A 57,671-nucleotide genomic window follows, 5' to 3' on the forward strand; every position below is an offset into this window, starting at 1 on the left:
TGTTTGAATGATAAAAACCGCCCTGTCTGGGCTTTGATTTTTACAAGCAGACATAAAAGTGCTATCCCGGCCAGCTTGACCAGGTTAAGCACCAGGAAGATGCAGGCAATCCATGATTCACTGGTATCTTTCAGACGGGCTTTGATGTTGTCTAAACCGTAAGCTGTTTTGCCTTGTCCGAACTTCCCTTCAATCGGATTCCTTTCTCCCGGTCTTACGTGTTGCTTTTTCACTGCCGGAGGTCTTCCCAGGGGTTTGGCTAAAAGCTTTATTCCCTTTTCTTTCAGCAGCTTCCTGTTTTCTCTGCTGCAGTAGATCTGATCAGCTAAAACTTCCTGTGGATAATAGCCGAAACGTCGCCGGTATTGCTCTACATAATTTATCATGTGACTGCCTTCGTTAAAGGCATCCCAACTTAGTTCATCTAAAAAGGCATAGCCGTTCACCAATGAAACATGGATCTTGGCACCGAACTCTACTTTGGCCGTAGTTTTACCCCGAACCATCGGCCTTACATGGGGCTGATGGATGCTTACAATCCGGTCTGCTACCGAATGTTCCTTAGCGTCAAACATCTTTTTCTGCTGATCATACAGCGTATGGATCACTAAAAGATATTTCTGCTGATCCGTTTTGAGCGGGAACGTTTCACACTTGTCGAGCAGTTTATCGATACTTCTGAGGTTCCTGGCAAGATAGCGGAGTTGTTTACCCACACCCTTCCGGATAGCTATTCGTGATTTGTTCTTGTTTTGGGCAATCTTTAGGTAATCTTTCCTTGCTGTTTTCCTGTAGGTGCGGGGCTTGTTGCCATGTAGTTCTTTTTTGTAGATCAGGTCGATGAGTTCCTCTGACTTTTCCCTTGCATCCGATAATAATCCCAGATCAGTGGGGTAGGCTATGTCCTGCGGACAGGCCGTGGCATCAAATAGTACCCGGCCTTTATGTAAGAGCGTTTCTCCGGATTGTTCCTGCGCTGTTGTTCCTTCAGCAGCATCGCTGCCCGAATCCTCGTTTCGGTTTGCATCATCCTTGTCTGTTGTCCTAACCGAGGATTTATCCATCATTCCCTGATAAAGTGCATGAATCCGCTCATTGATGGCATTAATCTGCTCCAAACCCATCCGCGAACGAAATTCTACAAACAGCGAGGCATCGAAAGGTGGTTCAGGGTTAAAGCTTGAATAGCCCAGAAAGTACTGCATATACATATTCTCCGCTATCTGGGCTACCGTTTCACGGTCATCCAGGTTACACATATGTTTGATAATGAGCGAGCCTATGACTACCCTGGCGCTTATAGGCGGTCTGCCGGTACGGCTTATCCCAGCCTGTTTGCTGTAAACATTACAGATCTAATCCCATGGTATCTTGCCTGCTAAAACAACCCAGCGGTTCGATGGGTTTAGCTTTTGTGAGAACGGTGTCTCAAATCCCGATAGAACCAATTGTGAATGGCTCACAAAAACCGGGGCTGATGCATGCCTTTTTCTACCTTTTTGCATTTTTCCTTGCAGTTGCTATGCCTAATTTCGGCATAACTACCTATATTTCAAAATACAAGATGTTTTTCAGCAGACCCTAAATATAGCCGCAAAAAAACCCGGCGATTAATCATCCCGGGCTATTGTATTTAATTAAATTCGTTTACGCGCCCGGCGGCGAAAGATCGACATCAAAGCGTAATATCGCATTTGCAGGTACTTTTCCGTAACCTGATGTACCATAGCCATATATAGAAGGTATCAGCATTATTATTTTCGACCCGATTGGCACATGTGGTAGTACTATTTGCCAGCCATAAATCAAACTGCTTAAGGTCGCGCTAAAATTGGTGCTCGAATCAAATACAGTTCCATCAAGCAAAGTGCCTGTATAACTTGCTTTAATTACAGTTGAAGCCGTAGGGTACGCGCCCGCGCCTGTAGTAATTACCTGGTAGTAACAACCTAAGGTGTCCTTAACATTGGTAATTTCCGGATGAACGGTTAAATAGGCTTTGATAGCCGCATCATCGGTTGCAGCCTGCTGTATCGCTGTTGTTATTGCTGGGTCGCTTACTTTTGTACAAGATGACAGCGACCAGATGGCTAAGGGGAATAAAATTAAAAGTAAAAGTTTTTTCATTTTCATACAGATCAGTTAACATTAATAGGGTTAAAAACACTAAACGTTGCAAATTGTGAAAACGTATTCAGGCAGGTATTTCCATTTCAGCAAATACACAAGTGTAAATATACAATCCAAATCAATTTAAACCGGCAGGCAAAAGCATATTTTTATTACCACAGCCTGCCTAAAGCAGCACAGTTAATTGGTAACCGCAGTTAAATTGACAGAAAATATCAGTACTGAATTTGCAGGAATAATACCTGCCTGCGCATTACCATATGCGTAGCGCGATGGGGTAATTACCAGCATTTGCCCGCCTGTTTTAAGGTATGGCAATGCAATTTGCCAAGCAGGTATCAGGCCATTCAACCGGTACACCAGGTTTGTGCTTGAATCAAATATGGTACCATTGGTTAACTTACCGGTATAAGCCGCCGTTATTGTACTTGTTAAAGCCGGGGTAGCGCCTGTACCCTGTGTAATTATCTGGTAATAAACGCCGCTTGTATCTTTTACCGCATGAATTTCGGTATGTGCTGCCAGGTAAGCCTGGATGGTTGCTTCGTCGGTAGCAGCCTGTTTAGTGCTGTCAAAAGGCACCACATCGTTATTCGATTTCAGGCACGACGAAAACATAGCAACGGGCAATAACAGTAACAGTAGGATTTTTTTCATTTTTATTCAGATCAGTTTAGTGCCTATACGGCATAACTACCATAAACGCTACAATTAAAAAAACTTATACAAGCAATCGCGTTTAAACATCTCCATTAAAAAGGATAGCTTATTTCACGCAAAGACGGTAAGAAGCAAAGGCGCAATGAGATTTGCTTATTCTTCTTAGCTTCCTGGCGGCTTTGCGCGAGAAAAAATAACCGACTTAATATCAAACCTGATATTGTAACTTATACTGTTGTTTTAATATTAAGCTCTTTAAGCTGTGTATCGGCAATGGTTGATGGCGAATCGATCATCACATCGCGGCCCGAATTATTTTTAGGGAAAGCGATAACATCGCGAATAGAATCTAATCCGGCAAAAATAGAAACCAGCCTATCAAACCCAAGGGCTAAACCACCATGCGGAGGTGCGCCATATTCAAAAGCATCCATCAAAAAGCCAAACTGTTTTTGCGCTTCCTCGGGTGAAAAGCCCAGGTGCTTAAACATTAATGATTGCATGGCGCGGTCATGGATCCTGATAGATCCGCCGCCAACCTCGGTACCGTTAATAACCAGGTCATACGCGTTGGCGCGTACCGCTCCCGGATCGGTATCCAGCAAGGCAATATCTTCTGGTTTTGGCGAAGTGAATGGGTGGTGCATAGCATGGTAACGCTTGCTTTCTTCGTCCCACTCCAGCAGCGGAAAATCAAGCACCCAAAGCGGCGCAAATTTATTTTTATCGCGCAGGCCTAAACGGCTACCCATTTCAAGGCGTAATTCGTTCAGTTGCTTGCGTACTTTATCGGCATTGCCGGCCAGTACCAGCATTAAATCGCCGCGTTCGGCTTCAAATGCCGCTGCCCAGTTTGTCAGCTCATCTTCGCTGTAAAATTTATCAACCGATGATTTTAATGTTCCATCTTCGTTATAACGGCAATATATCATGCCGGTAACGCCAATTTGCGGGCGTTTTAACCATTCGGTAATTTCGTCCAGTTGCTTGCGGGTATAGCTGGCACAACCTTTGGCGTTGATGCCCACAACCAGCTCTGCGTTGTCAAATACGCCAAAACCTTTACCTTTTACAACGTCATTCAGTTCCACAAACTCCATCCCAAACCTTACATCCGGTTTATCAGAACCGTAAAGGCGCATAGCGTCGGCATATTGCATACGCGGAAAATCGCCCAGGTCGATACCTTTAACGGTAGTAAACAGGTGGCGGGTAAGGCCCTCAAAAATATTCAGGATATCTTCCTGGGTAATAAACGATAGCTCGCAGTCAATCTGGGTAAACTCTGGCTGGCGGTCGGCACGCAGGTCCTCATCCCTGAAACATTTCACAATCTGGAAATAACGGTCGAACCCGCTTACCATCAGCAATTGCTTAAATGTTTGCGGCGATTGCGGCAAAGCGTAAAACTCGCCCGGGTTCATGCGGCTTGGCACCACAAAATCGCGCGCACCTTCCGGGGTCGATTTGATCAGTACCGGGGTTTCTACCTCCAAAAAATCAATATCGCTTAAATAGCGACGTATTTCCTGTGCCATTTTATGGCGCAGGATAAGGTTGTTACGAACAGGCGCACGGCGTAAATCAAGGTAGCGGTATTTGGCACGCAGCTCTTCGCCACCATCGGTATCGTCTTCTATCAGGAACGGCGGAATTTTGGCCGCGTTCAATACCTCTATACCGGCAACAGCAATTTCAATTTCGCCGGTTGGTATTTTTGTGTTTTTGTTTGATCGTTCCAGCACCTTGCCAGTAACCTGTATCACAAACTCCCGGCCAAGCTCGCGGCTCTTCTCGCGCAGCAAGGCATCAGTATCTGTATTAAAAACAAGTTGGGTTAAACCATAACGGTCGCGCACATCAATAAATGTGGTACCGCCCAAATCGCGCGATTTTTGTACCCAGCCGCACAATGTAACTGTTTGGCCTAAGTTGCTGATATTTAATTCGCCGCAGGTATGAGTTCTTAGCATAACAATATTTATAAAAGTTTGCAAAAGTACGTTTTTGAGGTGAAAGGAGAAAGGTAAAAGGAGAAAGGTGAAAAATACGGTGCGATTGTATTTATAATTTGAATTTCTTAGGATTCCGGCGGCTATCCCAAATGGTTAAGACATCAATCACATTTGCAGAAATGCGATAATATAATAGATAGTCCCGAACTATTTTTATTCTAACTGAAGGATTCTTGGTAGGCTTTCCCGAGTCTGGGAGCTCGGCAAGCGCTTCAACTTTTTTTATAAATAGCCTATTAAGCTTGTTACTGTAAACTGTTGATTTATTTCTATTCGCCCAGTATTCTAATATTGCTATCCTATCACGATCAGCCCTTACCGACCATCGAATTTCTTTAGCCATTCGTCTGCTCGTTTATTTGATTCTTCATGGGTCAGGTATTGGCCGCTCTCTATTTGCTCAATACCTTCATTTACTGCAACTATCTCCTCCGCGCTTAATGGATAAACGCCACTAATTTCATCTTCCATCTCTGTAATCATCAACAACTCTCTTAGCAAATCCATGTTATCGGTATTGCTTATTGTGGCTATTAACTTCTCTTTTATCTCTGTATCGGTTAACATAGCAATGGTCTTTATCCAAATTTACAAATAACATTTTAAAAATCAGAAATGAAAGCGCGGCTTTTCCGCCTTCGCGACTTTTTTGACTTTCCGACTAAAAAACTATCTTTGCCCCATAATTCTCAAGGGGTGCCTTGCTTTGGTATAACCAAAAACGAACTGCAGAGCGTTTTTAACCAAACTGAAAGACAGGCTGAGATCAAACCCAGAGAGCCCCCCAGCCCCCTAAAGGGGGAGTGATAAAACTTAAAGCAAAAACTTTAGGTGTATTTACTCCCCCTTCAGGGGGGCGGGGGGCGCTCGCACCTGATCCGGGTAATGCCGGCGTAGGGAGAGGTAAACAAGTTAAGTGTACTGCCATTGTACCCTGGTGAGCAGATGGTTTAACTAATTTTTAGTTTAAAAATTTTGAAAAATGTATTCGTGGCTATCATGGCCCTGCTGCTGCCTGTTTTGGCATCGGCCCAACTTTCCATATCCGGAAAAGTAACCAATCAATCGGGCGAAGCACTGCCCGGTGCAACCATCACCATTAATAACCCGGCTGCCAGTGTGGTTGCCGATGCTGCCGGCAGGTATGGCTTTGCTAATCTTAAAGCTGGCAGCTACACGCTAAATGCCAGTTTTATTGGCTATCAAACCATCAGCAAAAACATCGTATTGGCTGCAAACCAGGTTATCAACCTGGCACTCGCTAACGGCACGCTTGCTGCCGAGGAAGTGACAATCAGCGCCACCCGCGCGGTTAAAAACTCGCCAACGGCATTTACCAACCTCAGCAAAAAGGATTTAGCAAAAAACAACTTCGGGCAGGATTTACCTTACCTGCTTAGCCTTACCCCATCTGTTGTAACCACATCAGATGCCGGCGCAGGTATTGGCTACACCGGTATCCGCATCCGTGGTTCTGATAATACCCGGGTGAATGTTACCATTAACGGCATCCCCCTAAATGATGCCGAAAGCCAGGGATCGTACTTTATCGACCTGCCCGATCTGGCCTCGTCGGTTGATAACATACAGGTGCAGCGCGGTGTGGGTACATCAACCAATGGCGCGGGCGCGTTTGGCGGCAGCATCAATATCCAGACTACCACCCGCCGGGATACCGCTTATGCCGAAATCAATACTTCGGCCGGTTCCTACGGTTCTATCAAAAACACCGTTAATGCCGGTACCGGCTTACTGGATGGGCATTTTAGTTTAGATGGCCGTTTATCGCGCATCCACTCCAATGGTTATATTGACAGAGCTAAGTCCGATTTAAAATCCCTTTATCTTAGCGCTGCCTGGTATGGCAAAAACAGCACCATCAGGGCCAACGTAATATCGGGCCACGAGCGCACTTACCAGGCCTGGAATGGCATTGCCGATTATGTTATTGGTGATAATACCCGCAAGGATAACCGCACTTATAACGAGCTTGGCCTGATGGACGACGCCGGTAATTTTTATAAAGACCAGGTAGATGATTACCTGCAAAACCATTACCAGTTGCTATATGATCAGAAGATAAGCAGTAAGCTATCTTTTAGCGGCGCACTGCATTATACCAAGGGCAAGGGCTATTACGAGGAATACCGCCGCCAGGATGCCGTGGCCAATTATGGCTTAACCCCGGTTATTATGGGTACAGATACTGTTAAAACAACCGACCTGGTGCGCAGGCTTTGGCTTGATAATGAATTTTATGGCGTTACCTATGCATTAAAATATCAGCCCCAAAGCAACCTGAACATGACCCTGGGCGGTGCTTATAATGAATACAAAGGCGCGCATTACGGCAATATTATTTATACCAAAGAAAGCGCCGGCATTGGCCCCAACTACGAGTACTATCGTGATAATGCCAAAAAGAACGACTTTAATATTTTTTACCGCGCCGAATGGCATTTAAACAAAGTGTTGCTTTATGCCGATGCGCAATACCGTCACCTTTACTACAATTTTTACGGTATCGACAAAAACCAGCAGAACGCGCAGCAAAGCATCGAGCTTAACTTTTTTAACCCCAAAGTAGGTATTACTTACCAGCTTAATGAGCAAAACAATGTATACGCCTCATTTGCGGTAGGCAACCATGAGCCAAACCGCGACGATTACGTAAACTCAACCCCGCAAGCTAGGCCAAAGGCCGAAAACCTGAAGGATTTTGAAGCAGGTTACCGTACTGTTGGCAAAATTTTTAGCGGCGGCATTAATGGTTTTTATATGCTATATAAAAACCAGCTGATATTAACCGGGGCACTTAATGATGTAGGCGGCGCCATACGCACCAATGTGCCGGATAGCTACCGCGCCGGTGTGGAGCTGGATGGTAAAGTACGCATAACCAGCCAGCTTAACTGGGGGATAACCGCTACCTGGAGCGCCAACAAGATTAAAAACTATCACCAGTTTTTCTCTAATTACGATGACGGCACTTTGGTTGAAGAATCATTTAAAAAAACAACCATTGCTTATTCGCCATCGCTTACCGGGGCCAGCATCATCAGCTACAGTCCGGTTAAAGGCGGCGAGATTGCCTTTATCAGCAAGTACGTAAGCAAACAGTATTTAGATAATACCATGAACCAAAACCCGGCCGGTTTTAATATAGCGCCGGATAACCAAAGCAACCCGTATGCGGCCAACCGTTACCTTAAAAGCTATTTCACCAGCGATGTAAGGCTGCGTTATAACTTCAGCATCAGCCAGGTTAAAAATATTGGTTTGGGCTTGCAGGTTAATAACGTTTTCAGCAAAAAGTACGAGGCTAACGGTGCTACATACCCGGATATTGAAGGCGGCAACATGGTAAACTACAATTACTATTTTCCGCAGGCGCCGCGCAATTTTATGGCGATGCTTAGTTTGAACTTTTAATACACACGAATGGTCTCGAATTTGGACGAATTTCACGAATCTGGGCGGGTATTCTGTCTGGGGTGGGTTAGCAATAGGGATTATTAAATTACATTAATTAAGAAACGCATTTATGCATGATTTAATAAAGCTTTTTATTGATCAGATAAAAGAAACCACCTGGGTGCAATGGCTTGCCGTTGCCCTGGGTGTTGCCGAAGTTTTGCTGGCGCGAAAAAACAATATCTGGCTTTATCCGGCCGGTATTTTGGGCACCGCAATTGCTATTTATTTGTTGCTGGATGTAGGGCTTTATGCAGAATCGATACTGAATGGCTATTATGTAGTCATGAGCATTTACGGCTGGTGGTACTGGATAAAACGGCGCAACGAGCCGCCTGTAGAAATTTCATGGAGCACCAAAAACGAATGGGCTATAAGCATTGCCATATCTGTTATCGGCTGGGTATTTTTTTATGTGTTGCTCAAAAACCTGCCGGCTAAATATTTTACGCCATCAAACGTACCTGTTTGGGACGCGCTGATATCGTCAACGGCCTGGGCAGGCATGTGGCTGCTGGCCCGCCGTAAAATAGAGAACTGGATTTTTTTAAACATCTCAAACCTGTTTGCCGTACCCATCCTGTTTTACAAACACCTGCCCATGTTTGCGCTGCTTACCATATTTTTATTTGTTGTAGCCATTTTTGGGTACTTTGATTGGGGGAAGAAGCTGAAGGCCGAAGGCTTAAGGCCGAAAGCTTTACATTAACTCAAATTGCTTTAAGCTTTATGCTTTTAGCCTTAAGCAATACTATATGCCCCATCCATCATACTTACTAAAACCCGAATGGGTAAAAACAATCAGGGAGACTGCCGCCGAAGCCGAAAAACTGGCTATGCTGCACCCTGATCAATTGAAACTGGTTTACGAGCAGGGCTGGTTTAAATTCCTGGTGCCGAAAGCCTATTCGGGTTTGCAACTGCCTTTGCCGGATATGGTGCGGCTTGAAGAAAGCCTGGCCTGGGCCAACGGCAGTTTGGGCTGGGTGGTTACGCTTTGCAGTGGTGCGGGCTGGTTCGGCGGGTTTTTATCGGCAGATATAGCCCCGAAGCTATTGAACAACCCGGCATTGTGCCTGGCGGGTAGCGGCGCATCAACAGGTACGGCTACCATTACCGATGGCGGCTACATTATTAACGGTACCTGGAAATATGCCAGCGGCGCGCACCATGCCACCCATATAACAGCCAACTGCATTATCAAAAATGGCGACGAACCTGTTTTAGATGCCGAAGGGAACGAACTGATATTACCTTTTATTTTTGATAAAAAAGATGTGGAGGTGTTCCCCGCCTGGAAATACATTGGCATGATGGCCACCGGCAGCGATGCCTATAAAGTAAGCAACCTGTTTGTTAAAGCCGACAGGTGTTTTAAGATCGATCCGGAGTATGCGGTAATCACCGAGCCTTTGTATAAATATCCCTTTTTACAATTAGCCGAGGCTACACTGGCAGCAAACATATCGGGCATGGCCGTACACTTCCTAGACCTGTGCGGACCACTGTTTGACGAAAAGCAATTAGGCAAACGGCAACCCGGCAACCATCGCGATGCCACAAAACAATTGCTGGATGAACTTACCATCAACCTAAATAAAACCCGCGCCGAATTTTATGAGGCAGTTGGCGCATCCTGGCAGAGTGGCTTAACAGGCCCCGCCGGGTATTTGAATGAAGTAAGCACTACCAGCCGCAAACTGGCCAAAACAGCACGCGAGAGTGTCGATAGGCTATACCCTTATTGCGGCCTGCAAGCCGCCAACCCCGATACCGAAATAAGCCAAACATGGCGCGATTTGCATACCGCAAGTCAGCATAGTTTGTTAAATAGCATCGGCGGGTAAATCACTATTTGGATATTTTTTCGATTTTAAGTATATTTGTATACAACATCTATAAGGCGTTTATGATCAGTCCATAAACGCCTTCACTGTTTAAAATCAAAAAGAGCAATAGTATTGATTTTAACTTAAAAATCTAATTTACAGATAGTTAAATAAAATAAAAACTATCAAAAGTAGCAGAAAAGTGTTAAGAAATATCGGAAAAATATGCAAAAGTATCCAAAAAGTAGATGAAAAGGATAGCAATAGTATCCGTTAAAAATGCCTCTTGTTTTTAGGCTCAAACGCAAACACCCGACCCCAAAATTTTCTGTCTTGACTCTTAATTCTTGATTCTAATTTTGTAACAAAACCCATACTTAACATAAACTTCATATGGCTTTTTAATTTCATTGTTGATATTTGGCGATCCAAAAACAAAAAAATGAAGCTTAAATATCTATTGCTTTTACTTTTAGCCGCGGCCACCCTTTCGGCATCGGCACAATCTCACAAAAAAAAACATAAACATACCACCAGGAGGAGCAGCGATAGCGAAGTTACCTACCATCGCGAACGCGCCATGCCAATGCCTACCGGCCTTCCACGCCCCAAGCTGGTTATAGGTCTTGTAGTTGATCAAATGCGTTGGGACTACCTGTACCGCTATTTTGACCGTTATGAAGATGGGGGCTTTAAAAGAATGCTGGGCGAAGGCTTTACCTGCGAGAATACCAATATTGATTATATCCCCACGGTAACTGCCGCCGGCCACACCTGCATCTACACCGGATCGGTGCCTGCCATACATGGTATTGCGGGCAATGATTTTATTGTACAAGCCACCGGAAAATCGATGTATTGTACGGATGACAGTACGGTAACCGCCGTCGGCAGCACCTCAAAGGCCGGGCAAATGTCGCCACGCAATTTGCTGGTAACTACCGTTACTGACGAGCTTAGGCTGGCAACCAATTTCCGCTCAAAAGTTATCGGCATCGCCCTAAAAGACCGCGGTGGAATTTTGCCCGCAGGGCATACCGCCAATGCGGCCTACTGGTTTGATGACGCCAGCGGCAACTGGATAAGCAGCACTTATTACATGACCGATTTGCCTGCCTGGGTTAAAAACTTTAACAGCCAAAAAATTGCCGAAAAATACCTTAAACAGGATTGGAATACCCTTTACCCTATAGCCACTTACCTGCAAAGTGCCCCTGACAACAGCAGCAAATACGAGGGCAAATTTGCCGGCACCAGCGCACCAACCATGCCGGTTAATACATCGGCCTTGTACAACGGCCATTTAGGTATGATCCGGTCAACCCCTTACGGCAATTCGATGACGCTTGATATGGCTAAAGCAGCAATAGAAAATGAGCAATTAGGCAAAAACACCGTTACCGACTTTTTAGCGGTAAGCCTTTCGTCAACAGATTACATAGGGCACCAGTTTGGCCCTAATTCTGTAGAGATAGAGGACACCTACCTAAGGCTTGATCATGACCTGGCCGCCTTTTTTACTTATTTAGATGGCACATTGGGTAAAGGCAGCTACTCGGTATTTTTAACCGCCGACCATGGCGCTGCCCATAACGCCAGTTTCCTGAAAGACCACAACGTACCCGCAGGAACCTGGGACGATGCTGCCGCGCAGAAAGAAATGAATGCTGCATTGAACGACAAATACAAGGTTCAAAACCTGGTTATCAGTATGGATAATTACCAGGTTAACCTTAACAATGCCGCCATCAAAAAAGCAGGCATCAGCGAAGGGGCCATAAAACTTGACTGTATAAGCTATCTGCAAAAACAACCGGCTGTACAATTTGCCGTTGATATGCAAAACGCCAACGACGCAACAATCCCTGTTGATTTACGCAGCCGCATTATAAACGGTTACAACGCCGAGCATAGTGGGGTGATACAAATTGTGTTAAAACCAGGTTACTACTCGGGGCACGGAGCAACCGGAACAACCCACGGCACCTGGGCGCCGTACGACACCCACATACCGCTGGTATTTATGGGCTGGGGCATTAACCATGGCAATACCACACGCCAAACCCACATGACAGATATTGCCCCTACAGTGGCATCACTATTACACATACAAGCCCCCGATGGCTGTATTGGCAAAACCATTAGCGAGGTGATCAGGTAGTTCGGTTGCGGGTTGCGTGTTTGACGGGCGTGTTGCCAGGTTCGGGAATTTGATATTTTACCGGCAACACGCCCCGCGCAACACGAACCACATAGCCCGGTTAGGGAGCTTGTTTTGCCGGCAACACGCCCCCCGCAACACGAACCTCGGAAAGCGTATATTTGCGTCTCTTTTTAGTTGATTAGTTACTCGTAATACGAACCACGCAACACGCCGCCGAAATGAAAAAATACGTCTCCAGGCTTCATTACATCACACAGGATATGCCGCAACGCAGCCACATACAACAGGTTGAAATTGCGTGTAATGCCGGGGCTAATTGGATACAATACCGCTGTAACACCAAGCCAGAAAACGAGCTTATAGCCGAAATTGACCAGATAGCATCTATTTGTGATGATTGGGGTGCCACGCTTATCATTACCAATCATTACCAATTACTTAATAAAGTTGATGCACAGGGCGTGCATATCGAAGATGATACCGCCGATCTTGGCGCGATCCGCGAAGCGATTAGTGACGATAAAACTTTAGGGGCATCGGCCACCAACCTGGCCGGTCTGCTAAAAACGCAGCATCCAGGCGTAGTTGATTATTGTGTATTAGGGCCGTTCGCCCATACTGAAACCAAGCCGAATAATTTCCCCTTGTTGGGTTACGATGGTTACCGTCAATTGGAAAAAGCCCCCATTGAAATTCCGGTTATTGCAACCGGTGGAATCCAGCTACAGGATGTTGAACTATTACTTAAAACAGGCATTTACGGTATAGCGGTTTCATCGGCCATTAACCGTTCTATTGATCCTGCCGGAATGGTGAAGGAGTTTTACAGAAAGATATATTAACAAACTATAGCCCAATAGTGAATTTCGTTTTTGATATTAATAATTCTTAATAACTAAAGCGCGACTGCCTACATGCCAAAAACAACAGCAAAAATCGCAGGTCAAAAAAGGCAAGGCTTGTTTCAGCAATGCTCATTTAACTATAACAAAGAATATTTTAGTTCATTGAACAAAATGAGCCATTGATTTTATATATTGCATGTGAAATCCAATATATAACCTATATTTCTTTATGGAATCCTATAATAGACTGTGGCGGTTGTTCTTTGCTATTGCGTTAGTTTCAATCGCGGTTCAACAATTTATCTGCTCTGGTTTCAGGCCGGTTATTATGCCTCCCGAGCCGGCATTTATAGGCCAAAGTACCTTCTGCATGTGCGTATCCGGCATTTTGCTCATACTGGTATCTGCCGCTATTATATCGGGCATCAACTCGCACATTGTTGCCGACTACCTGGGGGCATTTATGCTGTTGATGATTATCCTTTCGCACTTGCCTTATAACATTAAAATAAACCAGCTTTTTTTAGCGGGATGGAACGATGCATTTAAATTGCTGGCTTTATGCGGCGGGGCCTTTATTGTAGCCACATCTATCCCGTCAGATAAGGTTAGCGGTATCGACGCCGTCACCGAAAAAATACGGCCGGCCGGGCCATACTTTTTTGCCACAACCATGATTGTTTTTGGCATCGAACATTTTATATATCCAAAATTTGTGGCGTTGTTGGTACCATCATGGATTCCTTTTCATTTATTCTGGGTGTACTTCGCAGGTATAGCGCTTATTGCTGCCGGCGCGGCCATTATGCTTAAATTTAAAGTAAAACTTGCGGCTTCCTTGTTAGGCTTAATGTTGTTTTTATGGCTTATCACGGTGCACATCCCACGCGGGCTCGATACTTCCATTGTCGATAGGGCCAATGAATGGACAAGCGTTTTTGAGGCCTTAGCATTTAGCGGCATAGCGTTTTTAATAGCCGGCACTTATAAACCAGCGCAAACGGCGGCCAGTCAATAATTGGTCAAATCAGTTGCGTGTGTTTTAGCTAAAATGGTTTTGTTGTATATTCACGCAAAATTTAAAACTCATGACAGCTTATAGCTTTTTACAACATCTCCATTCGGGTTTCAGGTATATTGTACTGGCGTTAATCTTAGCAGCCATTATTGGTGCGTTTATTGGGCTGACAGGGAAAAAGCCTTATACCAATGGCAACCGCAAGCTTAATTTGTTTGCCATGATATCGGCACATACGCAGCTGCTTATTGGTATAGTACTTTATTTTGTAAGCCCGCTGGTACAGTTTAACAGCGAAACCATGAAAAATAAAGTGACCCGGTATTTCACTGTAGAGCATTGGGTTATCATGCTGATTGCACTTGCCTTAATTACAATTGGTCATAGCAAATCAAAAAAAGCAGCTACAGGCGAAGCCAAACATAAAGCCATTGTTACCTTCTATTTGATAGCTTTAGTGATAATTTTAGCCGGTATTATACTTATCCCACGTAGCTAATAGGATTTAGCAACAAATAAACTTTCAAAAAAATTTGATAATTCATTTTTCTTTATAAATTTGTGCCCACGATGATTAAAAACACAAATAAAAATAGCTGGTGGCACCAATTAAATTTGGCAGCCGGATACGTTTTTAGTCAGCGATGATCTAATCAATTGTAAACCTAAGTGGAAAACCCGGCGACCCCAATTCGCCGGGTTTTTTTATTTATATATTTTTTGAAAACATAACATGAGCACTTTTAAAATAACAACCACCTATAAAAAACTACTGGCCGATACCACCACGCCGGTGAGCATTTACCTGCGCCTGCGCGATGTATTCCCCAACTCGCTGCTGCTGGAAAGCTCCGACTACCACAGCCGTGAAAACAGCTTAAGCTACATTTGCTGCGAACCCATAGCTGGCTTTGTACTTAACAACGGCATACTAAAAAAGCATTATCCCGATGGCAGCAGCGAAAGCCTTGAAGCCGGCAGCTTTGATCTTATTGACCAGCTTAACCAATTTGTTGGCAGTTTTGAAACCGCCCCCAATCCATTAAAAATTATATCGAACGGCTTGTTTGGCTATTTCACACATGAGGCGGTTGAGCATTTTGAAACCATCAAACTAAAACAAACCGACGATAATCCCAGGCAAATCCCGGTAATGCAATACCACATTTACCGTTATATTATCGCTGTAGATCACTTTAAAAACGAGCTTTACATTTTTCACAACCAAGTCGAAGGCGGCCCAACCAACGGCGGTATCGAAAAACTGGAATACCTCATCAAAAACAAAAACTTTCCCGAGTATAGCTTTAAAAGCAGCGATGTGGAAAAATCAAACCTTACCAACGAGGAGTTTATCGCCATTGTTGAAAAAATGAAGCAGCATATTTACCGGGGCGATGTTTTCCAGATAGTGCCGTCAAGAGCATTCTCCCGTACCTTCCAGGGCGATGAGTTTAACGTGTACCGGGCTTTGCGCTCTATCAACCCGTCGCCTTATTTATTCTATTTTGATTATGGTGATTTCCGCATCTTTGGCTCATCGCCCGAAGCACAAATCACTATCAAAAACAATGTAGCCAGCATTTTTCCTATCGCCGGCACTTTCAAGCGTAGCGGAGATGACGTGAAAGATGCCGAGATAGCCCGCAACCTGGAAAATGACCCTAAAGAATCGGCCGAGCACGTTATGCTTGTCGACCTGGCCCGTAACGACCTGAGCCGCCATTGCGAGCAGGTACAGGTTAAAGCGTTTAAAGAAGTACAATATTATTCGCACCTTATCCACCTGGTATCACATGTAAGCGGTAAGTTATTACCCGGCGTGTCATCCTTCAAAATAGTTGCCGATACCTATCCTGCGGGCACCCTGAGCGGGGCGCCGAAATACCGGGCAATGGAAATTATTGACGAAAATGAAAAAGCCAAACGCAGCTTTTATAGCGGCGCCATAGGTTTCATGGGTTTTAACGGCGAATTTAACCACGCCATCATGATCCGCTCGTTCCTAAGCAAAAACAACACCCTGCACTACCAGGCAGGGGCCGGCATTGTAGCGGGCTCTGTTGCCGAAAGCGAACTGAAAGAAGTGGACAATAAAATTGCAGCATTAAGACGTGCTGTGGAACTGGCGGAAGAGCTGTAGGCGAAGCCCCCTAACCCCCTGAAGGGGGAACGATAATGGATAATATAATAATTAAGGAAGTTTTTTAAAGACATATACAAATGAACGAACATACAAACTCCCCCTTCAGGGGGTCGGGGGGCCTGAGCATCCTGATAATAGACAATTACGATTCCTTCACCTATAACCTGGTGCATTTGGTTAACGAGCTTGGCCTGCAGTGCGAGGTTTGGAGGAATGATAAATTTGCTTTGGAAGATGTGGATGCTTATGACAAGATCATCCTATCCCCTGGGCCGGGCATCCCGTCCGAAGCTGGTTTGTTGCTGGATGTGATCAAAAAATATGCGCCAACCAAAAGTATTTTTGGCGTTTGCCTGGGGCAGCAGGCCATTGCCGAAGTATTTGGCGGCAGCCTTTATAACCTGAGCCAACCCATGCACGGGATTGCCACGCCCATAAAAGTGACCGATACCGACGAGCAATTGTTTCGCGATTTGCCCGGGAGCTTTAAAGTGGGCCGTTACCATTCATGGGTTGTAAGCGCGAACGACTTGCCCGAAGTATTAAAAGTAACGGCTATCGACGAGGAGGATAATTCTATCATGGCCCTGTCTCACCGTGAATTTGACGTGCGCGGCGTACAGTTTCACCCGGAATCGATATTGACCGAGTATGGTAAAGAAATGATGGGTAACTGGCTGAATGGCTAATTAATAGATATTGATAACTTTGCGAAAATGAAACGAGATATAAACAACCGTCATTGCGAGGTACGAAGCAATCCCCGACATGCTAAGTCCCACATAGTTCAGGATTGCTTCGTACCTCGCAATGACGGTCCTATTATAATTTGATCTATGACGATACTTGATAAAATAGTTGCCAATAAAAAAAAGGAAGTGGCATATGCCAAAAAACGGACATCATATATTGAGCTGGAGGAATCTGAATATTTCCACAGGGAAACATATTCATTTAAAGATTTCCTGCTTGATCCTGCCCGTACAGGTATAATTGCCGAATTTAAGCGCAAATCGCCTTCAAAAGGCATTATCAACGATAAGGTGAGGGTTAGCAAGGTAACAACCGATTACGCTGCTGCTGGAGCTTCTGCACTATCTGTTTTAACCGACCGCGATTTTTTTATGGGCCGCAAAGCCGATTTAAAAAGGGCACGTTCTGTAAATAACATCCCGGTTTTGCGCAAGGATTTTATGATAGACGAATACCAGGTGATTGAAGCCAAAGCATTAGGTGCCGACATTATCCTGTTGATAGCAGCCATACTTACCCCCACAGAAATTGATAAGCTGGCCACCCTGGCCAAAAGTTTAGATCTGAATGTACTGCTTGAGGTACATAACCTGGAAGAACTGGAACGTAGCATCAATCCAAAACTGGATGCCATAGGGGTAAATAACCGCAACCTGGCCGATTTTACAGTATCTGTAGAAACATCCTACCAGCTGGCCAAACATATTCCTGCCGAATTTATGAAGATATCTGAAAGCGCCATCAGCGATCCGGAAACCATCAGGCACTTGAAGCTGGCCGGTTTTAACGGCTTTTTAATTGGCGAAACCTTTATGAAACAGCCAGACCCTGGTTTGGCTATGCGGGAATTTGTGGCGCAGTTATAAAAAAGTTACAAGACAGTACAAATTTACACGCTTTCTTTTTTAATTCAAAATCGTCCTTTATTCATGCATTAATAGGTACAAACAAGCAATTATCTGATACTTTTCAGCAACAAATGCGCTATTTATTGACACAAAAAGTACATTTATTGACACAAAAATAAAATGTACTTTTTTACGCAAAAATCCCAAAAAAAGCAACCCAAATAACTGGATATCTTGGGTTTCAAAACCATCAGCATTGCCACTGTCTTGCTCCCGGGCTGAGGGGATAAATTAAACCGGCCGATAAAATAAATTAAAAACGGGTACCTATCAAACTTGTAACAGGAACCGAAAAAATGCATAAAAAAAGCTGGGCCGCCAATTGGCAGTCCAGCTTTTTTTATGGGTACTATAAATTAGTGTTTATCGAAGAACAATTTGGTGGTAACCAAATCACCTCCTATAGCTGTTGCAGCTTTGTTATAGTTGGTTACATTCACGTTTTGCTCATTAACGGGATATGTAAAACGAACCGGAAACTCAGTTTGAGCTGTTGACGGTGCAGTAAGCACAGGGTAATCAAGCCTCCTTGTTTCTGTCCATGCATCCCAACCTCTGTTATATAATGCAAGGTATTTCTGAAGCCCGATTTTATGCAAATCGGTACCGCCTGTAGCTGTTACAAACGCAACGGTAGGTTGTAACAGATAGGCTGCTGCTGCTGTTGCAGATGCGCCCCAATAAGTTACAGAAGCTGTTACCGCGCTGTTATAGTGTCCGGCAACCGAACCTGCAACCGCATAGCCTCTTGATATCGCCTCGGCAAGGTTAAACTCCGTTTCTGAGTAATCTAACAGTAAACCAGGGAAATCAGGGTTGGTTATTTTTCCGATTGAAGAGCTAACCAATAGCGGGCCTGATGGCTTTGAAAACAAGCTAAAAGTTGCACTTGATCCTGGATCTGCACCAATATAAGTACCGGTAGAATTAACTGTAAAATAATATGGAAGCCTTGGATCAGCAAATGCGGTTTGCGGTTTTAAAAGCGCCATAGTAGTACTACAGGCAACAAAATCCTGTCTTGCACTTTGTACTAAATCAACCCATACCGGGTTGGTATTTGGCGGGCTGGTTAAATATTGAAATTGAGCATTGTCGCTATTTGAGGTAAATACCCCGGTAGCAACTGCCGATTCAACAACTGTTTTGGCTTTTGCATTATCCAGGTCGGCTATGGTGATACCCATTTTAAGTTTGAGGGTAGCAGCAAATTTTTTCCACTTGGTAACATCGCCACCGTAAATCACATCTGCCGAACCAAAGCTTGCCGCGCCGGTATTTAGTGCCGCAATATCAGCATCTAACCGGGTTAACAAACTGTAATAAACTGTTTTGGCATCATCAAACCTTGGGAAAGGCTTGCTTATATCCAAAGCATCGGTATATGGGATATCACCAAAAGTTGTTACGAGGTAATAGTACGTATATACCTGCATAACATCAGTAATAGCAATTTCGTTTTTTTGTATATCAGCACCGGTTACGTCAGTTGGTATCAGCACTTTTGTACGTTCGAAATTATAAAGCACATCCCGGTACAATGCATTCCATATACCATCAGGGATAGAACGGGTAGTGATATCGTAGTTACTCTCGTCGGTATAGGTTGTTTCCTGCCATTGCTGCTCAATCAAACGGAATATATTTAAATTTACGTTTGATGATGTTACAGTGTTACTTAATCTTCTCTGAGCATTGGTAAACAAGGCGTAAGAAGGAACTATCGAAGGATTCTTCGGGTCATTATTCAGACTCGTAAGATCCTTTTTACACGCCGAAAACAGTATCGACGTCAGTAAAAATACTCCTAATATTTTTTTCATAATTCTTTTACTTAAAAACGTAATTTCAAATTCAGTGAAATGGTGCGTGTAGTTGGATAAGCACCTACCTGGTAGCCTTGTAAATTGCCGGATGTCAAACCTTCTTCAGGATCTGAGTAAGGTAAATTTTTATGTATTATCCACAAGTTTCTTCCAATAAGCTGGAAGGTAACTTCCTTAATCGGGCCAAGGGTTGATATCGTTTTTTGTGGCAGAGAGTAGCCAATAAGGGCTTCCCTTAACTTTACATAACTCGCATCATACACAAAAGCTTTGTCGGGCAGGCGTGCATAACCAAAAGCACCATAGTTACTTGCACTTACACGTACAGTATTTGGCGCACCACTTTCAGTTACACCTGGCCTGATAAACCCACCGCCATTAGCAAGTGTATTACGTACAGGGTTTCCTAAATCGTTGGTATAAACTGTTTCAGGATACAAACCTGTAGCTAAGCCATAGTACATATCTGTTGAAAATACAGAACCGCCTTTCCTGATATCTACCAGGAAACTAAGGTTAAAGCCTTTGTAAGTAAAGCTGTTATTAATACCACCTATCCAATCAGGATTTGAATTACCAATGTTTTCATTAGGGCCGCTTTGTAAATATTGGCCGTTAGCACCAACAATCTTCTGTCCGTTAGACGCGTATTTATAATCAGTACCCCTTATCATGCCAAAAGGCTGGTTTAAGCTGGCGTTAATTGATACACCACCCTGGTAGCTATTTAGCTCCAGGTTTTTAGACTCTTCGCCTGTACCATCTTTAAATAACTCGGTAACCTTACTCCTGTTTCTTGTAAAGTTCAGGGTCATTTTCCAGCTAAAATCCTGTGTGCGGATAGGGGTGCCGTTTAATGATAACTCGATACCTTTATTTTTAACCGTACCGGCATTTAAATAGCTGAAAGAATAACCTGTAGCCGTTGATACGTTTACAGGCAATATTTCGTCAAAAGTTGATGTTGCGTAGTAGCTACCATCAAAACCTAAACGATTGTTAAAGAACGACAACTCCAAACCAACCTCGGCACTTTTTGTACGCTCTGGTTTTAAGTTAGGGTTGTTTTTGGTTGTGTTAACAGCCGATTGCGGGCTTGAGCCAAATGGCGGGATAATAGAATAAGTATCATTAACGCTATATACAGGGGCATCTGCACCTACCTGTGCGTAGTTGGCCCTTATTTTACCGTATGATAACCAGGTATACTGTTTCAACAATTCAGAGAAAATGAAACCGCCTGCTACCGAAGGATAGTAATAAGTGTTATTGGCCTTTGGCAGGGTCGAAGATTTATCTCTCCTGATAGTTCCATCTAACGTAATTAAATTGTTATAGGTAAGGGTTGCTCCGGCAAAAATACCATCAACCTCTCTAAGGCCTTTGTACTCTACAGGGGCGTTTGGCGTATTTAAAGAGTTTGAAAGCGAGTATACACTTGGAACAATTAAACCACCATTAGTTACTGAATATACACTTTGAGTGTTTTCTTTCCTGATGTTTGTTCCTAACAAAGCTTTCAGGTTGAAAGATTTTGATAGGTTTTTATCAACGTTTGCTAACAGGTCATAGTTAGTTTCAGAAAAACTCTTGTTGTTTCTTGAATAATACGGCACACCAACGCTGCTCACGTTCTTGCGTTCCTCATCTAATTCTGTATATGAATCTAACGAAGTTCTGCCTGTAATGGTTAACCAGCTAACGGGTTTGTAAGTAGCATTAACGTTGCCAATATAGCGGTTACGGGTATCGCTTTCAAAGTTCTGGTAACGCACATAATATGGGTTATCCCAAAATATAGGGGTTAAATTACCTGCTAATGGATCAGCATAGTTCCAGGTAATGTTTTTACCTGTTCTGTCATAAGCAGCTTTCAAAGCCTTAACATCATTATTTACTTCCCACCACTGTCTGAAGTTGGTCATAACGTTCCTGGCGCTTGCACCATCATAACCTGTTCCAGGGCGGCCAACACCATTAATATTGTAATAATTAACGCTACCACCTACTGATAATTTAGATGTAATGTTATAAGTTCCACCTAAATCGACGATGTTCTTTTTGATGCTACTGTTAGGAATAATACCATTTTCATCATTACGGGTAAATCCTAATTTGAATGATCCTCCATCGGTTCCGTTGGTGATCATGATACTTTGGTTATTTGAAACCGGTTTCACAAAAAACGAAGTAGGATCGTTTGTTGCTGCTACCCAAGGGGTAGCTTTACCAAAATTGGCCGACGTTTTATCAAAAGCATCCCATTGGTAAACCTTCAGGTTTGGATCAAATTTAGCACCGTATGATGCATCCTCTGTTGTTGGAGTAACTAAATCATTTTTGCCATCTCCGTTTACATCTCCGTAAAAGAAGTATCCGGTTGGGTCATTGTAGTAATTACCGTAACCTGCGCCATAGCTGTGTTGATATTTTGCAAAAGTAGATTTATCTACTTCGCCAACGCTAACACTGCTGTTAATTGTAATACCAACACCCTTTTTTGCTTTTTTACTGGTGATTAAGATAACGCCGTTACTACCGCGTGAACCATAAAGCGCACTGGCTGCAGCTCCTTTTAAAACAGTAACCGACTCAATATCGTCAGGGTTAATATCTGATGAAGGGCTTCCGTAATCGTAACCGCCACCACCAGACTGCTGGGTAGAGCTGTTGTTATTGCTGTTATTTACCGGCACACCATCAATAACAAACAACGCCTGGTTGTTTCCTGTTATTGATTTTACACCCCTTAATACAACGTTGGTAGACGAACCCAGGGCGTTGTTTTGGCGGATCTCTAAACCGGCAACTTTACCTGACAGGCCATTAACAAAGCTTGAAGACCGCGTTTTGTTAACCTCGTCGCCCGATACTTGTTGGGCAGCATAAGATTGCTGGTTGCGGGTCCTGGAAATACCCAATGCACCGGTTACCACAACTTCGCCCAGTTGCTGGCTTGAGGCCACCAGTACCACATTCATCGTATTACCGCTTACAGGCACAGATTGTGTGATGTAACCAATAAAACTAAATGATAGTGTTGTGTTGTCGGGCACGGATAGGGAGAATCTTCCGCTTACATCGGTTTGGGTACCGGTTGTTGTGCCCTTAATGCTTACTGATACCCCCGGCACCGGTAAGCCATCTTCCTTGGCCGTAACCTTTCCGGTTACGGTATGGTTTTGCGCATAAAGCTGTGTTGCAGCAAGTAAAAGAATGCACAAAGTCGTAAGTAGACTTTTTTTCATGAATAATGTGTTAGTTAATAGTTAAAAACTTTAAGAGGTTAAATCTATATGGGATTTATAAAAAATCAAATAAATAATTGTAACATTTCGTTTACATAAATATTATTTCACAAAAAGTATATTTTTCATAAAAAATTCATAAACATTTATTTTCTTTGCATGTTCTTACGCTATTACTAAATCATTTAGTTAATAATAAGACAGTTAATAAAGTTAATTAGAACAGGGAAGATGCGCGAGGCATTTTCCCTGTTTGTTTTTATTACCTATTCTACAAAATGGGCCAAAAAACAGACTTCATTCTTCATAAAAGATAAGACATACCATAGCCAATCAAAGCACCATTCACAGGCAAACATTTTAAAGCACAATAAGTTCTTTATGCAAATATGCCAACATAGCCACAAAAAAGCTTGGGAAAGCCGACCAAAATGGAGTTATTAACTAATATCTATTATTGCAAATAATTCATATTAAATAACACTTTCTTTAAAGTAAACGAAATGTTACAATTCATTAACTCGTTGAAAAATAAATGGTTAATAAAAAAGGGCTTGTGAAAACACAAGCCCTTTTAAAACCATACAATATTGGGAATTATTTTTCGTTGCTCATCGAAAAAGGCACATCGGCGTCTTTGGTGCCACGTTCTTTATTGGGGGTGGCAATCATATCAAAATTCAATTCGGCACCGCTTAAAAGGCCTTTATGGCTCACCCAGTTATTGGTGTAGGGCTTGCCATCAATAGTCAGGCTGTTTACATATTTGTTGGCAGCACTGTTGTTGGGCGCGGTAATAGTCACCGTTTTACCATTCTCTAAATTGATGGTTACCTTTTTAAATAAGGGCGCTCCTAACACGTACTGATCGCTGGCAGGCGTTACAGGGTAAAAGCCCATGGCCGAGAAGATGTACCAGGCCGAGGTTTGCCCATTGTCTTCATCGCCGCAATAACCATCGGGGGTAGCTTTGTACAGTTTATTCATGGTTTCGCGGGCCCAGTATTGGGTTTTCCATGGCTGGCCTGCATGGTTGTACAGGTAAATCATGTGCTGGATAGGTTGGTTGCCATGCGCGTACTGCCCCATGTTGGCTATCTGCATCTCGCGGATTTCGTGAATAACGCCGCCATAGTAGCTATCGTCAAACGTGGGCGGCATGCTGAATACTGAATCGAGTTTGGCTGCAAATTGTTGTTTGCCACCCATCAGGTTTATCAAGCCCTGTATGTCATGAAAAACGCCCCAGCTGTAGTGCCAGCTATTACCTTCGGTAAAGGCATCGCCCCATTTAAAAGGATTAAACGGCGTTTGAAATTTACCGTCCTCATTTTTACCGCGCATCAGTTTAGTTTGCGGATCAAATACATTACGGTAATTCTGGCTGCGTTTTTTATAAATATCAATTTCTGATTTTGGCTTGCCCAAAGCTTTACCTAATTGATATATAGCAAAATCATCGTAAGCATACTCTAAGGTACGTGCAGCATTCTCATTTATTTTAACGTTGTAGGGCACATAGCCAAGGGTGTTATAATATTGCACTCCCCTGCGGCCGGTTGCGTTTGGCCCTTCGTTGTTGGCACCGTGTTTAAGCGCCTGGTACAATGTTTCAATATCGTAACCACGCATACCCTTCAGGTACGCTTCGGCAACTACCGAGGCCGAGTTATTGCCTATCATACAATCAGCATAACCAGGGCTCGACCATTCGGGCAGCCAGCCGCCTTCTTTATAATCATTTATCAGGCCTTCCTGCATCTCTTTATTGATAGAGGGGTAAACCAGGTTCAGGAACGGGTACAAGGCCCTGAATGTATCCCAAAAGCCTGTACCGGCAAATAAATAACCGGGCATCACTTTACCATTGAAAGGGCTGTAGTGAATTTTTTCGCCTTTGGCATCTATCTCGTACATTTTGTTAGGGAAGAAAAGCATCCTGTACAAGCTGCTGTAAAATGTTTTGGTTTGCTCTACGGTGCCGCCTTCTACATTCAGCCTGCTCAGGGTTTTGTTCCAGGTGTCTTTGGCTTTTTGGCAGGTAACTTCAAACTTATCGTCGGCCAGTTCGCGTTTCAAATTTATTTCGGCCTGTTCAATACTTACAAATGACGAAGCAACTTTTAAATGCACCTGCTCGCCGTTGGTGGTTTTCAGGGTGATAACCGCGCCCGCGTGGTCGCCAGTATATTCCAGTTGGCCGTCGTCTTTTTTCCAATCGTGCCATGCCGATGCCAGCGCGAAAGGTTTATCTACATAAATAACAAAGTAGTTTTTAAAATTAGCCGGTACAGCTCCGCTGTTTTTGGTGCTGTAACCTACAATCTTTTGCTCACCGGGAATAATCTTTACGTATGATCCTTTGTCAAAAGCATCAATTACAATATGCGAGCTATCGCTTTTGGGGAAGGTAAAGCGGAAGCTTGCAGCACGCTCGGTTGGGGTAATTTCGGTAGTTACATCATAATCAGCCAGGTAAACGCTGTAGTAGTAGGGTTTAACAATTTCGGCTTTGTGCGAAAACCAGCTTGCGCGCTCTTTTTCGTTCAGCTTTAACTTGCCGGTTTCGGGGAAGATGGAAAACATTCCATAATCATTCATCCATGGTGATGGCTGGTGGGTTTGCTTAAAACCCAGGATTTTATCAGCATCATAGGTGTATTGCCACCCATCGCCCATTCTACCGGTTTGCGGTGTCCAGAAGTTCATGCCCCATGGCAGGGCAATGGCCGGGTATGTGTTTCCGTTTGACAAGGATGGCTTGGATGCTGTACCCATCAGCGGGTTAATCAATTCAACAGGGTCTGTTACCCTGGCGCTTTGCTGTGCAATTGCAGCTGCGGGTAAACAGGCTAGGGCCATTAAGAATAGTTTTTTCATTAATCGGAGTTTGTTTTTTTAAGGGTGATGAAAGCAACGGTGGCTATTATAAAAGCTGCTGTTGATATCGTTGGATGTATTTGCTTTGTTATTTGTTTTAAAAGTCTTTCTAAAAATGATTAAATAAAAATGTCATTGCCTTATACACACCATCACTTATTTGAATATATCAACATTCGATTGAACGCTGGCAACGACTCACCCGGCCGACGCTGCGCTGGGCCACCCTCTCTTCACCTGCGGTGGAAAGAGGGTTTAGTATTATAGTGTCCTTATAATCAATAAATTAAAAAATATAAATTTCTAAAACCCTCTTTGCGGCTTTAGCCGGAGAGAGGGTGGTTGGGCGTAGCCTCGACCGGGAGAGTCGTAGCCGCCATGCGGTATACCACATCTCCCCGCCTCCGCGTTTTACCTGACTTTGCCGCTCAATAATCGTCTTTTCTTTTGTCTTTAGACAGCTTTTAATAATTTTTTTCCGGTGCGAATATGGCAATCTGCCATAAGTAAAAAAACTCCCGCGCATGAAAATTCACGCACGGAAGTATTAATCAACTTTCTCTCAAAAAGTATTTTTTCACCATTTCAACTCAACCTTTATCCCATCGGGGCTATTGGCGAAGCCCAGGTATAAAGTTTTTGACGAGGTATCCCATGATGTTTTAATATCAGTAATAATTTGCCCTTTGCTATCGCTTATAACAATTTGTTTTGGTTGGCCCGGCAATAAAACCCGTGCACTGGTAAGCGTTTTTACCGGGCTTTTGGCTATAAAAGAATAGCTGCCGCCTGCAACTTTTTCGTCATAGATCCTTGAAGCCGAAGCTAATACCTGGGGTGTGTTTTTATTGGCTACCCGTGCCACATTGTATAACAATGCCTGCTCGCCGGGATTGATCACCTTTTCGGCCAATATGGGAAGTTGCGGATCGAACAGATCAATTACCGGGCCTTTTACGGTATAAGGCTTGCTATCGGCATTTTCATCCATTACAGCTACAATATCGTAAGGGCCACGGGGCAGGTATAAGCTATTTTTAAATGTTAAAGTACCTGCATGGGCATCTTTTTCATAGGCTTGTTTAACGGTGCTGATGTAATTACCGTCGTTAGCTGCCTGCAGTACGTATTCTTTTGGATTTTGCCTTAACACATATACTGCGCCTTTGCCAACGTTAAACTTTTGGCTGTCGCCGACGGGGTTTATCCCCAGCAGTTTAAATAAGTGTTGCGACGGCGCTTTGAAGTTATTGCCCTTAGTATCCCACCATTCCATTACAGATTGATAAGGGTCATCATCGCGCCCGCAATAAATTAATACGCCGCCCTGCTTTACCCAGGCCGCTAATTGCTGGTGAATTTGGGCTGATACGGGCTTCATATTAGCATAGCTCATCACCAACACCTTGATGTTTTTAAGCGATGCCGCATAGCCCAGGTTTTCCATATGCACCGTTTGTACCGGCACGCCATGTTTTAGCAGTGGCAATGTTTGGCCGTAAAAGTTTGAGAACTGCGGATCCTCGAACCCGTTATGTGTAGGGAAACGCTGAAACATTAGTGTATTACTCATCAACACGCCAATGCCGTTTACGCCGGTTACTTTATTGGTTGATGGAGGCATGCTATTGAGGGCGTTAACCATCACCTGCATTTGGGTAGAGTAATACTGAGGGATCAGGATCTTTTCGTTACTATTGGCAACCTTGTAGGGATGCGTATAAATGCGCTCGGGCCAGGGCATCACCTCATAATCAGATACGGTTGGGTACAACAGCTTTGCTGTAAAAGTGGCCTGGTAATTTCGCTTGTAATCGCTCCAGTCCTTTTGCCTGTCTTCAATTGGGTCGGTTAAAAAAAACATTTTGCGGCCGGTTGGCGCTGTCATGGATACCATCGACCCATATTCCAGGTAGGCGTTTTCAAATACGCGCTCTTTTTGCAGGCCGTTAAAATAAGTCGGCTCGCGCGAGGTACCCGTCCACACCTGGGCTATGTAACCATCAATACCAGGCAACGAAGCCAGGCTGGCCTCGGGGCTAACAATTTGCCACGACGAATAGTTAACCAGCGAATGCGTGGCGATAAACACTTTTATATTTAAGCCCTTGCTTTTGCCATAGGCTTTAGCGTACGATGATACTTTTTCAATGGCATCATAATACAGGTGGTACTTTAATTTGCTGGATAGGTAAGTATTCTCGGCCGATGCATCCTGCGGCTTCCAGGGGAAACCGTAATAGCTTTGCCATTGGGCTTTGAAGCCCGCGCTATAGCCCGCACGTGCCCAAAATTCAGGCTCTTCTAAAAATATATTGGTAATGCCAACATCAATTACTCTTTTAATAACCGCTGTTTTCATATACTCGATGAACGAGGCATCGGGCACCGCATATGGCATATCCCTGCCATGAAAAATGGTATCGCCCTTTTGGGTAACCTGCCCAACGCCCAGGTGGTTTTTACCATCCCATTTACCCAGGAAATAATCTTTGTAATCGCCCCAGGCTATGCCGGTCATGAAGTTGGTTTGATAACCATGGTCGCGCCAGGTTTGTACGCGCTGTTCAAAGGTCATGCCGGGGTGGTCGTTGGTTCCGTAAACAATGGCAATGTCGCTGCGTACGTCAATCTCGGGCATCCAGGGGCTGGCGGTTTGGAAAGCAGTCTTCTCTTTTAACGGTGCCGGTGCCTGCTGCGCAAAAACAGCAGACGCCAGCATTGTTAAACAACAGGAAACAAAAATGTTTTTCATAGGTAGGTGCAGGGCGGTAGATGCCGCTTATTACCATACAATGATAGCATAGGTGGTATTAAAACAGGGGTTAATAAATGGGTTAACCCGGTTTAAATTTCATTAACCCGTTGAAATTAATGTTGTGTCAACCATGAAATGACAGAAAGTCTTTAGTCGGAAGTCTTAAGTTCTCAGTCAAAAAGCACAATTCAGATTTAGGACTTACGACTGATGTTAATCGTGTAATGACGGATAGTCTTTAGTCGAAAGTCTTAAGTTCTAAGTCAAAAAGGACAAGTCAGATTTACGTGTACTTCTGACTTAATACTAATCGTTCTGTTAACGCCCCTTATTTCCCGCAAATTTTATCAAATGGGATGGGGTAATCAATCCCCAATGATCTTTTATATTCGGCTATAAAATCATCGTAGCTACGGCGGGCGTGTTCAATACCCCTGGTGCGCCTGATGGCTTTCAGTTTATATTTAATGCCGGCATCGCTAAACGGGTCGATATTTAAAATCAGCCGGCTTATCTCCAGCGCCTTTTTAAACTGTCCCTCATCATAGGTGTTTTTTATTACAGGCTGCAAAGCCGGCATTAGTGCTTCTTCGTACCCCTCCTTAAAATCATCCAGCCAAACATCGGGCATAGCCGGCAGCAGGCCGCCACGGGCCATCAAATCAAAATGCGGAACCTCCAATGCAGCTGCTCCCTGCCTGTTATTAAGGCTGGCTTGCACCACAAAATAATCACAAAAAAAGGCGTCCGAAACAGTGAAACTGTAGGTATCATTGATGTAAGCCAGCTCAATCCCATCCAAGTCGGCAAGAATACTTCTCAGGTGATTTAAGGTAACACCCCTGATATTTTTTGTTTTGGCTACATCTTTATCGGCCCAAAGGGTGGTTGAAATGCGCCTGGAGGTTACACCGTTTTTATCGCGGCTGTTCAGTAAAATTAAAATAAATAGCTGTTTAATTTTAGGGCTAAACAGGTAGGTAATATCCTTGCCGTTTTTATCATACACCGCAAATGCGCCCAGCAAGTAAACCGCATTAATCTTGTTGCCAATAATTTCTAAGGCGCTTTCATCCTGGGTTAAATCAGCAGTTTCCTGCACCGGTTTGGCTTTTTTCCTTTTCAGGTAGATGAATGCTCCACCGGCCACAAGCAGTACCGCCGCCAGCCCTGCAACGTAGCTATACAAACTGGTGGTTGTGCTTTTAGCCTGTTTCGATTTTAAATAAGCGGCATAACTTACGGGAGGGAATGCCAGCGAATACATTTTGATACCCGATTTTACAGGCGAAGTAAACTCCTGGGTGGTGCAATAAAATTCGTTCGCGTCGCTATTAAAAAACAGGTTAACATCGGTTTCAATCCGTTCGGATGTTACCGCAATCTCGCCGCTTACAACCTCGTATGATCCATCTTGAATAGCATATTTATAAAGCTTCAGGCTGGTTTTAGGTCGCTCGTGCGGGTAACACAGCACATAAAAATATTTTCCATCCTTTGATGGTACAAGGTTATTGGCAGGCACAAAAGCCTCTTCATCAGGCTTAATTTCCCATAGTTTTTTGATGGTGCGGTTGCTTAGGTTAACCCGGTACAAATCATAAAAATGCATGCCACCTACAACCTGGCTGCCCGATTGATTGCCGATGCCGCCGAATATATACACGTCGTTATTCGCGTCGGCAGCGCTGCAGGCCGAAAAAAACCGTGGATCGATATGGTCGCCGGTAAAAACCACAGGCTGCCAAACCTGTTTCAGGGTATCAAACTTAAAAAAATCATTATAGTACCTGAACGACCCGTAGCCGCCAAATAAATAAAGATCATGGTAATCTTTATCATAAAACACATTGTGGTGATGCCGTTGCGATGGCAAGGCAGCATTTCCTTTAACGTCCCAGTTTAAGCCCGAAAGATCAAGCGATACCAGGCCGGAGGGGCGGCCCGGGGCGTTATTAACCTCATATACATACAGTTTATTTTGCCTGGGGTTAATAATGCTTTTGCCCAGTAACAAGGGCATAGGTAAGGCATTTTGATAGGGGCTGGATGATTCCTCCTCATTCCTGACATTATATTGCGTTACCGAGTTGCTGCCAAACAGCACCATGCGTTGTTTTTGCTGATTAAAGTTTAGACCCACAACCTCGTTAAAGCTTTTTGACAACCGCGGCTTCCAGAAGTACGATTCATTAATAAGCCAAACCGGGTTTTCCACAAAGCCAACCTTGTCGCCATTGCTGCTGTGCACGTTTTGGCCTTCCCACTCATCTAACGGGAGCGAATAAGTTTGGGAGGCATCGCCAACTTCCAGGTTGCGGATGGCCATATTGGGCACATCGGAGTAACGCGAATTTTTGCCAAAGGTAATTACCGGGCTGATGCTGCCTGTGAAACCAAAACCCGAAGCGCCATAGGATTTACCGTTAACCCACACGGTTGCTTTATCCCCACGCAAGTCCAGCTTGATTTTGATGGCTGTCCATGTCCTCTTTGATAGCTGGGCGGCGCTCAGCGGAATGGTGATCTTATTGCTCTTACTGTCGATGTTGAAATTTAAGTAAGGGGTGCCGTTCAAATAAATATAACTGAGGCTATAGGAGTTATTTTTACCATCAGCAAGGTTCAAAACATAACCCAGGTGCGAATTATCCCATAAAGCCAATTGGAAGGCGATAGTTAATTCATCATTAAATGTGGGATTTTCCTGTTTAAAAACGGAATAAGACGTCCGTTTTTCCATTAAACTATCGTTCGAGTTGAACTGTAAACCCTGCGCTTGTAATTTTGAGCACGAGCCAAGGCAGGCAGCAAAAACCAAAATCCTATATACCCAGGGATGAAGTAATAAAATCCGGCTCGCTTTTGTCATTGAATACACTTGTCTAAAATCCCCGGGACCAGGGGAATGGCCCGCTGTTGAACGCAAGTGCTAAAATATGTTTTTTTTAAGTATGGCAAACGGGGAATTTCTTTATTACCTCTCCGGCACAAGCTTATTATAGGCATCTACAAGAATTGCCTCTTTTTCCTGTATCGTATAATATTCCGCACCCAGGCTTAACCCATTGTCAGTGCGGTCCAATATTACCTTGACAAAACCATGCCGGGTGTCACACGAATACTCCAGTTTGGCACCATTCAGAACTTCGCTTTCGGCGCTAAAACGTTCGTCACCGGTATTGGCTACGGGGTGCAACTCATCAAAGCCGCCTGCGCCGGCAACGATGTATGGCACGGTAATACCATTGGCATAACGCTTGCTGATACGCTGGTAATTATGCACATGCCCACTAAAAACCATATCGGGCCAAACATTGGTTTCGGTAAATGCGCCCTCCAGGAATTCGATCATGGGCAAGCTGGAACCGTGGTTAACATCGGCCGAGTACGGCGCATGATGAATGCTAACCAACAATGCCTTTTCCGGGTTGTTTTGTGCCGATGACTTTAATTCCTGCAGGAACCAATCCCGCTGCTCAGGCGTTATTACGCCATATTTGGGCACATTGCTATGCAAGCCAATTATAGTGGCAAGCGGGGTATCCAACGTCCAGTAAATATTGGGCTGAACCATGCTTTTCCGCGGGCTGTCGCCGGCAAATGGTATTGCCCGTTGTTGGGTATCGCAAAAAACAGCTGCAAATGCATCCAGGCTTTTGTATGGCTTATCGGCATTGGGGTTTATGTCGCTGTCGTGATTGCCGGCTATGGCAAATACGGGGCCGGGGTAATTGTTATAGGGATCAAAAAACTGGCTCTTGTAATATTTTTCTTCGCCATGACTATACACTACATCGCCCAGGTGATACAGGAACGAAGGTTTGTTTGCCGCCGCCAAAGTTTGATACTGGGCGGCCATGGCATCGGGCACCCTTTTCTGAAAATCCCGATCGCGAAAGCCGCCGGTATCGCCCACTACATGAAATACCATGCGGTTATCGTTCATATCAGGCAATATGTCGTTAACATTTAAATGGTAGGGGTACTTTCCGGACGGCGGCGGAGGCGGCAAAAACTTATAGGTATCGTCGGGCTGATCTTTTTTAAAAACGGGGGTGGTATATTTAGGGGATATTATCATTTAGCGTTAATCATCGAAAGACCAAACATACCAAACAAATATAAATTGAGGGTGAACAAAAGTTTAAACGCAGGGTACCTCCGGTTTATGCCATCGGGCTATTCGTGCAGTACCAGGATAGCTTTAACTGATTTATTCATTACCTGGTTTACCGTACTTCGGGTAAATAGCCGGTAAACAATGTTATGATGATGTTTAACCAGGCATAGAATGTCTGTTTCGTGCGTTTGTACAAAATCAACAATGCCGTTTATGGCGCTGCTGTTGTTAATATAGTTAAAATCAAGTTCGGCATTTTTTATTAAGCCGCTTAATTTTGCCTCTCCTGTCTTGATATGTTTATCGTCGGGTTTATCTGCTACATACAATACCTGCATTTTAGCGGATTCAAATGCCTGCACCATCTCGTTCAACGCGTTTACATCTTCGGCAGACAGGCGGGTTTCAAAGTCTGTGGCTAGCGTAATCACCGGCACCCTGGAAAACTTACTTTCCAACGGAATAATTAAGGTAGGCGTTTTCACCCGGCTTACCATCATACTTGCGTTACTGCCCACGATACCGGCAATACCTGTTGCACCGGTTATACCCATCACCAAAAGCTCCACCGGGTTTTTATCAACATAACGTGTTATTACGTTTTTCAAAAAACCAACATCGCAAAGTGTGCTAACCTTTACCGAAGCATACACTTCCTGCCGGGTAAATTCGGCCGCCCACTCCTTTAAAGCCTCCCTTTTGTTGTTGTAATAATCTTCAATAAAAATAGCGTTGTAAGTGCTGTTGTTAATGCCTTCGGTAGGGTGTATGGCATGTATAACGCAAACATCCCTGTTTAATACAACGGCCAGCTCCATAGCGTAAGCCATTGCGTTGGCAGCGCTTTTTGAAAAATCGGAAGCAACAAGAATCTGTTTCATTTTCGGCCTTTTAAATAAACAAATGGAAAAACATGAATAATAAAGATGCTAAAATTATTGCTACCGGTAAAGTAAGCACCCAGGCCATCGCAATATTTTTTATTGTTTTATTATTAAGATTGCCTTTACCCCCCGAAGCAACCATAGCCCCGGCAATGCCGCTTGAAAGCACATGTGTAGTACTCACCGGCAAACCAAACGCAGTACTAAGGCCAATGGTTGATGCGGCAACAATTTCGGAAGTAGCACCCTGTGCATAGCTTAAATGTTCGTTGCCAATTTTTTCGCCAATGGTAACTACAATCCTTTTCCAGCCAATCATGGTGCCCAGCCCCAACGATATGGAAATTATAGCGATTACCCACACCGGCGCAAAATCTGTAACATGTTCCAGCTCGTCAGAGGCTGCTGTAAGCATGGTCCGGTCATTTGCGGGTAACTGCATCTTATTGTCTTTAAGCACCGCCCTGATTGCTTTTACGGTTCCTTCTACCTGTTTACGGTAATTATAGGTTTTGGCAACATCGGTTTCGTTTTTTTCGGCCAGCGAGGCTTTTGCCTGGGCAATTATAGCTGCCAGTTTGATAAAATCCTCGTTAGGGGCATTGTTTGCAGCGGTATTTTTAGTTATCACGAGGCTGGCCTGGTTAAATGCCGCCAAAACTTTATCATTACTTATATGATGATTAACAGCAAACCGGGCTGGTAAAAAGGCTATCAGGATAAGCATAAATAAGCCAACGCCCTTTTGCCCGTCGTTACTGCCGTGAAAAAAGCTAACCAGGGTACAGGTAGTAATAAGTAAAAGCCTGATCAAAATTGGCGGCCTGTCATTTTCGCCGGTTGGGATATGAAACAGGGTATGTGATTTGGTTACATGCTTTAAAAACAACATAAGCAGGGTCGCAGCGCCAAAACCAATTATGGGCGATAAAATAAGCGACATGCCTATCTCTTCGGCTTTACCCCAGTTTACGCCCGGGCCATGGTAGTACCAGGTAAAGGCCAAACCCGCGCCAATCATGGCCCCAATCATAGTATGCGAACTGGAACAGGGAATGCCCAGATACCAGGTGCCCAGGTTCCAGATGATGGAAGCAAGCAACACCGATAATACCAGGCAAGCGCCTACGCTCACGGGCAAAGTCATCAAAGCATCAAGCGGCACCAGTTTTAAAATACCCATGGCTACCGTTACACCGCCCAGAAACACGCCTAAAAAATTCCATAAGCCCGACCACGGGATAGCGTAAACCGGCTTTAGGGCCCTGGTGTATATTACTGTTGCTACGGCGTTAGCTGTATCATGAAAGCCATTCACAAACTCGAACCCGATAACAGCCAGGATGCAGACGATAAAGACAACCAGTAAATAACCGCTTAAATTAACCTGGCCAATAAAAGGAAGTGTGGCTGCAAGTATTGAAATATGCATATCAAATTATGTTTGTACCCCGGCAGGCTTATTTAGCTTTTTAACCCGCTCTCAAATAACAGCTTCAAACATTGCTTTAATACCAATTCATGGTTAATTATTTGTTATTTAATTGTTTATGCTTTTATCGATCCCGATTAGCTACAGCTTTATCAGCTTACCATTATACACCACATGTCCGGCTAATGATATTACGTACATATAAATACCCGGATTAAGGTTTACCGGCACGGTATTTTGCAGGTTATTAAGCGTTTGGGTTATGCTGAGTTTGCCGCCGGCATCGTATAATTTAAAATCGTAATTATTGATGTCGCCGCTTAAAATGGTAAATTGTTTGTCGACCGGATTTGGGTAAACGGCGAATTGCTTGTTTTGCAGCACAACGGCTTTTACGGTATCGGTATAAATAACCTGGTTATCGATGGTGGTTAGTTTGGCCCGGTAGTATTGTACTGGTTTGGGCGCGGCATCTGTAAACTGGTAACTGAGTTGGCTTGCTACAACAGGCGATGTGCCAATTGACGTAAAGGAAGCCGGGCCGGTCATTTTTTCCCAGGTAATAGATTTTAGGTTTACGGTGCTGCCCAGGTAAAGATCTAACAAAACTTTATTGCCTGTTACATTTGCCAGTAATGTTTTCACATAACAGCCAACACCTTGCGTGGTAACATCAATGGTATAGCTTTTTAAGCCTTCAAAACCATTACCTGTAGCACCTACGGCAAAATATCTGGAGGTTTGCTGCCCTGCGGGGATGATAACCGATGTATCTGTTAGCGCACTTAGTTTTTGCAGAATATCATCTTTTATGGTGTAAACCACATAGCCTGTACTGCCTTGCTGCGGCGGCCAATGCAACAACGTACCCTGTGCACAGTTATAACCAACGCCTAACGTTATAGGGGCCGAGATACTAAATTCGGCACTTAAAAACGAGTTGTTGCCAATATCCATTTTCAGCATGGCTGTACTGAATACATCCGGGGCCTGCCAGTTATAATAATTGCTTTTTAGTGTTATGTTACTAACGGCTTTCCAGGTAACTCCGTGATCGTAGCTGATACTTAGCTTGCCTGTTGCAGTATCAAAGGAGCTTTGCCAGCGCAGGTAATTATCGTCGGCAGCAAAAAGCTGACTTGCGGCAACGGGGTAAATCCATTCGAACTTATTTGCCTGGATTGCCTGGTAAGCCATATAAAACTTTTGTGGCCCCAACGGTACTTTGCGGCCTTTTACGTGTATGGTGTAAGTGCCGGCTGCAGGGTTTGCAATAACAACCTGTTCGGTATTATTTATAGTATCTATCTGCATTTGCGCTGGTTTATGCAGCGAATCGAGCGAGGGGTAACTACTTAATGTCCATGGCAAAATAATTTTCCCATCGGGGCTGTTAACTGATAAGTCAAGGTCATTAACCAGGGCAGTGGGTGCGTTTAACGCGGCTGCAGGGTCTGTCCAGGCAATGGATACCTTTAGTTGTTTTGTGCCCGCTGGCACAGCTACTGAAAAATCGCTTTGGCCTCCATTACCAACTGTCCCGCTGTTAAACCTGTTTTCCTGTAGGGTACGCACGGCTTCAAGGCCATTTAGTTTGCCATAGCCGGTTTTAAAATCAACATATGTATTGCCTATATCATCAGCCGAGTTGATTAGTATCGCTTTAACTAAAGCAGCAGGGGGTAAACCTCCGTGCTTTATTTTATAGGCCTGCTGCAACAGGGCTACAGTTCCTGACGCGAGTGCGGCGGCGCCGGATGTTCCGTCTTCACCATCGGCCACCAGCTCGGGTTTTATCCGGCCATCGTAGGCCGGCCCGGCAGAGCTTAAATCTTCGGGAATGTTTGTTCGGCCGGTACCGCCAATTACCAGCACATTTTTGGCCTGCTTAAAATCGCCCGATAAATTGGCTACACCTGTTAAACCATTATAAACGCCCGTAGCAGGCGCATTGAGCCCAACATTGCCCGATGAAAACACATGCACTATGCTGTCATTTGCCCATACCTGCTCATCATAGGCCACAGACTCGGCACCGTAATAGTTTTCAATGCCGGTTCCATAGGAGTGATTTTGCAGGCCGATATCAAAAGCTTTAAAAACAGCAATGCTGTCAGGAAACAGGTTGATAAAATCGGCAGAAGTAAAACGCACCATGGGTGCAGCGCCAAGCCCTTTTATAAATGAATTGCCATTGCCGCCAATAAGCGTGGCCATGGTGGTAGCATGCCCGGATGTAATAGCTGCGGCAGGGAAAGATTCAAAAGTACGACCGAGCAGATCAAGATCATTGTCGTATTTATCTTCTTTAACACTTACATTGATGCCCTGCCCGTTAATGCCGGGATAAATGCTTTGTATTGTACTGATGGTATTTGCGCCCAGGTCGATATCGCTGATTGCCAGTTCGGCGTGCGCCTTGCGGGTATTATCTGCAAAAATAACATAAGGCTGCTGTAATAATTCGTTTAGCTTATTAATGGGGATACTGGTTGTTACCCTATTGCCATATGTGCTGGTTAGCCTGCCATACTTTTCCACCTCTTTGATGGCCGTTACATTGTTCAGGGTAATATCAACAGCAATTTTACTGCTGCTTTTGGGATGCTTTTGGGTAGTTAGGGCAAGGTTATCTGATGCCTTCCACAGGGAATTTGCAGGGCCTACTACTGCCATATTGGCAGTTTGCGGCATGAGCTTATTTGATGCTACAACATAATAGCTGTATGACAGCCTTTTTACAATCCGGACGTTTGCGATTGCCGGCAGTGGATGTTTATTGAACTTGACTACGTAATAACTTACAGAATCGGCGGTGGATGTTTTATCTGCTGCCGAATAAAGGTCTTTAATTATTTTGTCGCCTGCGGTTTGCTGCGACCAGGAATACTTAAAACAAAGCAAAAAAACAAAAGGCAATAATTTTTTAACCATGCTTTAAGTTTAATAAAAATAAGGGAGAGCACAGCCCTCCCTTATAATAATGGTAAATAATATAATACCCGATAGCTTTACAAATGTTTAGTATAAATAATTTAAGGCTATTACATCATTCGGGTTAAAGGTGCGATCGGTACCTGATGAACAAGCCAGCATCCATGAGCCAGCATCGGCCTTTGTTGGTGTACCGGGGATGTTAATTGCACCTATACCAGCACTTCCTTCGTTAGATTTGCGACCACCACAGCTAAATGCGCGGTTCATGTAATCGGTATGGCGGAAACCTATGCAATGACCTATTTCGTGCTGTAAAACCGAAGTTAAGTAATTTACATCGGGATTGGTGCCGTATGCCTGGGCATTGGTATTCATTTGAATTTGGTTATAAGGATCGCCGGCTGATGTTGGGAACCCGGAAGAGCCCAGGGTAATGTACCCACCGCTTGGCCCCTCGTTAAAACCTATTACCTGGATATTGCCTCCGCTGCTTACAATCTGGAATTTAATGGTGAGGTTTAACGCGTTGTAGCGGGCAACAGCGGCGCTTGTAGCTGTTGCATAAACAGTTGGCAGGTTTGATACCGAAACGGTAATCGTTCTGGGCAGGCTTTTAACCAGGTTGGTGGTTCGGTACTGCTCATTCTCGGCAATCCTTAAATTAGGGCTTGTACTTGCTTCTGATAAATTAGCCGCTGTTAAAAGGATGTCGCCTTCTACCAGGTAATTATCACCCTGCTTTCTGACTTCATCTGTACTGAAACCCAGGTCACTTATTTTCTTTAATACATCTGCCGAAACTGCCGTTGTTTGCTTTGCCGGCTGGCTGTTATTTTTAGTACAAGAAAATAGAACAGACGCAGCAACAGCGGCGCCAAGGCCAATTGTTAGTAATACTTTGTTTTTCATGTGTGTTTTTCGTGTTAAGTTATGTTCGTAAGGTTTTCCTAAAAACTATAATTGGCTGGCCAGCATTGAAAAAATATAACTTATCGGGTAATTATATTATTCGGTTAATTGTATTCAATTACAATTTTAATTTTTAGTTAAGCGTAAATTAATTTATATTTTTCTAAAAAACAAAAAATGACAATTAATTTTTTTCTGAATTAAACATATAACCCCTTGGTTATTTGTGGATTTGCTATTACTTATTCATTAACAAACGCACAAAGCGGAAGCAGATACAGCGCACAGCAATACCCTAACGAACGCCGGTCTGCAAAAAGAAGTCTTGATAGCGTACCATGTCCAAGAATGGATATAAGCTAAAAGAGGCCGATTATGGCCTCTTTTTTAATATGATCTCTCACTTGTTTTTTTGGGAATTTGGCCAATCGTGAAAAAATTATTGGCCTTCCGTTTAACTACTTATTTTTTGGGTTATATTTTTAATCACGTCGTCCAATTCATTTGCCGACAAATCTAAATATTCCAGTATCGTTTCCCTTTCAGGGTCATCCGGGGCAAGATTTTTAATAATCGGAATTAGCCCCATTATCCTCACCAGCGGCGCCCTGATAATGTGCGATTGGATCCATGATATTTCTTTGAGTTTTTTGTTTTGCTTTTCAATTTCAATGATATGTTTCAGCTGGTCGGTAATATCATGGGCTATAATTAGTTTGGCTTTTTTACCTTTATAATCCATGCAATTACTCTGAATATCAACCTGGATAAGTTCGCCGTCCTTCTTTTTATGTACAAATGTTCCCCTTTTAGTCAGCCCATCCGTATTCCCGGGCTCTTTTATGAGCTTCTCCACTTTTGCAATATCCTCCTGTGGCCTGATGTCCCTTATCGTCATCGATAAAAATTCATCGCGGCTGTAGCCATATTTTTTTATGGCAGCGACATTTACGTCCAAAAAACGCAAGGTCTCAATATCCACCACCCATTTAGGCAAGGGACTTAAATCAAATAAATCACTGTATCTTTTTTCTGATTCAAGTAATAGCAGGTTTGCTATTTTACGTTCGGTAATGTCTTTAAAAAATACAGATAGGCCATCCTCAGTGGGGTATGCACTAATGTCGTACCATTTTTCTAACGGGGTAAAATAGTCTTCAAAGTGCACATATTGTTTAAGCGCCATTGCCTCATGGTACTTGTTATAGGACTCGGAATTTACCGAACCTGCAAATACATCCCATAAATTTTTTCCTAAAATGGTATTCCTCGGCGTTTTCAGCACCTTCTCTGCCGTATTGTTCCAGTAGGTAACAGTCCAATCATTGTTTACAGCAAAAAAAGCATCACCTATGCTTTCCAAAATCCTGTTTCTCTCTTCAGATAATTGTCTTCGCTCAAGTGTAAACTGTACCTCCTTTTGCATTTCGGTCATTTTTATACTCTGGCCAACCTGTAATTCGTTGTACTTTTTGAGCTGAAACGCCCATAGGGCGCAAATAAAAGAGATAATTGCTGTCAGAAATATGTGTATACCAAATGTGCGAAGATCAAAATAACTGAGTTGGGTAAAATACATTTCTGGCAGGCCGGCATCCTGAAGATAACTAAATAGCCCGTGGTGAATAACAACCACCACAATTATAGGAATTTGAAGTTTCCAGTTTTGATAGGTGATCATTGCGGCGCAACCAATGAAAGCAAAAAAATGCATTTCAAACATCCCGTGCATCTGGTAAATAAACTGCGCCATAAATAAACCCAATATTGCACTTAAAACATATTGGTAAAGGGTTGAACCCGGCAACAGTATTTTTGTAGAATAGTACGCAGCAAGGCAAATACTCCCTACTCCGATAGCAATGAGCCAGGTATCGTAAAAGCTTGCTAAAAAAAGCCCAACCAGCAAATAAGCGGCCAAAAAATAATTCATTATTTTATCCGACCGTTCTTTTACCCCAAAAAGGAGTGCATCAGGCTGATCGGTTAATGAAAGTTGGTTATGCATACTTAAATAATCATTTATTACAGTCAGGAAGCCGGCAGCCGTACGCCCGTAGCGCAAGTTCATTAAAAGCCAGCTTAGGTTGCATACCTAATATTCCTTTTATAGCCATTGCCGCATAGCTTGTTTTTTCATTAGTACAATACCTGCTGCGGTTATAGTTGCCCCGATAATATAATTCATGCCTCGAATTTAGCAGCACCGCCTGCGGAGTTGAATATACGCCACAAGCCTTAGCGATAGACTGATCAAATATCACCGGAATACTGAGGCCCAATTTATCCTGAATTTGCCTGGCCGTATAATAGTCATTGTTTAATACTACCACTACAAACTTTACCTGGTTGCCATATTGATTTACCAGCGATTTAAAAGTAGTTAAGTTAAACCGTGAACAGGCGCAATCGGGGTTAAAAAAGTGCAGGAAAACGGGCTGCTTATTTTCCTTTTTTAATTGCCCTCCAAAGCTAACAAACTGGCCCTGGTAAACCGGCATATAGTTTTTGGGTACCGGGGTTGGCAACTGATAAACAAATTCATTGTACCAGAATAAAGCTGCGGCCGCGCCAAATAAAAAAATCAACCAAATAGCCACCACCAGCTTTTTCATCCTGTTTTTTACGTAAGGGGCGTTTAAAAGTTACTTATTTATAATAAGATATAGTTAGCCGCCGATATAATCAGCAGAGAATGGATACGCCACATCCAGCCGGCAATTCAAATATTTGGTAAAACAGGTAACTGTACTTTATTTAGCCGATCAAAGACTCCCCAGTTTCCCTAACTTTCAAAAAAATTACAAAAAAAAGATAAAAACAGTTTTTTTTCCTATCATTACGGATGCGATTTTATCTGGGAACCCTTACCCTCTTATTTTTCCTTATTTCGGCCAATGGCTCTGCGCATGCAACACGCCGCGCGGTTCGCAAAAATCATAAAACAACCAAATCTGCAAAAAGGCATAAACATTTTACCGTATATACCAGGCCTGTAATTGACACAGCCATTTCAACAGGATGCGCCAGCCCCGAAGAATTGATAACTTTTGCAAAATCGCTGCAAGGCATCCGGTACAGGTTTGGATCAACCAATCCCGAAAAAGGTTTTGACTGTTCGGGATTTGTTAACTATGTATTTAATCATTTTGGCATTGCTATCCCCAGGAGTTCGGTTGACTTTACCGATGTACAGGGCGGAGTTGATTTAAGGGATGCCAAATTTGGCGACCTGATATTATTTACCGGTACCAAAAAACATACCCGCAGGGCCGGCCATATCGGCATTATTGTATCTATGCCCGGCGAACCAATTCAGTTTATCCATTCCACATCTGGCGAGGCAAATGGTGTAACCCTGACAACCATGAATGATTATTACATGGGGCGCTATATGCGTACAATCCGTGTGTTTTCTTATAATAACCAGGCCTATACTTACCCTGAAACTGCTTCGCGTTAAACTTGAGCTATTGCCGCAGGTAAACATCTACTAAGACTTTTCCCGGAACAATTAACAACCTTAAAACGAACGGGATACAAATATCCGGGAATATTATCGCTGAAACTCGCACTTAATGTTAAAAGTTATCATACCTTTGCAGCCCATCAAAACAGTGCGGGATGGAGCAGTTGGTAGCTCGTCGGGCTCATAACCCGAAGGTCGTAGGTTCGAGTCCTGCTCCCGCTACATTTAAGTCGAAAGCCTCAAGTCAAAAGATTTGAGGCTTTTTGTTTGGGTTAACCGGGGACTATCGTGTATAAAATGTGTGCATGTAGGTTACATCTACTCCCAACAAAAAGGCCACCCTACTTTGTCAAACGGCTTTGTAGCCAATGAGAATCAAACGCCATAGACCCGATATTATTTAAAGATATTTTTTGCCTGTTTGTACTTCAAAAAAAATCGCCAGCGATAATAAACCCGCCTGTAAATCGATGGCAAACGTTTCCGCAACATCTTAAAAAAACATGCTTATCACAAAGATTTTGTTGCCGCTATCAACCAATTTTTCAGTCAAAAAAATTAAGGTTATTCCAAAGCTAATCACGTTTTAACTTTTGCAACAACGGTAGTTGAGGGTGAATTTGGTATAAGTTGACAAATGTTGTGTTTTTATGTTAAAAAATTGGGTACTTGAACCTGCTTCAAAAGTAATTTTACTCCTGCACAGCTGCTACAATTCTAATTAAATAGCTGCTGAATTATAAACCAATAAAGCCGATCGGCAAGTTCTGTTAATGTTTCGATTTAAGGTATAATCTTGATCGGCCTGTTTATTACAGTTAGTTGTATTCAGGAAATGTACAAACAGGCCCGGCTTCACAATCGATTGCAAACCTTTTATGAGGGATATTTATGAGGGAATAAATTAAAAATTTTGTTTTGCCGGTTGCAGATTGTGACCCGCATTAAACTACACCGGTATCCATGTTATCTATCTTATAACTAAAAAATCCAATCCTGATACAGCTACCGGTTAAGCCACTAATTTAAGTAAACCGATCTTTTATTAAACCAATGGAGTGTAGTTAAACCATATGACTTATAACTGTGGGTAAGTGTAATCCATCCATAAGTTAACCATATGTAATAGCCGAACATGTTTGATAAAAGCGCTAAATCTTACCAATTTCTAAACCAATGTTTTCAATTAACAAACCAAAATATGAAAAAAAAATATTTACTAAGTACTTTCATGAGAATGACGGTTGTAATAGTATTTATAAGCATTACTATTATAAGTTCCGCGTTTGCGGCTAATGGCCCGGCCAATCTGCCGTATACGGATGTGATAAAAGCCAACGTGAACAAGGTTATAACCGGTAAGGTAACCGATGAAACCGGGTTAGCATTACCAGGGGTAACCGTTACCCAAAAAGGCACCACCAATGCCGTTGGAACCGATGTCAATGGTACATTCCGCATTGAAGTACCCAACGACCAGGCGGTACTTGTTTTTACTTTTGTAGGCTATGCCCCGAAAGAAATTACCGTTTCCGACAAATCGGTAATTAACGTATCGTTAAGGAGTGATTCCAGATCATTAAATGAGGTTGTTGTTGTTGGTTATGGCACGCAAAAGCGTGCTAACGTAACAGGTGCTGTTTCGTCCGTAAGTGGCAAAACAATATCAGCTTTACCCGTTGGCGGTGTCGATCAGGCTTTACAAGGCCGGGTGGCAGGTTTAACGGTTACCAATAATGGCTCGCCGGGTTCGGCGCCTATAGTACAGATACGCGGTGTAAGTTCTGTGGGTTATGGGTCTGATCCTTTGTATATTATTGATGGTTTTCCGGGTTCAATCGGCAGTCTCGATCCAAGAGATATACAATCAGTTGATGTACTTAAAGACGCCAGCGCCGCGGCGATTTACGGTTCACGGGCCACTAACGGCGTTATCATCATTACAACCAAAAAGGGTTCAAGTGGTAAAGTTGTGTTAAGCTTCGATTCGTATGTCGGTTCTCAGGAAGTTACTAAAAAGTACGACCTTCTGAATACAAACCAATATCTGCAATACGAAAGAGCTTTGAACGGTGCAGCCGGCATTGGCATACCGCCGCGTTTACAACCGGCAAATTTTAATCAGCCTATTTACGCGGGCTCTTCGCAAACCTTCGCCCAAACCAATACAGACTGGCAGAGCGCTTACTTCAGAAAAGGACCTGTACAACAGCACTCTGTTTCGTTAAGCGGAGGGAATGAGAATTCGCGCATATTTACATCTGCCAGTTACTTTAATCAGGATGGTATTACCGTAGGAACAAGTTTCAGCCGTAAAAGCTACCGAATGAATTCTGATCATAATTTGAACAAGTTTATAACAATAGGCGAAACGTTCAATGTTTCGGAAACCCGCCAGCGGTTTGGGATTCCCCCAGGCAACAGAACGCCTATTACCAATGTAATAAGGATGCAGCCATACATACCTGTTTACAATCCGAATAATCAAGGCGGTTTCTTTGGCCCTCAAAGCAGTTTTGACGGTGCCGACCCGGTAAACCCGGTGGAACAGGCGTTAATTAACGAAAACCGGAATTTTGGTGTTGGAATACGCGGTAACGCTTATTTAACGGTTAAGTTTACGCCATGGCTTAAATTCAATTCAACCTATGGTATTGATTACGGAACCAACAGGCAGGAGCAGTATACCCCAATATATAATGATGGTGGCACCTCAAGCAATCCTCTTGCATCTATAACCGAAAATACCGGATCGGGTACCACTACGTTGTATACACAACAATTAACCTTCGACCATACTTTTGCCAGCAAACACCACGTTTCGGCCCTGGCAGTTTACGAAGTGCAAACCAACCGCGGCGATAGTCAAAACTCTTTTGGTAACCAAAACAACAACACTATTCGCACGCTTAACAACGCCACAAACACCACCACCAATTACACTTATGGCACAAACGTGCTTCATTCATTAGTAGGCAGGGTTGGGTATGATTTTGAAGGGAAGTATTTAATTTCCGGTTCAATACGCCGCGATGGCTTATCGGTTTGGGCCCCTGGTCACAAATATGAAAATTTCCCTGCTGCTTCAGTAGGCTGGAAAGTTGATCAGGAAAGCTTCATGAAGGATGTAAAATCGGTAAGTGAACTGAAGATACGCGGCGGTTATGGTGTTACCGGGATAAACGGAACCGTTTTGGGAAATTATCCTTACGTTTCCAATGTATCTGCAGGCGGCACAACATATCCGTTTGGCAACCTGGCAACTGGTGCCAACTCAGGTAACGGTTCTTACTACAGTGCATTAAGTAATTATTTTCTTCATTGGGAAATAACCAAATCAACAAACATCGGTTTCGACCTGGGCTTATTTCAAAATGCGTTTACCCTATCGGCCGAGGTTTATAAAAGAAAAACTGAAAACTTAATCTTAACAGTACCGGTACCACCAAGCGAAGGTGTTGGCGCCCCGCTGGCAAATGTTGGCTCGATGGAAAACAAAGGGGTGGAAATAACTTTAGGTTATCATAAAACATCCAACGACTTCAAATATGATATCACAGGCGTATTTGGATTAAGCAGAAATAAGGTTACCTCGTTAACAGGGGCAGCAAATGGTACTATAACTGCAGGCGGTGATGCTGATTTTGGTGGCGGCGGTCCGCTCACCAATACTTCTGTTGGCCAATCTATCCAGTATTTTTACGGCTATGTGGTTGAGGGCATATTCCAAAATGCAGCTGATGTAAGCGGTCACGCAACTCAAACAGGTGCAGCACCGGGCGACCTGAAATTTAAGGACATTAATAATGATCATGTAATTGATGCCAATGACAGGGTTAACCTGGGCAGTTACCTCCCTAAATTTACCTATTCATTAAATTACTCGGCCAGTTACAAGAATTTTGACCTTGCCTTATTTTTCCAGGGCGTGTATGGCAATAAAATATTCAACGCCGAGAAAATCATCTCACAAGGTATGTCCCGGTTATTTAACTCAGACGTTGCGGTGCTAAACGCCTGGACAACCACCAATACCAATACTAATATTCCGAGGGCAATTTCAGGAGACCCGAACTCGAATGTAAGGCCATCATCCCGCTGGGTTGAAAGCGGCTCATACCTTCGTTTAAAAAACCTACAGTTAGGTTACAATTTGCCAACGCCGTGGCTTAAATCGGCCAGCAGCAATTTGGTAAGCAAAGTGAGGATCTATTTATCATCAACAAACCTGTTCACTATTACAAAGTACACCGGGCTTGATCCTGAGGTGGGTTCCAAGAACGGAACGCTTACAAATGGTATCGACTATGGCCAATATCCTTCGCCAAGGGTGTTCCAGGTAGGTTTACAGGCAACATTTTAACAATCATTAAATTGATATATTATGAAACATAGAAAAATTTATTTATTGTCAACCGTTATTTTATTAACGATAACGGTGGTCGTATTATCCTGTAAAAAAACAGCTCTGGATACGTCTGATCCAAATAACCTTACTACCGCCAACTATTATAAAACAGCAGCGCAATTAAAGTCGGGAGTTAACGCCATTTATGCGGTTATGCATCAAAACAACCTGGTATCCCGGGAATGGTATTACCTGCATGATACCAGGAGCGATGAGGTAGCGCCAGGCGGTGGGCAACTGGAAGCTCCAAGGCTTCAATTGTACAACAATACCGACGACCCTACAAACTCTGTGATGAACTCTGTTTGGAATGGCTGGTACACCGTAATATTCCGCGCAAACGTGGTAACAGATAATGCACCAAACGTTACAGATAACGTAGCTGATGCGAAAAAATCTGTGGGCGAGGCAAAATTCCTGCGTGCCTGGGCTTATTTCGACCTGGTTAGCATGTGGGGCGGGGTGCCTTTGGTAACATCGGTGCCCAAAAGCCCAACAGATTTTAAACCACGTGCCGAGGTTGCCGCCGTATATGCACAAATAGTTCAGGACCTGACAGATGCCGCGGCAGTGTTACCCGGCAAATCCTCTACTGATAAAGGCAGGGCCACCGCCGCCGCTGCTAATGCATTGCTGGGCAGGGTGTTAATGCAACAAGGCAATTATGCTGAAGCTAAAGCTGCATTCCTGAAGATACCTACCAGCGGAGCCGATGGCTATTCATTAACTGCCCGTTATCTTGATAATTTTGAGTTAGCCACTGAATTTAATAATGAATCAATTTTTGAAGTTGTATTTGTGGATAAAGGAACTAATGGTTACAACTGGGGTGGCGAAAGCGCAACTGAAGAGCAATCGACAGTTAGAAATCAGGAATACTGCCCTGTTGCATGGCGAAACCTTATTCCTTCAAACAAATACCTGAATGAATTTGAAAGCACGGCTGCGGGTGCGGTAAAAACAGATCCCCGTTTTTCCTATAGCGTTTATCAAAGCGGCGACCTTTATAACAACGGCCAAAGTACTTTAACTGATGCCGATCAAAACGGTAATTCCTCTATACTTCATGGCGTTACCAAAAAGATAAGCTGGCGTAAATTCATGATCATTTACCAGGAAAGCGCTTCAACGGCTGGCTTTCACCCGGCCGGCAACAACCAGCGTATTATACGCTACTCGGAAATTTTGCTTGACCTTGCCGAGTGTGCTAACGAAACCGGCGATATTGCCGGGGCCGTAGCTTACCTTAACCAGGTGCGTGCAAGAGCAGATGTTGCCATGCCTCCTTATCCAACAGCTCAATTCCCGGTAACATCCAAAAGCGACGTGGTTAAAGCCATCATGCACGAAAAAATGGTAGAGCTGGGCGATGAAGAAGTACGTAACATCGATATTTTAAGATGGCGTAAGAAAGGGTATTTTACCACCGAGCCTATTGCCGGATTCCATGCCAACAGAGACGAATTATTACCTATACCTCAAGCCGAACTGGATAATAACCCATTAGTTAGCGGTCATCAAAACCCAGGCTATTAATTTATTTTGCAGTTAATTTAAAAGCGGGCGGCCTAAAAGCCGCCTGCTTTTTTCTTATATTTAAATTACATTTTATGAAGAGGCTCCTCATAGGTTTTACCATTGCTGTATCACTTTGGTCGTGTAAAAAGCATACGCTATTTGTGCAAGTGCCATCTTCCGGCTCGGGTATTGTGTTTAATAACCTGATCACAGAAAACGACTCCATTAACCCCATTGATAACGCTACTGTATATAATGGCGGAGGCGTAGGCATAGGCGATTTTAATAACGATGGACTACAGGATATTTACTTTGTAGGCAATATGGTGCCCAATAAGCTATATATCAACAAGGGAAATTTCAGGTTTGACGATGTTACTGCAGTAGCAGGGGTAGATGGTAAGGGGCGCTGGGGAAAGGGTGCTGCTGTAATTGATATCAATAACGACGGTTTGCCCGATATATACGTATGTAATTCGTTTGCCAACGATCCTCAAAAAAGGCAAAACCTGCTGTATGTAAACAAGGGGATCAATAAGGATGGTATTCCTGTATTTAACGAGGAGGCAAAGGAATACGGCCTTGATATCCGGCTATTCTCGACGATGGCGAGTTTCTTTGACTATGATAATGACGGCGACCTTGACATGTACTTAACCGTTAACGAGCCAAACCCTGCTGAGTTTCCCAACCAATTCAGGCCTATTAATATTACCGGCACCGGCAGAAGCATGGGACGATTGTACCGGAACGATTGGGACCCGAAACTTAAGCACCCTGTATTTACAGATGTGTCATTAGCAGCCGGTATCAAGATTGAAGGTTACGGGCATGCTGCAACTATAGCTGATATTAACCTTGATGGCTGGAAAGATATATATGTTACCAACGACTTCCTATCTAACAATATCCTGTACATCAATAATTATGATGGCACCTTTACAGATAAGTCGAAGTCGTATTTTAAGCATACCTCGTTCAATGCCATGGGACAGGATATTGAGGACATCAACAATGATGGGCTGGCCGATATATTTGAACTGGACATGAGCCCTGCCGATAATTACCGAAAAAAAATGATGTCGGGACCGAGCAGCTATAATACCATTCAAAATTTCGACCATTATGGTTATCAATATCAATACGTGCGAAACACATTACAGCTGAACCAGGGTCCATCTATGGGAGAAAATAACCAGGTTGGCCCCCCGGCATTTAGCGAGGTTGGCTTTTTAGGCGGCGTAGCCCAAACAGACTGGAGCTGGACCCCGATGGTAACCGATTTTGATAATGACGGTTACCGGGATGTAATTGTTACCAACGGTTATCCGCGCGATGTTACAGATCATGATTTTATCGCTTACAGATCCAATGCATTTTTAATAACGCCAAAGAAGGAAGTTCTCAAGCAGATACCATCAGTTAAAATTCACAATTACGGCTTCCGTAACCAGGATGGTTTGCAATTTAAGGATGTGAGCCTGGATTGGGGCCTGGGTATCCCCTCATTTTCAAATGGTGCAGCCTATGCCGACCTTAATAATGACGGCGCAATGGACCTTGTGATTAATAATATTAATGACGAGGCGTTAATTTATAAAAATACCGCCGGCGAGGGCGCCGAAAACGTGCAGCACTACCTCAACATAAAGTTTAAGGGCCCAAATCAGAATGTAGAGGGAATAGGAACCTTTGTTGATATATATTACCAGCACGGTTTACACCAGGTTTATGAAAACAACCCTTACCGGGGCTATCTTACCAGTATTCAGCCTATAGCACATTTTGGGTTAGGCAAATGCAAAACCATAGATTCGGTAGTTGTTAAATGGCCCAACAAATACAGGCAAACATTTTTAAATGTAGCTGCCGATCAAACTTTGGCTGCAAACATTAATAATGCCGGCCAAACCTATACATGGGCAAATCCGGGGCAACTAAAAAGCCCGTTATTTACCAATATCACCGGCAAAAGCGCTGTTAAATACATTCATCGTGACACAGATTATACAGACTTTAATATTCAAAAGCTTTTGCCGCATAAACTTTCAGAATATAATCCGGCGCTGTCAGTCGGCGATATTAACAGTGATGGCTTAGATGATATAGTTGTCGGTGGAAATTTGAAAAATCCGGCTCAGATTTTTTTTCAACAAAAGAACGGCACATTTATACAACGGGGCCTTTTAGAAGGAAAGAAATATGAGCACCCCTATCTTGATGGCGGAATTCTGATTTTCGACTCAAACGGCGATAGATTTCCTGATGTACTAATTACCGGCAGTGGTTATAAGACAGCCGCAAACGATCTGGCATACCAGGACCGCTTATATATTAACGACGGCAAAGGCCATTTTGCGCTTGCAAAAGATGCGTTGCCGGTCTGTTTTAAAAGTAAGTTGTGTGTAAGGGCTTTTGACTTTAACAACGACGGCAAATTAGATTTGTTTATTTCGGGACGGGTGGAGCCATGGAGATACCCCGAACCGGTGAATAGCTATATTTTAAGAAATGACACAAAGGACGGAAAAGTAAAATTCACAGATGTAACTGGTGAAGTTGCCCCAGACTTAAAAAAGATAGGGTTGATATGCGATGCCATTTTTAGTGATTTTGACAACGATGGTAAAACAGATTTGATATTGGCAGGAGAATGGATGCCGCTAACCTTCCTGAAAAACACAGGCGGTAAATTTGTTAACGTTACAACCAAAACCGGCCTTAGCAATAAAACCGGGTGGTGGAACTCAATAGTTGCGGGCGATTTCAGGCATACAGGCAGAATGGATTACATAGTGGGTAATACCGGCCTCAATACCCTTTACCAGGCCAGTGACGAATTCCCGGCCTTTATTACAGCAGGCGACTTTGACAAGAGAAACCGGTTTGATGCATTTCCATCATTGTACCTGCCGGGTAAAGACGACGTTAAACGGGAATACCCGGCAAATGTAAGGGAGGATGCTATTAAGCAAATGATAACCCTGCGTGCCAAATTCACCAATTATCATTCATACGCCGAGGCTACGATGCAAGATGTGCTGAGCGCCGATCAAATGAAAAATGCGTTACGGCTTAAAGCCACCGAGTTAAGGTCCTGCTATTTCAGGAACGATGGCGAAGGTAAATTCACGATAATTCCCCTGCCAGTTGAAGCGCAGGTTTCTGTATTGAATGGGATGGTGGCCGACGATTTTGACGCGGACGGCAATCTCGATCTGTTGATCAATGGAAATGATTTTGGCACCGACGTTTCTATTGGCAGGTATGATGCCTTAAATGGCTTACTGCTGAAGGGTAACGGCAAGGGTAATTTTGCGCCCATATCAATTGCGCGCAGTGGGATATATTTACCAGGAGATGGAAAGGCCCTTGTAAAATTAAAGGGTGCAAACAATAATTATCTGATGGCGGCAAGCGAACATTTAGGGCCGCTCCGGATTTTTCAATTAAATGCTAAAGTATCTATGTTAAAATTAGATGATACAGATCAAAGCGCTATTATAACATACAAAAATGGCAGCCAGGCTAAACAGGAATTTTACTATGGCAGTTCGTTTCTTTCCCAATCGTCCAGGTTTATTCTTATTAACGATAAAATAGCACAGGTATCAATAAAAAACACCTCAGGGACAAGCAGGCTTTTTAAATTCTAAATCAAATATCGCCGCAGGGCGATTAGTTGGTTGGCTATTTTAACAAAGGTACTTCAACCAGGGCAACTCTGATCATCGTTCACGGCACGCTGAGTGGTAAAATTTCGCGAAACTCTGAAGGAGGAATGACATCGTAAAAAAGGGCTGTCATGGTGAGCTTGTCGAACCATAGCGGGCAAAGGCCTCTCCGCGCGACCCTTCGACAGGCTCAGGGTGACAGGCCCACGCACCTCGAAAAGAAAACATGTCATAGGTAGCGATGACCAGGGTTCCCCTTTTTATCCTGGAGCAGGCGCAATAACCTAACTTAAAAACACCCTCGCCTTTACATGCCAGCCATTTGCATTTGCATCGCGGGCTCGCTTGTATTAAATTTAAGTGGCTTCAAATTAAGTGGGGTTAACTTGCCATCCTCCGTTATTTCCAGGAATTGATTGGGCTTTACATCGTAAAAATGCTGCACAGTACCGCTGCCTGCCCATCGTATCTCGATGTCATCAATCATTTTGGCCTGTCCTATCCCTATCTCCTGCCTTAGCGGAGATGAGCCGAAGCTGCCGCCGGAATTTACATCCTTGAACACACTTCGCTGTACGCCATTTTCTGTAAAGGTTACCTTTATTCTTGAGCCAATAGCCGACTTATTTGAGTGTGTTCCCACCAATTTTAAACCCACCCAACTATTATTATTTTGACCCGGATTAAGGTATAATGCGCTTTTGTAGGCATCGCCTATATAAGCGCCGCCCATTTCAATAAAAATATCCTGCAACCCGTTATTTCTAAAATCGGCAAATGATACGCCATGCCCCTTTTGCAAATTGCCGGTACGCGATGAACTGGTTACATCGGCAAATTTTTTGCCGCCAATATTTCTGAAAAGCTTGTTAGGTATCAGTGATCCAAAATCGGGATTGCCGGTACCAAAATAAATATCGGGATAGCCGTCATTATCAATATCGCCAAAATTGCCTCCCATGCTAAAAACTGCCTTGTTCAGCCCAACATCGTGGGTTACATTGGTAAAAGTACCATCGCGGTTGTTTTTAAAAAGAAAAATATTGCCATTATCTGCCACTGGGGTACCCAACGCCTCCAATGCGGCGTAATATCCCAAGGTTGTGTTAAAATTGTAACTGCTCAACAAAATATCGGGCCAGCCATCATTGTTGTAATCATAAAACCAGGTGGTAAATGTATTTTGTTTGATATTGATGCCTGCCTTTTCGGCTACATCATCAAAACCTACGTTGTTCCCTCCTTTACATTTATTTTTCAGCAAATATTTTCTTCCACTCATGGTAGATATAAAAATATCAGGCCAGCCATCATTATTGTAATCGGCCGATGTTACCCCTTTCACAAAGTCGTTGATCTGGCAATGGGCCTTTTGCGCCATTTCTTTAAAAGTACCATCATGATTATTCATATAGAGCGCAGATGGATGGTTATTGTTAGGGTTGGTTCCGCCATGGCTTTCCATCCCGATAAAAACATCAAGCCAGCCATCGTTATTAAAATCGGCCCATACGGCAGTTTGTGTAGGATGCATAAATTTAAGGCCGGCTGCAATGGTAACATCGGTAAACCTGCCGTTACCGTTGTTTTTAAGCAATGAACCCGGCTGGTTACCAAAACCATCCCGAAGCCAGCCTCCCCGCATGATAAAAATATCCGGACGGCCATCATTGTTGTAATCGGTTTGTTGGATATTTAGGCCGCCAACTTCATCCTGTAAGCCACTTTGAGCGGTACGGTCGCTAAAAGTCCCGTCGCCGTTGTTATGGAAGTAATGCATATGATCCTGCAGATCCATCCCCGATGTAATAATATCTATATATCCGTCGCCGTCAAAATCGTCGGCTATGGATCCGCCCGCCCTGCTGTTCAGGTTGATGCCAACATTTGCGGCTACATCTGTAAATGGTTTTACTTTGTACGGCCCGTCATCTGCATTTAAGTTAGGGATCAGGTATTGGGCAGGAACTTGCTCCGGATAGCCATTTAAGGTCATATAAGCAATATTTAACAGCCAGCGGGACTGGGCATCCTGTGGATTGCTTTTCAAAATATTCTCCAGTGCTCCAATTGCCTGCCGCGATCCTGTTTGAACCTGGTGTATGCCTGCCCCCTTAATAGGAAATATGCACGATGCCCCGTTGTGGCCAAGCATACAATTGGCACGTTCGCCCAAACGCATAAATGCAACAGCTTCATCGGGCTGTGTATTAACAGGGTTCATGTAACGCGGCAGCTTCGCAATTTTCGAATATATGTCAACAGCTTGTTGTTCGTGTCCTTCCTGTAACTCAAATAATGCTTTTTTCGATAATAGCTGCACATCATAATTTGGAGAACCGGCCTTTAACATCGAATCGCAGGAGGCAAGGCGGGCGTCGGAACTAAAAACATTTTGAGCGTTATAATTTCGCTTTTTAAGCTGTTGCAGCAAGTCGGCCATTTTTATTGGGGAGTGCGGCTTGCATGATAGTAGTAAACTACAAATAGCCGCAGCAAAAAACATGGTTATTTTGGCAAATCGTGATAGCATGATAATTGGTTAAAAAAACGACACGGATTTCTGCCCCTAACCATAAAAGGTGACCAGCTAAACAAATTCACTCGTAAAACGAATAGAAACAAACTAATTGATATCTGATAACCCTTGTTAAGCAGCAGTTAACAAATATAAAAAGCGATGATACTATCAAACACAACGTTTGTTTATATTCCTATAACACCTGTTTAAACTCCCGGCATGGTTTGCGTTTGCGCCCCACATCACTTTGCTAATTCCACATGGTATCCTGCAACGAGGCAAAAGCTGCCTCCGTTTAAAAACCCACTACAGACCAGTATGCTTTTTTGCGCTGCCGGTTTTCATCAAACAATAAGGGATAGGCTTTTTTAACCATGCGTGGCGTGTTGCCGCCTGCGGCGGCTCCGCCCATTAGGCCTCCGCCTCTCTGGTCAAGCCAGCTGTACCGGTCAGATACATTCCAGAATGTAACGTTTGTTATAAACTTTTTATACTGCCGGAAGATATCGAAAGCCATCTTGTATTGCGCTATTTGTTTGGCTTCCAATTCTGGCGTATAACCAGGGTCTGGTACGGGCGGCGTTGTAGCCCTCGGCGCAGGGTTTGGTTGTGGCAAATGTATGGTAATATCCAATTCGGTAAATTGCACCTTTAAACCTAAGGAGGTTACTTCATCCAGGGCTTTACGTAATTCGTCGGGCGATGGCTCATTTAACTTCCAATGCGCCTGCATGCCCACCCCGTCAATCGGCACGTGGTCATCAACCAATTTTTTTAATAATTTATATATCTTCTCCCTTTTTACCGGGTGCTCACTATTATAATCATTATAGTAAAGCTTCGCCTGTGGATCGGCTTCGTGCGCATACCTGAACGCAGCCTCTATAAAATCGGGACCATTGCATACGTTGTACCAGTTGCTTTTGCGGTATATCTGCGTTGTATCATTGCTGTCATCAACGGCCTCGTTAACCACATCCCAGGCGTAAATTTTACCCTTGTATCTTCCGGCAACAGCAAAAATATGATCCTTTAGGCGCTTTAACAGCAATTCTTTGGTAACAGGCTTTCCATCGGCCCCTTTAAACATCCACGCTGCCTCCTGGTTATGCCAGCATAAGTTATGCCCGCGTATTTTAATATGATGACTCGTGGCAAAATCAACAATATCATCGGCATTTTTCCAATTATAAACATTTTCTGAGGGGTGTATAGGGCCCATCTTCATATCGTTCTCGGCCGTTACACTGTTAAATTCTTTGACAATTAATGCTGAATCAGGGCCATGCAAGGCTGCCGTGTTAACGGCTACACCAATTGGGAAATAGCTTTTATAATAATCTTTTAAACCCTTATTCGGATCATCGGCGGTAGTACCCGCCTTGAATGATGAAGCCACCTGGTGTTTCGGTGTACATTGAACGAGCGACAAAACAATAATGGCAATTGCCGGGAGCAGGAAGCCGCGGTTAGCTTTTTTATTAACAGCAGAAAAATTCATTGGTTATTAGTGGTTTTAATTGGTAGTGGTTAACTTTTATACTTCGCTCAGCATGTTAATGAATCGTGGTTTCCTTAAGCTTGTAACCTAATAATGAAAGCATAGCCTCGCCATATCGTTTGCCTAATAACCTGTACCCTGCTGCATTAAAATGCAGGTGATCGGGAGAACTGGTGCAACCCGCTGATGAAATAACGTATGAGTTGGCAACTGTTTGTGGCAGGGTGGCGATAATTTTATTCATCGCGGCGCAAGCACCTCCCTGGTCGGCATTTACTAACTCGCCTGCAAGTAAAGGCACTTTTTTAGGTTTCAGCTTTAAATCCCTGATTAAATTATCATAAATCCCTTTTACTTTTTCTGTCCATAGCGTATCATTAGGGTTCGATTCTCCCTGGTGTAACAAAACGCCTTTAATTACGCCATACTTTTGAGCTAACGTGGCCAGTTCTATCAACCTTGCATATGGATTACCGCCATATTCGGCGGCTATACCTTTCATCCAGCCGGGGGCGGTTGCAAGGTATGACTGATAGGTGTCCTTTTCAAAAACCTCGATTTTGGCACCGGCGACAGAAACATTTATAATGCCTATCCGTATCTTTTCAGGAAGATTCGCCACCAAAGTCCGGCCGAAATAATCTGCCGGCGTTAAGCCAGTTGTACATCGCGCCAACGGCGGTACTGCCGTATACCAATTATCTTTTATCCTGCCTCTGTCGCCGCAATCAACAGCCTGCAATATCTGAAACCTGCTATCAACAGCGGTAGTATCCTGGGCCTCAACTCTTGCATTGCCTTCCATATTTGATTGGCCGAAGCAAATAAATATGTAAAAATTCTTGTCTTGCGAAAAACTTTTGAGGCTTAACAACGTAAGGCATGTTGCAGCTATCAATCTAAGCTTCATTTTCATAAATAATTTCAATTCTTGAATATCAGGCTTGCAAACTGGTTTAAGGAACGCCTCCAGGATTGCCACTCATGCGCAGTGCCCGGCGACTCGTAAAACACGTGTTTAATGCCGGCCTTTTCAAGTGCTTCGTGAAAGCCCTTTACCGTGGTTTGCATTCTTTCCGGCTCGGTAGTTCCAACACTTAAATAAAGTACTTTAAGCTTTTTGTTAAAAGCATTGGCATCAGCAAATACACCATTATACATTTTGGTTATATCGGTACCGGGCTGCATAAAGGCCGCGCCGCTAAAACCTCCCACGTAGGCAAACTTATCGATGTTGGTCATGGTAGTTTGTAAAGTTTGAAACCCTCCCATTGAAAGCCCTGCCATAGCGCGATGATCGCGGTCGGTAAGCGTCCTGAATTTTGCATCAACCATCGGGATAATTTCCTTTACAAGCACATCCGGAAAAACATTACCTGCCATACTCATTCCGCGGGCGTTAGTAGTAACCGGTTGCGTTGGATCTGTAGCATACCCCCTATCCATAACAACTATCATAGGCGTTGCCTGTTTCCCGGCTATGAGGTTATCCAATATAAAATTCATTTTACCTTGTGTGGGCCAGCCGGTTTCGTCTTCGCCCGAGCCATGTTGTAAGTAAAGCACCGGAAATCTTTTGTCGGTTTGGGTATCATAACCAGGAGGGGTGTATACATTTGCACGCCTCCATGCCTTTGTTAT

Annotated in this window: 36 protein-coding genes and 1 tRNA gene (2 of these 37 only partly in view); 15 read left to right on the forward strand and 22 right to left on the reverse strand. The window is 43.6% G+C overall.

Translation table 11 applies throughout. The features are described 5' to 3' along the window. From AC1DU2_RS05410 to AC1DU2_RS05435, 6 genes are all read right to left on the reverse strand, one after another. Positions 1–1,355, reverse strand: the 5' portion of a protein-coding gene (locus AC1DU2_RS05410; RefSeq protein ID WP_477383310.1) for an IS5 family transposase. The gene continues 127 nt to the left of window position 1, outside the view; the window shows 1,355 of its 1,482 coding nt (coding positions 1–1,355); the start codon lies at positions 1,353–1,355; the stop codon falls past the left edge of the window. Positions 1,356–1,647: 292 nt separating this feature from the next. Beyond that, positions 1,648–2,127 carry an FKBP-type peptidyl-prolyl cis-trans isomerase gene (locus AC1DU2_RS05415; RefSeq protein WP_477367948.1) on the reverse strand — a complete coding sequence of 160 codons (480 nt, stop codon included), beginning with the start codon at positions 2,125–2,127 and terminating at the stop codon, positions 1,648–1,650. A gap of 183 nt (positions 2,128–2,310) precedes the next feature. Beyond that, the gene (locus tag AC1DU2_RS05420; RefSeq protein ID WP_477383201.1) at positions 2,311–2,787 is read right to left on the reverse strand and encodes an FKBP-type peptidyl-prolyl cis-trans isomerase; all 477 of its coding nucleotides are present in this window, start codon (positions 2,785–2,787) and stop codon (positions 2,311–2,313) included. Positions 2,788–3,017: 230 nt separating this feature from the next. Next, positions 3,018–4,763, reverse strand: coding sequence for an aspartate--tRNA ligase (gene aspS, locus AC1DU2_RS05425; protein ID WP_477367942.1), 1,746 nt, complete (start codon positions 4,761–4,763; stop codon positions 3,018–3,020). A gap of 91 nt (positions 4,764–4,854) precedes the next feature. Continuing rightward, a complete protein-coding gene (locus AC1DU2_RS05430; RefSeq protein WP_477383202.1) occupies positions 4,855–5,148 on the reverse strand; it encodes a type II toxin-antitoxin system RelE/ParE family toxin in 294 nt (97 codons plus the stop codon). Next, positions 5,121–5,372, reverse strand: a complete 252-nt coding sequence (locus AC1DU2_RS05435) for a hypothetical protein (RefSeq protein WP_477383203.1) — start codon at positions 5,370–5,372, stop codon at positions 5,121–5,123. The genes AC1DU2_RS05430 and AC1DU2_RS05435 overlap by 28 nt, the downstream gene beginning before the upstream one ends. Before the next feature lie 408 nt (positions 5,373–5,780). On the opposite strand from AC1DU2_RS05435, the gene AC1DU2_RS05440 reads away from it, so the two are divergent. The 10 genes from AC1DU2_RS05440 to trpC all read left to right on the forward strand — a co-directional run bounded on the left by AC1DU2_RS05440 (position 5,781) and on the right by trpC (position 17,900). After that, a complete protein-coding gene (locus AC1DU2_RS05440) occupies positions 5,781–8,237 on the forward strand; it encodes a TonB-dependent receptor (RefSeq protein ID WP_477383204.1) in 2,457 nt (818 codons plus the stop codon). Between the two features lie 112 nt (positions 8,238–8,349). Further along, the gene (gene pnuC, locus AC1DU2_RS05445) at positions 8,350–8,988 is read left to right on the forward strand and encodes a nicotinamide riboside transporter PnuC (protein WP_477367930.1); all 639 of its coding nucleotides are present in this window, start codon (positions 8,350–8,352) and stop codon (positions 8,986–8,988) included. A gap of 46 nt (positions 8,989–9,034) precedes the next feature. Next, a complete protein-coding gene (locus tag AC1DU2_RS05450; RefSeq protein WP_477383205.1) occupies positions 9,035–10,126 on the forward strand; it encodes an acyl-CoA dehydrogenase family protein in 1,092 nt (363 codons plus the stop codon). Positions 10,127–10,550: 424 nt separating this feature from the next. Next, the gene (gene pafA / locus AC1DU2_RS05455) at positions 10,551–12,269 is read left to right on the forward strand and encodes an alkaline phosphatase PafA (RefSeq protein WP_477383206.1); all 1,719 of its coding nucleotides are present in this window, start codon (positions 10,551–10,553) and stop codon (positions 12,267–12,269) included. 221 nt (positions 12,270–12,490) lie between these two features. Further along, the gene (locus AC1DU2_RS05460) at positions 12,491–13,114 is read left to right on the forward strand and encodes a thiamine phosphate synthase (RefSeq protein WP_477383207.1); all 624 of its coding nucleotides are present in this window, start codon (positions 12,491–12,493) and stop codon (positions 13,112–13,114) included. Between the two features lie 232 nt (positions 13,115–13,346). After that, positions 13,347–14,135, forward strand: a complete 789-nt coding sequence (locus AC1DU2_RS05465) for a DoxX family protein (protein ID WP_477367918.1) — start codon at positions 13,347–13,349, stop codon at positions 14,133–14,135. Between the two features lie 70 nt (positions 14,136–14,205). Beyond that, on the forward strand, positions 14,206–14,634 hold the full coding sequence (locus AC1DU2_RS05470) for a cytochrome B (RefSeq protein ID WP_147053834.1): 429 nt from the start codon (positions 14,206–14,208) through the stop codon (positions 14,632–14,634). A gap of 234 nt (positions 14,635–14,868) precedes the next feature. Next, entirely contained in the window at positions 14,869–16,278 is a 1,410-nt protein-coding gene (locus AC1DU2_RS05475; RefSeq protein ID WP_477383209.1) for an anthranilate synthase component I family protein, read from the forward strand. 80 nt (positions 16,279–16,358) lie between these two features. Then, positions 16,359–16,970 carry an anthranilate synthase component II gene (locus AC1DU2_RS05480; protein ID WP_477367909.1) on the forward strand — a complete coding sequence of 204 codons (612 nt, stop codon included), beginning with the start codon at positions 16,359–16,361 and terminating at the stop codon, positions 16,968–16,970. A gap of 147 nt (positions 16,971–17,117) precedes the next feature. Next, the gene (gene trpC, locus AC1DU2_RS05485; protein ID WP_477383210.1) at positions 17,118–17,900 is read left to right on the forward strand and encodes an indole-3-glycerol phosphate synthase TrpC; all 783 of its coding nucleotides are present in this window, start codon (positions 17,118–17,120) and stop codon (positions 17,898–17,900) included. A gap of 398 nt (positions 17,901–18,298) precedes the next feature. On the opposite strand, the gene AC1DU2_RS05490 is transcribed toward trpC, so the two are convergent. The 12 genes from AC1DU2_RS05490 to AC1DU2_RS05545 all read right to left on the reverse strand — a co-directional run bounded on the left by AC1DU2_RS05490 (position 18,299) and on the right by AC1DU2_RS05545 (position 41,554). Then, positions 18,299–19,765 carry a SusD/RagB family nutrient-binding outer membrane lipoprotein gene (locus AC1DU2_RS05490; RefSeq protein WP_477383211.1) on the reverse strand — a complete coding sequence of 489 codons (1,467 nt, stop codon included), beginning with the start codon at positions 19,763–19,765 and terminating at the stop codon, positions 18,299–18,301. 11 nt (positions 19,766–19,776) lie between these two features. Then, complete coding sequence (locus AC1DU2_RS05495; RefSeq protein WP_477383212.1) at positions 19,777–23,016, reverse strand: SusC/RagA family TonB-linked outer membrane protein; 3,240 nt, start codon at positions 23,014–23,016, stop codon at positions 19,777–19,779. 597 nt (positions 23,017–23,613) lie between these two features. Then, positions 23,614–25,896, reverse strand: a complete 2,283-nt coding sequence (locus AC1DU2_RS05500) for a GH92 family glycosyl hydrolase (RefSeq protein ID WP_477383213.1) — start codon at positions 25,894–25,896, stop codon at positions 23,614–23,616. Between the two features lie 577 nt (positions 25,897–26,473). Then, the gene (locus AC1DU2_RS05505; RefSeq protein ID WP_477383215.1) at positions 26,474–28,651 is read right to left on the reverse strand and encodes a hypothetical protein; all 2,178 of its coding nucleotides are present in this window, start codon (positions 28,649–28,651) and stop codon (positions 26,474–26,476) included. Between the two features lie 331 nt (positions 28,652–28,982). Then, positions 28,983–31,397 carry a Kelch repeat-containing protein gene (locus AC1DU2_RS05510; protein WP_477383217.1) on the reverse strand — a complete coding sequence of 805 codons (2,415 nt, stop codon included), beginning with the start codon at positions 31,395–31,397 and terminating at the stop codon, positions 28,983–28,985. Between the two features lie 234 nt (positions 31,398–31,631). Next, positions 31,632–32,738: a metallophosphoesterase family protein gene (locus AC1DU2_RS05515; protein WP_477383219.1), complete on the reverse strand. Its 1,107-nt coding sequence runs from the start codon at positions 32,736–32,738 to the stop codon at positions 31,632–31,634. Between the two features lie 98 nt (positions 32,739–32,836). After that, positions 32,837–33,658, reverse strand: a complete 822-nt coding sequence (locus tag AC1DU2_RS05520) for a universal stress protein (RefSeq protein ID WP_477383221.1) — start codon at positions 33,656–33,658, stop codon at positions 32,837–32,839. 10 nt (positions 33,659–33,668) lie between these two features. Further along, entirely contained in the window at positions 33,669–35,093 is a 1,425-nt protein-coding gene (locus tag AC1DU2_RS05525; RefSeq protein WP_477383223.1) for an inorganic phosphate transporter, read from the reverse strand. Positions 35,094–35,234: 141 nt separating this feature from the next. Further along, positions 35,235–38,027 (reverse strand): S8 family serine peptidase, encoded by a 2,793-nt coding sequence (locus AC1DU2_RS05530; protein WP_477383224.1) that lies wholly within the window; start codon positions 38,025–38,027, stop codon positions 35,235–35,237. 87 nt (positions 38,028–38,114) lie between these two features. After that, positions 38,115–38,939 (reverse strand): M57 family metalloprotease, encoded by an 825-nt coding sequence (locus AC1DU2_RS05535; RefSeq protein WP_477360272.1) that lies wholly within the window; start codon positions 38,937–38,939, stop codon positions 38,115–38,117. Positions 38,940–39,393: 454 nt separating this feature from the next. Then, the gene (locus tag AC1DU2_RS05540; protein WP_477383225.1) at positions 39,394–41,010 is read right to left on the reverse strand and encodes a PAS domain-containing protein; all 1,617 of its coding nucleotides are present in this window, start codon (positions 41,008–41,010) and stop codon (positions 39,394–39,396) included. Next, entirely contained in the window at positions 40,958–41,554 is a 597-nt protein-coding gene (locus tag AC1DU2_RS05545) for a TlpA family protein disulfide reductase (protein ID WP_477383227.1), read from the reverse strand. Before AC1DU2_RS05545 ends, AC1DU2_RS05540 begins: the two co-directional genes overlap by 53 nt. A gap of 230 nt (positions 41,555–41,784) precedes the next feature. On the opposite strand from AC1DU2_RS05545, the gene AC1DU2_RS05550 reads away from it, so the two are divergent. The 5 genes from AC1DU2_RS05550 (at position 41,785) to AC1DU2_RS05570 (ending at position 51,990) form a co-directional block, all read left to right on the forward strand. Then, positions 41,785–42,402 carry a C40 family peptidase gene (locus tag AC1DU2_RS05550; RefSeq protein ID WP_477383228.1) on the forward strand — a complete coding sequence of 206 codons (618 nt, stop codon included), beginning with the start codon at positions 41,785–41,787 and terminating at the stop codon, positions 42,400–42,402. Positions 42,403–42,557: 155 nt separating this feature from the next. Then, positions 42,558–42,630, forward strand: a tRNA-Met gene (locus AC1DU2_RS05555). Between the two features lie 979 nt (positions 42,631–43,609). Beyond that, positions 43,610–46,771: a SusC/RagA family TonB-linked outer membrane protein gene (locus AC1DU2_RS05560; RefSeq protein ID WP_477383229.1), complete on the forward strand. Its 3,162-nt coding sequence runs from the start codon at positions 43,610–43,612 to the stop codon at positions 46,769–46,771. Positions 46,772–46,792: 21 nt separating this feature from the next. Beyond that, on the forward strand, positions 46,793–48,352 hold the full coding sequence (locus AC1DU2_RS05565; RefSeq protein ID WP_477383231.1) for a RagB/SusD family nutrient uptake outer membrane protein: 1,560 nt from the start codon (positions 46,793–46,795) through the stop codon (positions 48,350–48,352). Between the two features lie 74 nt (positions 48,353–48,426). Then, positions 48,427–51,990, forward strand: a complete 3,564-nt coding sequence (locus tag AC1DU2_RS05570; protein ID WP_477383232.1) for a VCBS repeat-containing protein — start codon at positions 48,427–48,429, stop codon at positions 51,988–51,990. A 325-nt stretch (positions 51,991–52,315) separates the two neighbouring features. Here AC1DU2_RS05570 and AC1DU2_RS05575 read toward each other — a convergent pair whose 3' ends face one another. From AC1DU2_RS05575 to AC1DU2_RS05590, 4 genes are all read right to left on the reverse strand, one after another. Next, the gene (locus AC1DU2_RS05575) at positions 52,316–54,541 is read right to left on the reverse strand and encodes an FG-GAP-like repeat-containing protein (RefSeq protein ID WP_477360286.1); all 2,226 of its coding nucleotides are present in this window, start codon (positions 54,539–54,541) and stop codon (positions 52,316–52,318) included. 283 nt (positions 54,542–54,824) lie between these two features. Then, positions 54,825–56,030 (reverse strand): endo-1,4-beta-xylanase, encoded by a 1,206-nt coding sequence (locus AC1DU2_RS05580; RefSeq protein WP_477383233.1) that lies wholly within the window; start codon positions 56,028–56,030, stop codon positions 54,825–54,827. A 55-nt stretch (positions 56,031–56,085) separates the two neighbouring features. Beyond that, a complete protein-coding gene (locus AC1DU2_RS05585) occupies positions 56,086–56,940 on the reverse strand; it encodes a sialate O-acetylesterase (protein WP_477383234.1) in 855 nt (284 codons plus the stop codon). A 14-nt stretch (positions 56,941–56,954) separates the two neighbouring features. Then, a protein-coding gene (locus tag AC1DU2_RS05590) for an alpha/beta hydrolase-fold protein (protein WP_477383236.1) crosses the window boundary here: on the reverse strand, positions 56,955–57,671 show its 3' portion. It continues 1,257 nt past the right edge of the window; 717 of the gene's 1,974 nt are visible here — the last part of the coding sequence; its start codon lies off the right edge, out of view — the gene reads right to left on this strand; it ends in the stop codon at positions 56,955–56,957.

The organism is Mucilaginibacter sp. P4_C11, assembly GCF_056402115.1.

Excerpts from the sequence above, each read along its gene's own strand:
- AC1DU2_RS05415 (WP_477367948.1), bottom strand. The coding sequence starts at position 2,127 with ATGAAAAAACTTTTACTTTTAATTTTATTCCCCTTAGCCATCTGGTCG.
- AC1DU2_RS05420 (WP_477383201.1), bottom strand. The coding sequence starts at position 2,787 with ATGAAAAAAATCCTACTGTTACTGTTATTGCCCGTTGCTATGTTTTCG.
- aspS (WP_477367942.1), bottom strand. The coding sequence starts at position 4,763 with ATGCTAAGAACTCATACCTGCGGCGAATTAAATATCAGCAACTTAGGC.
- AC1DU2_RS05430 (WP_477383202.1), bottom strand. The coding sequence starts at position 5,148 with ATGGCTAAAGAAATTCGATGGTCGGTAAGGGCTGATCGTGATAGGATA.
- AC1DU2_RS05435 (WP_477383203.1), bottom strand. The coding sequence starts at position 5,372 with ATGTTAACCGATACAGAGATAAAAGAGAAGTTAATAGCCACAATAAGC.
- pnuC (WP_477367930.1), top strand. The coding sequence starts at position 8,350 with ATGCATGATTTAATAAAGCTTTTTATTGATCAGATAAAAGAAACCACC.
- AC1DU2_RS05450 (WP_477383205.1), top strand. The coding sequence starts at position 9,035 with ATGCCCCATCCATCATACTTACTAAAACCCGAATGGGTAAAAACAATC.
- pafA (WP_477383206.1), top strand. The coding sequence starts at position 10,551 with ATGAAGCTTAAATATCTATTGCTTTTACTTTTAGCCGCGGCCACCCTT.
- AC1DU2_RS05460 (WP_477383207.1), top strand. The coding sequence starts at position 12,491 with ATGAAAAAATACGTCTCCAGGCTTCATTACATCACACAGGATATGCCG.
- AC1DU2_RS05465 (WP_477367918.1), top strand. The coding sequence starts at position 13,347 with ATGGAATCCTATAATAGACTGTGGCGGTTGTTCTTTGCTATTGCGTTA.
- AC1DU2_RS05470 (WP_147053834.1), top strand. The coding sequence starts at position 14,206 with ATGACAGCTTATAGCTTTTTACAACATCTCCATTCGGGTTTCAGGTAT.
- AC1DU2_RS05475 (WP_477383209.1), top strand. The coding sequence starts at position 14,869 with ATGAGCACTTTTAAAATAACAACCACCTATAAAAAACTACTGGCCGAT.
- AC1DU2_RS05480 (WP_477367909.1), top strand. The coding sequence starts at position 16,359 with ATGAACGAACATACAAACTCCCCCTTCAGGGGGTCGGGGGGCCTGAGC.
- trpC (WP_477383210.1), top strand. The coding sequence starts at position 17,118 with ATGACGATACTTGATAAAATAGTTGCCAATAAAAAAAAGGAAGTGGCA.
- AC1DU2_RS05490 (WP_477383211.1), bottom strand. The coding sequence starts at position 19,765 with ATGAAAAAAATATTAGGAGTATTTTTACTGACGTCGATACTGTTTTCG.
- AC1DU2_RS05495 (WP_477383212.1), bottom strand. The coding sequence starts at position 23,016 with ATGAAAAAAAGTCTACTTACGACTTTGTGCATTCTTTTACTTGCTGCA.
- AC1DU2_RS05500 (WP_477383213.1), bottom strand. The coding sequence starts at position 25,896 with ATGAAAAAACTATTCTTAATGGCCCTAGCCTGTTTACCCGCAGCTGCA.
- AC1DU2_RS05505 (WP_477383215.1), bottom strand. The coding sequence starts at position 28,651 with ATGAAAAACATTTTTGTTTCCTGTTGTTTAACAATGCTGGCGTCTGCT.
- AC1DU2_RS05510 (WP_477383217.1), bottom strand. The coding sequence starts at position 31,397 with ATGGAAAAACGGACGTCTTATTCCGTTTTTAAACAGGAAAATCCCACA.
- AC1DU2_RS05515 (WP_477383219.1), bottom strand. The coding sequence starts at position 32,738 with ATGATAATATCCCCTAAATATACCACCCCCGTTTTTAAAAAAGATCAG.
- AC1DU2_RS05520 (WP_477383221.1), bottom strand. The coding sequence starts at position 33,658 with ATGAAACAGATTCTTGTTGCTTCCGATTTTTCAAAAAGCGCTGCCAAC.
- AC1DU2_RS05525 (WP_477383223.1), bottom strand. The coding sequence starts at position 35,093 with ATGCATATTTCAATACTTGCAGCCACACTTCCTTTTATTGGCCAGGTT.
- AC1DU2_RS05530 (WP_477383224.1), bottom strand. The coding sequence starts at position 38,027 with ATGGTTAAAAAATTATTGCCTTTTGTTTTTTTGCTTTGTTTTAAGTAT.
- AC1DU2_RS05535 (WP_477360272.1), bottom strand. The coding sequence starts at position 38,939 with ATGAAAAACAAAGTATTACTAACAATTGGCCTTGGCGCCGCTGTTGCT.
- AC1DU2_RS05540 (WP_477383225.1), bottom strand. The coding sequence starts at position 41,010 with ATGAACTTGCGCTACGGGCGTACGGCTGCCGGCTTCCTGACTGTAATA.
- AC1DU2_RS05545 (WP_477383227.1), bottom strand. The coding sequence starts at position 41,554 with ATGAAAAAGCTGGTGGTGGCTATTTGGTTGATTTTTTTATTTGGCGCG.
- AC1DU2_RS05550 (WP_477383228.1), top strand. The coding sequence starts at position 41,785 with ATGCGATTTTATCTGGGAACCCTTACCCTCTTATTTTTCCTTATTTCG.
- AC1DU2_RS05560 (WP_477383229.1), top strand. The coding sequence starts at position 43,610 with ATGAAAAAAAAATATTTACTAAGTACTTTCATGAGAATGACGGTTGTA.
- AC1DU2_RS05565 (WP_477383231.1), top strand. The coding sequence starts at position 46,793 with ATGAAACATAGAAAAATTTATTTATTGTCAACCGTTATTTTATTAACG.
- AC1DU2_RS05570 (WP_477383232.1), top strand. The coding sequence starts at position 48,427 with ATGAAGAGGCTCCTCATAGGTTTTACCATTGCTGTATCACTTTGGTCG.
- AC1DU2_RS05575 (WP_477360286.1), bottom strand. The coding sequence starts at position 54,541 with ATGCTATCACGATTTGCCAAAATAACCATGTTTTTTGCTGCGGCTATT.
- AC1DU2_RS05580 (WP_477383233.1), bottom strand. The coding sequence starts at position 56,030 with ATGAATTTTTCTGCTGTTAATAAAAAAGCTAACCGCGGCTTCCTGCTC.
- AC1DU2_RS05585 (WP_477383234.1), bottom strand. The coding sequence starts at position 56,940 with ATGAAGCTTAGATTGATAGCTGCAACATGCCTTACGTTGTTAAGCCTC.